This window comes from Flagellimonas hadalis (genome assembly GCF_007785775.2).
In the GTDB taxonomy this organism is placed as follows: domain Bacteria; phylum Bacteroidota; class Bacteroidia; order Flavobacteriales; family Flavobacteriaceae; genus Flagellimonas; species Flagellimonas hadalis.
Genome location: NZ_VNIK02000001.1, coordinates 1 through 57,671 on the forward strand (window position 1 = coordinate 1; position 57,671 = coordinate 57,671).

The window sequence follows — 57,671 nt, forward strand, 5'->3', positions numbered from 1 at the left end:
GGTCATCGGCTATTTTGTAGAGTTCTTCCATAGTGCAAAAAACGGGCATTGTATACCACCTTCGCTGGAAAAGAGTGAGCACAGCAAAACAACTAATAAAGTATTGACGTACAACCTGCTATAACAAAATGTTGGGTGGTTCATATTTGCCGTTTTTAGTGGTTCCCATAATCCGTCCCTTCCAATACCCCATGGATACCTGCGATTCCTTTGATATTAACCTTTAGTTAATCCACACTTGCCTTTTTGATGACATACTGATCTAGGGGTAATTCTACCTTTTCACCCTCCTATAGGTAAAAGACAAAGTATGGACATATCCAAGGAGGATATCAAGTGCGCTCGAAAGCTTTCGGGGGAATTGGGTACGGACCAAGAGCAATCCATGTTTGAGGTGAACCTACTGCTGGACGATAGTTTGCGCGAACGGTTTCAAGACTACAAACTGGTATGGGACTGTTACCCAAAACCTTCCCTTCCGCTGCGAAAAGAGCACTTTGCAAAACGGGTACGGGAAGAAATTTCACAAGAACCAAACTCCAAACGCATTTTCCCCAATTCCAAAATGAAAACACTGGTTGCGGTCGCAGCTGCCATTTTGGTCGGGTTTGTTGTGCATTGGTCCATTCAGGATAACGAACCGAAGTACACCAACCATATTATTGCCCTAAAAGGTGAAAGGAAACAAGTCACTCTTCCGGATGGCTCACAAATCACGGTGAACGCGAATTCCGAACTCAAGTATCCAGAAGTTTTTACCGAGGCCAAACGCGATGTTTGGATGCAGGGTGAAGTCTATTTCGATATCATGAAGGATGCCGGGCGACCATTTACGGTAAAAGCAAATGGATTCGAAGTACAGGTGTTGGGGACCAAGTTCAATGTGAACACGAAGGGAAAGGCAAAAACCGTCTCCCTGGAAAGTGGCAAGGTGCAAGTAAGCTTGGAAGATTCCGGTGATAAGATCCAATTAAGGCCAAAGGAGGAACTTTCATGGAATGCAGAGACCGGTGAAGTCGTAAAGCGCAATTTTGATGTTTCCAAAACCACAGCATGGAAAGACAATATCCTTTTGTTGCATGACCTCACCCTGGAAGAGGCATTACTTGCCATCAATGAGTTTTATGGTGCCGAGTTTATGGTTTCCGACAGTGTGGTCGCCAACAAAAGAGTCAGTGCCGCATTCGAGGATCAAGACTTGGATCAGTTCATCCAAACATTGGAATTTATAGCTGATGTGAAGATTATAAAAATAGGACCAAAAAAATTTTCCATAGCCCCAAGTGATGAAAAGTAAGTCTTACGCATTCAAGGATTTAAATCAAAAAACGGATTTGGAACTGTTCCAGCTGATCAAAGAAAGGAACAAAGGGGCACTGGATATCATTTTCAGCCGGTATTATGAAATTCTATGCCGGTTCGGTCTCGCTTATGAAAGCGATATAAATGTGGTTGAGGAAAAAGTGTCCGATGTATTTATCCAACTCTGGAATTCCCATGAACGCCTCCAAGAAATCAAAAAACCCAAACCCTATCTCTATGTGGTTGTGAAAAACAAACTCATGGAACCAGTATTGTACCAAAAGATGAAACAATCGTTGGATCAGGGGTTGGAGGACGAGCATGCCACCAGTCCATGCATTGAACAAGAAATTATTGATCAAGAGCAAAGGGAACTATATGTCAGGAAGATTGAAGGAATCTTAGACCATATTCCAAAAAAGTCCCGCCAGATCTTCGAGATGAGCCGTTTGGATGAACTCAAGTACAAGGAAATCTCAGAGATCCTAGGGGTTTCCGTAAAAACTGTAGAAAGCCATATGGCCATAGCCCTCAAAACCATTAGAAACATGGTTGTCAAGAACAAACAATATTAACCCCCACCTCACAAAATCATTATATGACAAAAACGAGACTGCAACCCTGAATTAAAAACTAAAAAATTATTGAGAACCAATATTTAAACTACTCTTTTTAAAATGAAAAAATCAAACCTCTTAGTACTGCTGTTGTGCCTGCCATTGTTGGGGAGGGCGACTGTTGTTCCGAAATCGGTGAACATAGCGGTAAACACCCAAAATTTTGAGACCATCAATCTTAACCTAAAAAGTGTTGCTCTGGAAAAGGTATTCGACCTTATCGAAAAGCAAACGGGCAAAAAATTTATTTATGCCGCAGATGCCCAATACCTGCAACAACGTATCAGTATCGATGCCAACAAAGTGAATTTGGAAGCTGTATTGGAAGACCTTAAAAATAAGGCCAATGTGGATTTTAAAGTGACCGAACAGGGGATCCTGGTAAAATTTGTCCAAGAACAACGTACCATTTCCGGAAAAGTCATCGATGAGTCCGGCGCCCCGATTCCCGGTGCAAACGTTTTTGTTGATGGGACCGATTACGGTACCGTATCCGATTTTGATGGAAACTTTAGTTTGGACATCCCTTCGAACTTTAAGTTGTTGTCCGTTACGTATATCGGTTATCAAAGACAAAATGTCAATATTGATGAATTGAGCCAAGTTACGGTCACTTTGCTTGAAAGTGCGTCCCAACTGGACGAGATTGTGGTAGTGGGATACGGTACCGAGGCCAGAAGGAACATTACCGGTGCCATTGCATCGGTTTCCCCGGAAGAGATCGTAACCCAGCCAAAGGCCAACGTAGTGGAAATGTTGGATGGACGCCTGCCCGGCGTGCAAATTATGAGTGATAACTCTCCTGGAGGTGGGACCTCGATCAGGGTCAGGGGCTTTAGTACCATCAACAGTAACGATCCATTGGTAATTGTAGATGGTATCCCGGCTTCCAATGGGCTCAATGGTATCAACCCTTCGGATATCGAGACCATCCAAGTACTGAAAGACGCGGCCTCTGCTTCCATTTATGGGTCCAGGGCGGCCAATGGTGTGGTGATCATCACCACAAAAAAAGGGTCCGATACCCGTGGGGAATATGTGGTCTCCTTTGACGGCTATGCGGGTCTTCAATCCTCCTACAACTTGCCAAGAATGCTCAATGCACAACAATATGGAGATTTGTTGTGGGAAGCTACCATCAATGATGGAGGAACACCTTCGCATGATATTTATGGGAATGACCCCAACCAAGCGGTGGTCCCACAATGGTTGGACGCTGATCAGACCATCCCAAGTGATGATGTGGATTGGGTAAAGGAAATCATGCAGACCGCCATGATCCAATCCTACAACGTATCCTTGGCCAAAGGCGATGCAAAGAGCCAGAGCATATTCTCGTTAGGGTATTTCAATCAAGAAGGCTTGATCAAATACACGGGTTTTGAACGATATTCGGCAAGATTCAACTCCTCTTACAATATTGGTGATTTCCTTACCATTGGAGAAAATTTCACGGCCAATTACAAAGAGCAAGTGTCCGTTGGGACCAATGCCGCTTTGGGAAGTGTTATTCTAACGGCCATGCAGTTTCCTTCCATCGTTCCGGTAAAGGACATCAATGGGGCATATGCGGGCAACCCCATCAATGATAGCAACAACCCCATGGGGCAGTTGTACAGGAACAAGGACAACAAACAAAAAAGGGTCCAGGCCTTGGGGAATGTCTATGCCAACCTATATGTAAATGATTTTACGTTTAAAACTTCTTTTGGTCTGGATTACCAAAACTATAGCATTCGAAGTTTTTCGCCCACCTATGATGAAATATTGTCCACCAACAATACCAATTCATTGTCCACCTCCAATAGCTTTAATTATCAGTTCTCCTTCACCAATACCCTGAACTATAAAAAGCAATTTGGAAAACATCATGTGGATGCCTTGATCGGTCAGGAAGCCATTGAGTACAATTACGAAGGTTTTAGCGCATCCGTGAGTGAATTCTTATATGAGGATCTAAACTTTAGATACTTGAGCTTTGGTACGGAAAATATGTTGAACTCGGGTAGCGCCAATGGTTGGTCCTTGAATTCCTATTTTGGAAGGGTCAACTACAACTTTGATGAAAAATACCTGTTCACCGCAACGGTGAGACGCGACGGTAGTTCCAGGTTCAGTGAGGACAATCGATGGGGGACCTTCCCAGCCTTCTCTGTGGGTTGGAGGTTGGATCGTGAAGATTTCTTCAACCCCAATGGTATTGTCTCTTCCCTGATGCTTCGAGGAAGCTGGGGACAGACCGGAAACCAGGAGATTTCCAACTATGCCACAGTGGATAGTTATCGTAACAACAATGCCAACTCCAACTATGCTATCGACGGAGCACAGGAATCAGTTTATATTGGACTTACCCAATCCCGTATCCCCAATCCCGATCTGAAATGGGAAACAACCACCCAAACTTCTGTGGGTCTCGATCTGGGGCTTTTGGAAGACCGTTTGAACATTACAGCTGATTACTATGTGAAAAACACGGACGATATCTTGGTGTACAATACCGTACCATTGACCTATGGAGGTACCAATGACGGGCAGTGGGTAAATGATGGGAAAATGAAGAACAGTGGTTTTGAACTGGACATCAACTATAATGGGACGGTCGGTGATTTGGGCTATAGTATCGGATTGAACTTGACCGGTGCCAAGAATGAACTTACGGAGTTGACCACCTCTGATTATTTGGGTATCCCAAGTTCTTCCTTGCACAGTGTCAACTTTGATCAAGAAATCTCCAGAAGTGCGGTCGGTGAGCCCATAGCCTCATTCTATGGTTATGTTGCGGAAGGATTGTTCCAAAGCCAAGCAGAGGTTGACAGCTATGGTCTCCAGCCCAATGCACAACCAGGGGACATTAGGTTCAAAGATGTGGACGGAGATGGCGATGTGGATGCGGATGACAGAACCTTTATCGGTTCGCCCCATCCCGATGTCATGTTGGGGCTGAACCTTCAGTTCAACTACAAGGATTTTGACCTTGGGATTTTGTTCAACGGAAGTTTTGGAAATGATACCTACAACTTTACCAAGTACAAGAACCATTTCTTTAACCAGGCAGCATACAACAAGGAAAATGTGTTGTTGAACGCTTGGTCGGAATCCAATATGGATAGCAGTATTCCAAGGTTGTCATTGGACGATCCCAATAACAATATCCGTCCCTCGACTTATTATGTGGAGAATGGATCTTATGTCCGATTGACCAATCTTCAGATGGGATATACCATCGATCCGGAGCTTTTGGGGGGAATGAGCCTGAGGATCTATGCCCAAGCGAGCAACTTGTTCACCATTACCGATTATAGTGGAATGAACCCACAAGTCGGACTTCAGAACTATGGGGGGAGCAACCGTAACCTGGATATCGGGATTGACAGGGGATTGTACCCTCCGAGCAGGACTTTTGTAATCGGATGTAACTTAAAACTTTAAAAAAAGCCATGAAAACTATATTGAAATTCAAATCAAAATATATAATGGTAGGTGCTATATTGGCACTGACCGTATTGGGTTCTTGTTCCAAGGACTTTCTTGAGGAAGTCACTTATGGAGAGGTTTCCCCGTCAGAAATGACCAAAGCGGAAAATGTGGAAAAAGCCATTATCTCCGCCTATAGTGTATTGAACGGCCAGATAGATGGGGCCAGCAATGCCTACAATTCCCCAGCCTCCAACTGGAGCTTCGGGGACGTTGTTTCCGATGATTGCTACAAAGGGGGCGGTGGAACAGGTGACCAGAACCAGATCCATCAAATGGAATTGTATAACACTACACCTGCCACCTACGATGTGGAACGCAAATGGATGGCGTTGTATGAAGGTGTAAAAAGAACCAATGAGGCCATGAAACTGCTGAACGCATCAGAGGATTTCGATGCAAATTTAAAAACGCAGAGAACGGCCGAACTACGATTTTTAAGGGGCCACTATTATTTTGAGCTTAAAAAGATCTATGGTCAAATTCCCTATGTTGATGAAACTGCAGAAACGGTGGACGACTATGCACGCTCCAACACGGAATTTACCTCCTCGGAAATTTGGGCCAAAATAGAGGCAGATTTCCAAGCCGCTTACGATGCCTTGCCAAGCACCCAAGAGGAAGTGGGCAGACCTACAAACCTAGCCGCTATGGCCTACTTGGCGAAAACCTACCTGTTCCAAGAAAAATGGCAGGCCGCTTTTGATGCGACCACGATTGTCATGGGCGGAAACTATGGATTGATGGATGATTTTCAATCGGTTTTCCTACCAGAAAACGATAACGGGACCGAGGTGATCTTTGCAGTGCAATATTCTGTGAACGATGGCCAAAGTAGTAATTACAACGGCAGTATTGGTGACCGTTTGACAGCTCCGGGAGGTCCTTTTTATTCCCAATATGGGTTTCACCGCCCGACCCAAAACTTGGTAAATGCCTTTAAAACAGACGCATCTGGGTTGCCGGTCAATGACAATGTTGACGTATCCGAGACCGATTTTGTAGATCCCCGTTTGGACATTACCATCGGTCGACCCGGTATCCCCTACAAAGACCTGGATATTTTGTACGATGCCAGTTGGGCCAGGGATTTGGCGACTTATGGGCCCTATGGTCCCAAAAAAAGGATCCTTTCGGCAAATTCACCGTACCATACCATTATTTGGCCCTATGTGGATGCCTTGAACTATTACATCATCCGTTATGCCGAAGTATTGTTGTGGAGGGCAGAGGCCGCTGTGGAACTGGGCAATTTGGAAGAAGCGAGAAGTCTGGTGAACCAAATCCGCGAGCGTGCCGCCAATACCCAATACGTCCAAACCTTGGATGGTTCCGGGGATGCCGCCAACTACAATATCGGAACCTATGATACCGTTTGGACCGACCCCGCCGATGCCATGGACAAGGTCCGTATGGAGTCCCGTTTGGAACTTGCCATGGAAGGGCACCGTTTCTTCAACTTGGTTCGCTGGGGCATCGCCAAAGAAGTGATCGATGATTATTTGGAGGTGGAAAGGACCAGAAGGTCCCACTTGACCAATGCCGTATTTACCGAAGGCAAAAATGAGTACTGGCCAATTCCACAAGAATATATTGACAGTGTTGACGAGGGTCTGGTCACACAGAACAACGGATACTAAATAAATTCAATCAAAGGGGTGGCCTCACTAAAAAGAAGCCACCCTTTTTAAATCGAAAATGCATGAAAAAATTACTCCTTTTTTCATTGGTGATGGCTTGCGCCTTAAATTCATGGGGCCAAACCAAAGATCAAGATCATCCCAATATGACCAAAGTAAGATTGCAGGAGAAAAATTTCTATCTGTTTTCAGTAGTGGAAAACGATACGGAAGTCAAGAGGCTCCTAATGGCGGATGAACTATTGAAAACATACTGGGATAAAATCACAACGCCATCGGAATCCATCCCAAAAAATGGACAAGAGACCATAGCACCCTTTTTATGGTCGGAAAATGATATCCAAACGGTTGGAAAACGGTTGGTGGAATTGTCCAAGGGCAATGCCAAATTCAAAGAACTTCTAAACAAACTAAGAGCTTCAAGGCAGTATGCCAATTTTGAAAAGGCCCCAGATGATGAATACCTCTACAAAATATGGGAACAGTGCGCCAAAGGCTTGGATACCGTTTTGGAAGTGTACGGAGCCGGTAAAATGCCATTTTATAAAAACATAGATTCGGTATCCTTTGATGTGAAATCAAAAAGATACCTATACGCCATTTCCATGCTAAGGGCCGAGGCCATTGAAGATGCCCAAGAAACGCAGCTGTTCTTTCAACCTAGTCTGAACTTTGCCTTAAACCTATTGTACGCAAACCATAAGGTTGAAGCCGTTCGCTATGACCCATTGGACCAAAAGGAGAATGCCAAAGCCATTCAGACCATTAAAAACACTGATTTTAAGGCCTATCCCTATGCCTCGATTGTCGTGTTGGGGGGAGGTCCTGAAAATTATCGCGACAGGCTTTCCATTGCCGGGAAGATCAACCTACAGTTGGCAATGAAGGAATACCGAAGCAAAAAAGCCCCTTTTATCATTGTCTCCGGAGGTCATGTCCACCCGTATATGACTCCTTATTGTGAGGCCGTGGAAATGAAACGGGAGCTTATTGAAGAATATGGCGCTCCCGAAGAAAGCATCATTATTGAGCCCTATGCGAGGCACACTACGACCAATATGCGCAATGCCACCCGATTGATGGTGGAATATGGGATTCCCTTGGATCAAAAAAGCTTGGTGGTGACCAACCCTTCGCACAGTGCGTATACAGGTGGTGAAACTTTTAAAAAGCGTTGTCAGGACGAACTGGGCTATCAACCCGTGGATTTCCATGCCAGGTTATCCCCAACCACCCTTGAATTTACAGGAAATAGGGTTTCATTCCATCAAAACCCAAACCAACCACTAGATCCTTAAGGACATGAGAAAACATGCTGCTCTTATCCCGTTGATGTTCCTGCTGTTCGGATGTAATCAAAAGGAAACCGAAAATGACGCAGGGATGATGAAATCCCCAAGTGAACAAGTGAATGTGTTTTTGGGCACCTCCGGAGACCATGGACAGATGTCCCCATCGGCAGCTACTCCCTTTAACCAGATTTCCATTGGACCGGTGACCCACCCTGGAACGCATACGGGATATGATCACTATGCAAAGGAATTTTTAGGGTTTGTGCATACCCATATTGAAGGCGTTGGATGCCGAGGTGGTGGAGGTAACATTCTGGTGACACCTTCTGGAAAAAAAGGAGTGGATGAAAAATTGTTGAAGAAACAGGAATCTGCCAAGCCAGGCTATTACAAAGTTGCCTTTGAAAATGGAATCATGGCAGAAATGGCGACAGACCAAAACTACGGTGTGCATCGATACCATTTTCCAGTATCGGAAAAAATGTTGAAAGTCGACTTGGCCCATGCCTTTTTGAATCGGTTCGTAGAAGCAGAACATACCCTGTTGGCCAATACCATCAAAGGCTGGGTGGATACCAAGACCGTTTGTGATAACGGCAAGTACCGACTCTATTTTTATATGGAGTTCGACCATGTTGCTTCCATTTCCAAATCCGGAAAGGACAATTATCTAATATATGGAACGGACGAGCCGACCATGGGATTGCGAATTGGCTTTTCTTCCGTGAATGTAGCGTTTGCGAAGGCAAGGGTCCTAAATGGTGGTAGCTTGTCCGAAACCATTGAAAAAAATACATCGACATGGAACTCCCATTTGGGACATGTAATGGTAAAAGGAGAAGTAGATAGGGTTGCACTTTTTTATTCTTTGTTGTACCGTGCTCTTCAAGCTCCCTATTTGGTCTCAGAACCTGATGGCAGTTACAAAGCGATTGATGGAACCATTCAAAAATCCAACGATTCCATCTACCATGGTTGGGCCATTTGGGACAATTACAGGGAACAAATGCCTTTGTTGTCGTTGCTGTTCCCACAAAAATACGGTGACATTGCCCGATCCATAGCCAACCTGTACCCTTATGGTAAAAACGATTGGTCCACACAACATGAACCTTCCAATTCAGTTCGGACCGAACATGCCCAAGTCGTGCTTTTGGATGCGCTGGAGAAAGGGCACAGCCTACCTCTTGAAAAAATAAAGGACTCCTTGATCAGTGAAATTGGGCGATTGGATTTTGGTTCGCCGGACAAAGCTTTGGAATCTTCCTACGATCTATGGGCCTCTTCAAGGCTGATGCTGGAATTGGGGGATACCCTTTTGGCCGATAGCTATTTGGACAAAGCAATGGACTATCAAACCTACTGGCAAAAGGACTTTGCCGATATGGGATGGCCCGATGTGGACCGTATGGGGGCCAGAGGATTGTACCAAGGAACCCTCTGGCAGTATCGGTGGTTTGTTCCTTTTGATATTGAAGGGCTGCAGCAATTAGCAGGTGGGGAGCCTACTTTCAGGGAACAATTGGACCGGTTTTTTGAAGAAAACAATTACAATCATGCCAACCAGCCCGACCTTCAAGTGCCTGGGCTGTATAATACCACCAAAGAGCCTTGGAAATCGCAAAAACTGTATCGCAATATTATGCTGGACACGGTGGCCCAGATGTACTTCAATAATAACAGCAAAGGAGTGGACCCCTATATAGGTCGAATTTATAACAATAGACCAAGAGCGTATTTAAAAACCATGGATGATGATATGGGTACCCTATCGTCTTGGTTTGTACTTCGGGCCATGGGATTATCCGCCGTGAATGTTGGTGAGCCCGTATATTATTTGACGGCACCCATTTTTGAGAAAGTGGAATTGCACGGGTCCGCTGATAAGTCGCTTAAAATCCAAGTATCCAATTACCATAAAGATCATTTTTACATCAAATCCGTTCATTTGAACGGGAAGCCATTGCATAGAAATTGGTTGACCCATCAAGAGATCATGGATGGTGGGGACCTGATCATGGAAACCGATAGCGTTCCCAATCGAAAGTGGGGTGCGGGGACCCCGTATCGAACCAAAATCGATCGGGCAAAAGATTGACCAATATTTAACCTTAAGAAAATGGTCAGTTCAATTGAGTTTGTTTATTTGTTTAGTTAGCAGAGGTGCAGCCGTTTGTATGGCTGCACCTTGTTTAAGCAGTTGCCCATTACCATAAAAAATGTAAATACTCCAGATGAAAATGAAATTTAAAATACCTGTCTTGTTCTTTGGTTCCATGGCAATCAATATTGCCCTTGGACAACAATTGCCCCGTACCTATAAAGCGCCAGAATTTGATCTGGAATGGCGAAAACCAACAGACCATCCCGATAGGATCGTCCTTTCCTATGGAGAGGATCCAGCCACATCTGCCAGTGTCACTTGGAGGACAACTTCCGAAATTGATACGGCCTATGCTGAGATTGCCATTGCCACCGCAGCTCCTAAATTTTGGCGCAACGCAAAAACCATAAAGGCAATAACGACAAGGTTCGATGCCTTGGGGATTGATGGGGCGGAAGTGCTGTCAAACCATCATTCGGTGTGGTTTACGGATTTAAAGAGTGATACTACGTATGCCTATCGAGTAGGGGATGGCAAACGATGGAGCGAATGGATCCAATTCAAGACCGCACCAAAGGAAAGCAAGGATAAATTTTCGTTTTTATATGTAGGTGATACGCAAAATTTCATATTGGAACTTTGGTCCCGACTGATCAGGGAAAGTTATAAAAAGGCCCCGGATGCTAAATTTATTGTGCATGCAGGGGATTTGGTGAACAACGCCCACAATGAACAACAATGGCAGGAATGGTTTGATGCCGGAGGGTGGATCCATGCTTCCATTGGGGCATTTCCGATCCCCGGCAACCATGAGTATCAAAATTTGGGTCCTGAAGCATCGGAAAGAAGCCTGTCCGTACAGTGGAAACATCAATTTACATTACCCGAAAATGGTCCGGAAGGTTTGGAGGAAACGGCCTATTACATGGATTATCAAAATATGCGGATCATTGGATTGAACAGCAACGTTGATCATGGGAAACAAGCCAAGTGGGTAGAAAAATTACTTTCGGAAACAGATAAGGACTGGATAATTGTTACTTTCCATCATCCTTTATTTTCGGCTTCCGACGGGCGGGACAATAAAGAGTGGAGAGAAGTGATGAAACCCATTTTTGATACATATGGGGTAGATCTCGTATTACAGGGCCATGACCATAGTTATGCCCGTGGAAGGGTCTCTCCCGATGAAAATGTGTTGGACGGCGTTAATCTGCGAGACAAAACTGGGACCGTCTATGTGGTTTCCGTCAGTGGCGGAAAAATGTACGGCTTGCGAAAGAATGCATGGGAAGGGTATGATGCAGAAAGGGATAGGGCAGCTGAGAACACCCAGTTATTCCAAGTAATTTCTATTGAGGACAATAGGTTGTCCTTTGAATCTTACACGGCTGTCGGGGAACTATACGACGCTTTTGAACTGATTAAAAGAACAGGTTTGCCCAATGAATTTATTGATAGAAGTGATAAAGCCATTGCAGAGCGAAGATTTTATAATACCATTCCCTACGAGGACCCATTACCCGAAGGAGTGGAACAGTCACTATTGTCGAAATACCCAGGCTTCGAGTTAAAAGGGGTAAGGTTCGTCAACGATAAAGAATTTACCGGATATAAGGTCCGATTGGATAAAGGGGAGGAAAGGAAGGAACTCTCTTTGGACGTGAATGGAAAAATTTTGGATTAATCCAATTTTTTGATCCCAATCAAAGGGACCGAAATAAGATTTAAATTTTTGGAAAGTAAAGTGAACAAAGGCTCAGGTGTTTTTTCATCCACCTGGACCTTTCCTGTTTTTAAGTTGACTATCAGTACAACGGAATCCAAATCATCAATCAAATTCTCATGCTCCCGAATGATGAAGAGTCTCGTTTGCAATTGGAGTGAATATTCCAAATTTACACGGGACAATTCCCTTTGTGAACTGTAATTTTAATTTGGCAACCAAATAATCCTCACATGCTGCTTTTGGGCTAAAATAGTTTAAAATGCACTTAAATTTACATTTTGGAATCACTGATTTAAAACATCCCTAAAAATAGAAATGGTTTATTTAGGATTGATATAGATGTAGGGTTGATTTCCCAAAACCTTTAAATCCGGCAAAAATATGCATCGTCACCCAATGATTTGGTCCCCGGGACTATTTTGTGCGGAATCAAAGTATTGACAGGTAGCTACTTCCAATTCCACTTGTGTACATCGATATCCAAGAATTGTGCCTCTTCGAATGGATTTGGACTTTCACCTGCTAAGATTTGGTCTGCAAATAACGATGGTGGTATACCACTTGAAACTGAAAAGGGCGCATGGTAAAATCACTAATACGTAACTGATAAATATTTAATTACGGTTAAAATCAAGGCGGTTCAATTTATCCGTTTTTATAGTGGGTTCCATTATCCGTCCCATCCAATTGAACCCAAAAAGCAAATCTGAAAAATTAAATATCCAGCCATGTTTTAATAACACTGAAAATCCGATATAGAGGTGGGAATAGTACTAGATTAGGTGGGCTAAACGGTCTTTTTGTGAAACTAATGAACTACCTACTTCTGTGGCTGCTGATACTTGGATTTTCCTGTAACAATGATGACGACACACTTGGGAATCCAATGGATGCCCTGCCTCCAGCCACCCAAACAGGCGAACAGACTTTTGGCTGTCTTATCGATGGCAGACCGTTCTTCCCTGATAAATTTGGTGGTGGGCGACCCACGGCATTTTATCAGATCTCGGAAGGGGGTATACATCTGTTATCAGGGCATCGCGCAGAAATGATGAGCCTTCAAAATCCATCTCAATAGGAGCCTTGGATATCGAGGGCTTTTCAGAAACCACTTATCAGTTGAAATCGGAGGTTTCCGGGAATCTTTATGGGTTGTATCTATTGGACGGCGGTATAGTCTTGGATTCGCAAACCACCGATCTTTCTCCAGGTAGGCTAACTATTACCCGATTTGATGACCAGGAACATATCATCTCAGGCACTTTTGAATTTACTGTCCAGGGAAACAATGGGGAACTGATCAAAATCACCGATGGACGTTTTGACCTTAATTATTCCAATTGAGGAAATTCCTCAAACAGACCAATGGAGTGGGAATCACTTTTTTGAACAGTCTGGGTCATAGATACTATCAAGGAATTTCAATTTACCAATACGGAAGTCGTCCAAACGGATTTTTGGTGCGTCCTTCCTTTGCAAACCCTTCTTAGGGTTTTGCCGTGCAAGGCTGCAAATCCGTCCGTCCGCCCATCAAATTTTAAGGGGTCCATAATAAAAGAAGCTCTGGTTGTTTTTCGGGTCGTCGAAAAACAGGGCAGGACCCAAGGACTTCCCATCAGGACACCATCGCCTACAGTCGCTTAACTTCCCGTACGCTCCCTGGTCAATGGGTCGGATGGAATTCCTAAGGCCCTCATTGAACCTGTCAAGGCCAAGACAGGTTTTGTCCATAAATAGGGTTTCCACTTCCTTGAAAACCTTGCCTGCCGAGGGCATGGCTTAAGGTTTTGCTACGTCACGGAGCCTCCCGATTTCTGCCCAAAAGCCTTGACAGAACCCCCTTCTTTTATGGTGCTACGCACGTAAGAAGCAAACAAACGCCCCTTAAAATTTGGGAAACAATGACCAAAAAAATAGAGGGGAAATTTTTAACCCTGTTTGCTGATTTATCCATACTGGAAGATAGCAGGCCTTTAAAACTTTTTATCATGAGTACATTGAGAAACAAAGTGCAACTTATCGGAAACGTGGGGCAAGACCCCACCATTACAGACCTTGACAAAGGGAAGCGTGTGGCACGGTTCACCATGGCCACCAATGAACATTACAAGAACTCCGAAGGGGAACGCATCACCAACACCGAATGGCATACGGTCATCGGTTGGGGAAAACTCGCCGACATCACCGAAGGCTTCGTGACCAAGGGAAAGGAAGTTGCCATCGAAGGGAAATTGACCTCCTGTTCCTATGAGGACAAAGAGGGCAACAAACGGTATGTGACCGAAGTGGTGGCCAGTGAGATCCTGCTTTTGGGTGGTGGTGAGAACAATACCACCGAGTAAAATGGATAGGGATGCCCAAAATTGCTTGGGGCATCCTTTTCTTTTTCATCCTTAAAACAAATGAAATGGAACACCGTGTCAACGAAATACAAATCAGTTATAGGGAAAAACTCAGTACCCTGAAATCGCTCTCCCTTACCGATTCCAAGAAAGTGGCCGAGCTGCTCTTCAATAATTGGGATGCCCACACCATTGGGGCACAGGAGTCCTTTAAGATCATCCTGCTCAACCGATCCAACAAGGTCAAGGGCATCTATCCGCTCTCCGTTGGGGGCATATGCACCACCTTGGTGGATATGCGACTGCTCTTTGCCGTGGTCGTGAAGACCCTTTCGGTAGGGATCATCCTCGCCCATAACCATCCCTCGGGACAACTCAAGGCCAGTTATCAGGACAAACAATTGACGCAAAAGATCAAAGAGGCCGCACAGCTTTTTGATGTCAAGGTCTTGGACCATATCATCCTCGCTCCTGATGGACGGTACTACAGTTTTGCGGACAATGGGATCTTATAACACTCCTATTTGAAGGGTGATTATATAATTGAAATCAAATGAAAACAGAAAAAAAACAAAAACCATGGAAACACGTATCAGAAAATCATTGGAAATTCCGGCACGAAAACATCAGGGAATCCAAAGGGATGACCACATCTCTGCGGAGAAATCCTTTTATCTGGTGATCAACCTTTGGGTGTTCCGTTTTGAATATACCAAGGAACACTCGAAATCCTAAGGTGTTTGGGATCCGAACAGAATGACCCTCAATTGAGGGTCTTTTTTTTGGTCATTTTCCAAGCATTCGACGTTTTGATTTTACCGATATGGGCAATTCTTAAAATACGGGCCCAATTGGTCCCAATCGGTACGGTTCTGCGTTTTCCAATGCCGTTGGTAGTAGTTATATTTAAGGAAGGGCACGGCCCTTGGTACGGCAACCCTATGATCTGACTTTCCCAAACCGTACCTATACAAAGATTTTTTCACGACGCGGCAACCGGTCCTTGGACCGGATTGTGCGATACGATTTTGTCCCTGCGGGACAAATCGATTTCCATGATAAGACCAAGTAAAAAATGAAAAAGTTTAAAAAAGAAAAAACAGGACCATTAAGCAACTCTTTTTTGATAAGGTTTTTGCCTTTTGACCACGGCACAGACCCTCAAAACAAGTTTGTTCCTAACGTTGTTGAGAATGAGCATCTTGTTTTTTCCTTCATCGGCCTTTCGTTCATAATAGATTTTGAGTTCCGGATCATGCCGGATTGCGGAGAGAGCACACATATGCAGATGTTTTTTCATGGTCTTGTTGGCCATATGGTGAACCCTGGACCTCTTCTGCACGGAAGAACCAGAAGTATGCTCGAAGGGAACCACACCACAATAACAAGCCAGTTGTTTGGGGTTTTGGTACCGTGTAAAGAAATTGGTGAAAATAATAAAATATAGAGCTGTCATGATCCCAATTCCAGTAACGGAGGTTACCAGTCCCACAGTAGTGTTGAGCTTTTCGTCAGAAAGGATAAGTGCCTGTAGTTCCCCTTCGATACGTTTAATCTCATCATCGAAACACTTGTTTGATTTTCTAACTTGCCTTTGGGCAAGTTTAGCCATTTCAGGAGCGAATAGTTTTGCTTCATTGGGGTATTTGTTCAAATCCGCCTTAAAGTGGACCAATTGCTCCCTTGCCTTGATGAGGATCTTCATTCTTTCAAGGATTTGGGGAACGGGTCTGTACAGTTCAATTTCATTACAGTTCTTTACCGCATATTGTGCTATACGGATGGCATCAATTTTATCGTTCTTTCCACGTTGGATTCCTAGACTACGGTTGATCCTCAAGGACATTTCAACGCATAGATTGGCTTCTGCTTCGAGCAATTTTGTGATGAGCAACCTCCCATATATCCCAGTATGTTCCATACAGATCAGAGTGTCATTTAAATCCATACGCTGGTTTTTTAGCAACCTTAAAAAAGCTTTGACACCTTTATTGGTATTGTCAAACACGAATGATTTGGTGGTGGAACCATTTACGATGGCAACATCAAAGGTCTGTTTGGATACATCGATACCGATAAAATACAGAAAGTCTAATTTTTTCATAATGAACAGTTTAAATGATGAGACAAAAGATCAAGCACAACCAAGTTATCTGAGGTATCATCTAATCCCTGATAATAGGTCCATAAACCTGAATTTCCATTTGATGCCAATTCAGAAACAACCGATAAAGGATTTAATCCAACCTTATAAGTCCGAAACTTTGAGAAGCAATTAATTCACCTTTATCGGTTTGGTTGCCACTGATAATCATTGAAGGAATAATATAGGGGTTATAATGCCCCACCTTCTATAAGAGCAGCAAAAAAGACCTTTAGGATTAAAGGTTAGATTTTATAAAATATGAACGTAAATACAATCTATGATCTGAACTGCCATCGAAACCCGGTAATAGGCCTAAAAGCCTGTATTTCCATTTGACACGGTTCAGAGATGACCGGTAAAGGATTTTAAAAGCTTAAGTCCTGGACTTTCTTAGCGTCTAATTCCCCTCTACCGGTCGGTTGCCATTTACAATTACGGAGGCTTTTCCCGAAAGAAAGACAATAGCTCATTTAACGGGCAATTATCTACAGGAAAACTCTATGTAAATGACTATTGCGAATCTAAGGGAGAAGCAAGAGGGTAGCACGCTGGCGCGTCCTACGGATCATCAGTGCTCCGCAAGGTCCCTGTTTATGGGGTGTTTGGGAAAATTGATAATTGGGGTCCCGGTGGTTTTTAATGGAAAATGCGCTGGGCCCAGTAAAACCAAGGAATTTTTAATGGAAAAATGGATATAGGTTACGAAAAAGAGCAGTTTACCTGCCTAAGTATTAAGATTTCGATTGCCAAGAAGTATCGAAAGTTTTGCAGGAGACAGGGACATTCCCAATCCTTGACCCTACTGGCCATGGTGGAGTTTTTTGAACACAACGGGATCTCACCGAACGAACGGATGCACGAGACCATCGCCAGCCTCAAATACCTGATCAAACACCGTTTCAATGCCATGGTCGCCATCATGCGCAGCATCGAAAAGGAACAGACCCTGCCCACGGTCAGTATGATCCAGGCACTCTTTGAACAGGAACTGGCATCCAATGGGGAGGAATGGGACAATGATTTCGATTTTATCGAACAGCAGTTGACCGAGACCAAAAAGCCGACGGACATGGAACCCTATGATGCCGAGCTCACCGTTCCCAAGATCCGTTATGACCGCTTGGAGGAACAGTTCGAAGAGCTCAAGGCGGATTTTGCCTATGTCCTGGACCATGTGAGCGTGTTCCATAACCGGTTTGGAAAGGACCATTTAAAGTTGGACCTCAATCCAGGGGCCATCGAGAAATACCGCACAAAACTTAAAAAACCATAAACATGTACATCGCCATTACAAGACAGCAATTGGGGGATAACTTTCGGGGGAGTGCCCGGGACTTTGTCCGATACCTCGGGAAGGAGAACAAAGGAAAGGAACCGGAGCAACAAGAAGGGTATTTTAACCAGGAAGAAAACCACATTGATGCGGAGCGGGTCATTGCCGAGATCGATGCCAATACCGCCAAGCTCAAGCAACGGGAACCCAAGTTCTATTCCCTAGTGGTCAGTCCCTCCCAACGAGAACTCAAACATATCGGAAATGACCCCGAGAAACTACGACAGTATACCCGGGAGGTCATGAAGGACTATGCGGCCTCCTTTTACCGGGACCAAGAAGTCACCGTCAAGGACATCCTGTATTTTGCGAAGCTGGAGCGGGAACGCACCTATTCCGAAAAGGACCGTGAGGTCAAGGAAAACCAAGCTTTTGCCAGTAAGATCCTGGAACTGCAGCACCAGGCCAGGGCCATCAAGGAGGGCAGGGAACACGGGGACCTCGCCAAGGTTCAGGAAAAGATCCAGGCTTTGGAGGCGGAGGCACCCCATAAACAGCAAGGAAAGCGGATCGTTCCGGGCATGGCCAAGGAAGGACACCAGAGCCATATCCATATCATCGTGAGCCGGATGGACGTGACCAATTCCCATAGCCTTTCCCCAGGGTCCAAGTTCCGCACCTCAGAGACCACCCTCCATGGCCAGACCGTAAAGCAGGGCTTTGACCGGGACCTATTCTATCGGGCGGCGGAGAAGACCTTTGATGCCCAATTCGGGTACCGACGGAACTATGTCGAGACCTATCATGCCCGAAACCTGCTCGACAAGGATCCCAAACGCTTCTTTTCGGCCCTGTTGGGATTGCCCACCAATGAACAGCAGGCGGCCAGACAGCTCTTGTTCAAGGCAGGAGTAAAAGTGCCCGTCATTCCGGTCAACAAGGCCCAATTGGCCTATAAGGCCATGATGCAGCTCAAGAAAGGTATTGGACAGGCCTTGGAATCTGGATCGATCGGAATTTAAACCAAACGGAAATGGAAGCTTTTGGATGGATTGAAGGGATAGTTTATTTGGTGATCGGGGGCGGAATCTCATTTGTGGCCAATCGGTATCTCAAGTATGGGTTTTTCTATGTTGTTATGGGTCTTGTTGTACTCCTTTTATCCATGGGTTGGGTAGGGGGATGGGATGTACTTTTGGAGCAATCCCTGAACTTATGGCTTCCCTTGTTTTTGGTACATGCCGTTCTCTATGGTTTGGTGGATTACCATAAGGATTCCACAAAGCCATCCAAGGTTTTTGAGGTAAGGTTGAAGATAAAGGGAAAGAACCTAGTCCTGGGGAACATCCGAAGAGGGGTGTCCGTGATGGCCTCCGCCGGGAGCGGGAAGACCGAAAGTGTCATCTATGGGTTTTTGGGGCACTTTAAGAAGGAGGGCTTCTCAGGGGTCATCCATGATTACAAGGATTTTGAGATCACCGAAATGGCCTTTCCGTTATGGAAGGACCAAAAGCTGCCCTTCCGGATTGTGTCCTTTGGGCCCATCTACCATCGGGTCAATCCCATTGCACCCCGATACTTGCCCGACGAGGAAAGTGTCCATGAGGTGTCAAGGGTCTTGTTGGAAAATCTGATGGAACATAAGGATTCCGATGAGAACAGTACATCCCGGTTCTTTAAGGACGCGGCAGAGGGCTTGATCAGTGGGCTGATATGGCGGTTGAAAACGGATTACCCCGACTTTTGTACCCTGCCCCATTTGATGGCGCTCTACCAACAGCTGGGAATCAAGAGCCTGATCAAGTTCCTGCGGGGAAACCTTACCTCAAGGGCCATGGCGGATGCCTTTATCAGTGGGGTGGGGTCGGAACGTCAGACGGCCGGGGTCATGAGCACACTGGCCAATGCCATCAAAAAGATCAGCACCCGGAAGATCTTTATGGTCTTGTCCGCGGATGAGATCCCGTTGGACATCAACAATGCTGAGAATCCCTCGGTCATTGCCCTGGTCAACAATCCCCAAAAGGATGCTTCCCTCTCCCCGGTGATCGCCACGATCATCCATACCATTTCTAAGCAGATGGCAGTCCGGCAACGGATGCCCTCATTTATGCTCTTGGAAGAGGCCTCGACCCTTCGTTTGTTGAACATGCACCGCATTCCGGCCACGTTGCGCAGCTATGATATAGTGAGCGTTTATGTGCTACAGGACAAGGTGCAAAACGATATGATGTACGGGGAGAAGGCCAGTAAGGCAATACTTTCCAACCTGTCCTACCAGTTCTTTGGGAAAGTCAATGATCCAGATACGGCCCGGTATTACGAGCGGTTCTTTGAACTGGTGAAGATGCCGACACGGAGTGTGAGCAAGAGTTCTGGGCTTAGCTTGGAACGACGTATCACGGAAGGGGAGCGGGAGGTGTCCAAACGCAGGGCGGAGGTGTTCTTTCGGTTGAAGCAGGGGGAGTTTGTGGTGTTTGCCGATGGAAAGGACCGGAAAGTGCAGTTTCCAAGGCCAGAGATACCAAAGGGACTACCGGAGCCATTGGTGGTTTCGGAACGGGATTTGGAAAAACACTACCTAAAGGTCCACCAAGAGGTGAGGTCGATTTTTAATCAAAAAGGGGATGCCAGTCTCGGTAGTTAATTGTTCTTGATAAAATCAAGGACAAAATCCGCTCTTTCCGGTACCGAAGTCTTGGGAACTTCCACGAGGTTATAATCGTAGCCTCTATAGGTTTGGATCATTTTGTTGTAGGTGAACACGGCTTCGTTCCAATCCTGTTTGCGTTGTGCATCAGTCTGGTAGATATCCTTCCATGGGGGTAGAATGAACACGTTGGTGTTGTACCTAAGGGTTTCAGCCAGTGTTTTCATTTCCAGTTCTATTGGTATCCCTTCAAGGGATGCGTAACAGAGGGCATCCAAAAATCCCCGATCGAAGAATACGGGGGAACGTTCATCTAGGCTTATCTTCGTTTTTTCAAAGCTTTCAACGGAACGTTGGAACATCATCTCCATGTACATTCTTTTGTTCCTCCATGGCAAAGCTTCGCCATCGACTTCCTGTTGTTCCTTGATCAATTCACGGGCGACTTCAGGAACGGTAATCATGCCCCTATTTCGAAGTTCGTCCAATAGGGTGGTCTTCCCCACTCCTGGGCCACCTGTGATGGCATAGAAGGGATAATGGTCTCTGCTGCGCTTTAAGGTCAAAATAAATGTTTTGGTCAAGTCGTACTCTTTGTTGGGCAACAATATTACGAACTTCTATGGAACTGGTAAGGGTTTCAATTAGAGTGTGAAGTTCTGGAGGTTTTTGGCCCGTCCCTTTCAATACAGGGATTTCAATTAAAATCCCTGACGCTACACATAATTTCCAAAAAGGTCAAAATGTTTTGATGACATTTTAAAAAGTGTTCGATATAGAGGTGAAACAATACACCTTAAACCAAACATCTATGAGAACACATATGCAAAAAGGGAGCACCTATTTATTGGCCCTATTTCTTTTCCTATCGGTAATGGCCTGCAGTTCAAGCGACACAGAAAACCCAATAGATCCAGACCCTATCCAGAATCCCGACCCCGATCCAAACCCAAACCCGAACCCTTCCACAACACAAGAAGACATCCCGCATGTCGATGATGCCGTGACCGAATTTATGGAGCTTTATCAAATCCCTGGAGCTGCCCTGGCTGTTAGTGTGGACGAGAAAATGGTCTACTCCAAGGGATATGGTCTGGCCAATGTGGAGAATTCCGTAGCGGTCGAAGCAGAGGATCAATTCAGGATAGCCAGTATTTCAAAAGTGTTTACGGCAACTGCCATTTTGAGATTGGTCGATGACGGGTTATTGTCCTTGGATGAGCCGGTTTTTGGCCCCGAAGGGGTATTGGGGGACGATTTTGGGACTGCTGTGCTTACCGAGGACGAACTCAATATTACCGTAGATCATCTTTTGGTCCACGAATTGGGCGGGTGGGGTGCATCCAGCGGAGGGGATCCCATTGACTATCAACCCAATCTGGGTACTTTCGATTTTATCGAATATGTACTGAACAATTGGACGCTCAACAATGCCCCGGGGGAAGCGTTTAGCTATAGCAATACAGGATATTGGCTTCTTGCACGGATCGTTGAGGAAAGGTCGGGAGAAACCTTTGAGGCCTACTTGGATGGGTTGCTTTCGCCTCTTGGCATAACCACCTTTAAAATGACCACCTTCAGGGAAGATGACCTTGGGGAAAATGAAGTGTACTATTACGGTACCGCTAATGATACCCCCTATATTTTTACCATAGCCTCAAGAAGGGACGGGGATGCAGGTGTCGTTATCAGCGCCCCAGATCTATTACGATTCCTTTGCGCCATCGACGGCGCTTCGGCAAGGCCGGATGTTTTGGCCGCGAATTCCATACAATTGTTGTCAGAGACCTCCCAATTGTCCAATCTGGGTAGGGGACTTGCCGTTTGGGCGGAACAAGGGGTCAGATATTTTACTGGGAGCTTACCCGGTAACCGATCATGGATGATGATTTCAGACAATGGACGCACGGCAACCATTCTGTTGAATCTGAGAAGAACGGATACCGCCCAATTTGATAGTGATTTTCAGTCCCTGCTCTTGAACATTGTGAATGATGGAACCATTACATGGCAAACAGATCTGGACCAATTCTGATCCTTTGTGGACTTCAATGTATGTAAGGCCATATTTCAATAAAAACCATAACCCATCAAAAACAAAACAATGAAAACCTCGACCCTAATTTTTATACCCTGTCTTTTTTTTATTTCCTGTTTGGGTGGACCTGCTTCAGACAATAGTGAACCATCCATTAAAGAGTACGGCCAGCAATCAGTGGCCTATGAAGATTTGGAGGATAGGAACGAATTGGAAATGGAAATTTCCATTTCCGGACGGACCCAAATCACTTCAAAAAAAGTACACCATTTGCGTGATGCCCGCACAGGTTTGGTCGTTAATAGCGCGGAATATCCTTCAGACTGGAAAGTGATTTCCAAACCAATCTATACCATAGACCAAAAACTGCCCACATTTTTGATACAGATCACAGGCCCTGATCATTTAAAAAGTTTCAATACCCCTATTACGTACCATGTGGATTACCAAGACCCACAAATGGCAGAAGCCATGTACAACACCCCATACGAAAAGTTGGTTAGGCCCTTGGTCACTCCCCAACAGATTTTCAATGAGGAAGTAAAGGCCCGAATGTCCAACAGCGGGTTTCAATATGTGGGGGAAAGGGAACGGCCCGAAGTGACCCAGTACCTGTGGAACAAACTTGCTTCCAAATCCAAAATGAACAGCTCCCTGTCGATGTATAACACAGAGTGGAAGAATCCATCTGGACAGAAAGCGTTGGCAAGTGTGTCCATCATAAGCATGCAACAGCCAACAATATCTGGGAACATGATGGTTTGGTTCTATACGGTGAACTACACGTTTGTGGATGAAACGGCCTATGAAATGACGCTTGAACGGATGAAAGAGGCCACCTTCAGCTATGCCGAAAACCCACAATGGGAACACTATGTGGCCCAACTCGCACAACAACGGGCACAGGAGAACCAAAGAAGGATGGAAATGGCCTCGGCCCAACATCAAAATAGGATGCAGGCCCGATGGTCCGCTTTCAATGCCCATCAAGAGAAAATGAAAGGCATCTGGGCCGCACAGGATGCCAACCATGCCTCTTTCATGAACCGAAACTTTGGAGCGGGAAGTGATACGGGCCAACGGCAGTTCATCAATATGATCAATGAAGAGGAAACCGTCCATAACCCGATCACAGGGAACAATTATCAGGTAAATGCAGGTTCCACCGAGTATTGGATGGACAGCGAAGGCAATTACATCCAAAACGATGACCTTTTTTATACGCCCAACGGAGATATCAACCTCAATAACCGCGAATGGGTCAAGGTGAAGAAGGCCTACTGATGACATTTTTTTCCCATTTCGATAACCTTAAAAGAAAGACCAATTAAAAATCAGAAACCAAATGAAAACCTCAGTAAAAATTGTTGTATTGCTCATTTTTGCCTTTGTATTGGCAATGAGCTGTAACTCGGACGACAATACCCTCAAAATGGACGACGACGACGTGTCGCAGACCGATGATGATCCCACCCCGGGCGATGGAGATGGCGACGGCCCCACAGGTTCCATTGAACTTGAACAAATTGAGATCCAGATTGATCTGCCGACCGACTCGGGTATCGACCTTTCCAAGACCAAGGTCCAATCCTTTCTCGAAACCTTCGAAGTTGGGGACGATGGGAGTTCAAAGGCCTACATCGCCTATGGAGGTCCCTCTTTTGTATATGTGACCAATGAACAGGACAAGGTGGTGCTGATGGGCTATGTGAGCAAGGAACATCCAGAGCTCAACGTAAGATCCATGTTGGAAGGGGCCCTTTTCTATGGACTCGGCACGGTGGTACAGCCAGTGGAGGCCCGAGTGAAATTTCTGGGCGAATTCCAGGACCTGCCCGAGATAGGGCCCTATGTACAGGAACTGGAAGCCATGTATGTGGCAGATCCGACACTGCTCCATTCCGACAGCTTCTACAGTTGGCTGAACGAAACGGCCACTGCACTTTTGCCTGAAAAGAAAGTCATTGACCTTGAAAAGGTCTTGATCGATGACACCAACATGAAAAGTGGGGTCACTGTCCAGCAAAGCGACAGTGATGTTTTCTCAGTGGATGTGCTGAATTTCTGGAGACGGAGGGCGCATGCCTTTTTGTACAAGACCGAAGTAAAGAAGGAAGGCAATACGGAGTTCGAGGAAATCTTGGATGCCCGATTTATCGGTTCCAACAATCCAACGGCCGATTTTGAGCAATCCATTGCCCCTGTGACCGGTCTTACTTCGATTCAAGGGAATACGATGGACATAGCCATTGGCAATGGTTCAAATTTGGGGTTCACTACAAATGGACCAAAATCACTACCCTTACTGAATGATGAAGTGGCCGCCAAATATGTAGTGCGCATTATCGGTCCGGGATCCGGTCCGGGCAATCATGTGCTGAGTTCCGATGAGCAATTCGAACTCAATAAATTAAGGATCGAGGCCCTGGTCCTGGATGCTGTCATTCCCATCATTTGCAATACGATCGGGATCACGGATATTTTCAAGGATTCAAGCAACAAATTCGATATCGGCCCCTACACAGAGGCCATCAATGTAGTGTTGGCCTCTTCCCCTGGCGTATTGGACGCATTGGATGAGGGCGACCTGAAAACGGCCTCCATAGAATTCATCAAGGGAGTGGTTGCCAACGGGTCGGGTACCGAGTCGTTCTTCAAAGTATTGCTCGGCCAATTATCCAAAATGGGTGTATCAAGTGCCACGGATCTCCTTACGGATGAGGCCGCCCTTGGAAGGGCACTTGCCCCGTTGACCATTGCCAACGCCATTATGACAGCAACGGATATAGGTCGGGTTTTCATTGCCTATCAATATGCCGAACGTATCGAAACGTTCAATGTGACCATATCCCAAAGCAAAGTGCGCATAGACCCTGCCCATACCGGTATCGTAAAGGGAGAGGATGTGGACCTTACGGCGAAGATATTGGATGATGCGGACGTACAGCCCGGGGAATATTCATACCATTGGCGTACAACAGGCCTTTATGGTTCTTTGAAAGAAGATCCGGGCACTGAAACCAACGTTTATGAGAGCGATCCCAATGCGGCACTTCCGCCCAATGCCAAGGATTCCATTTTTGTGGAGATACGCAAGGACGGCAACCTTGTAGGAAAGGATTCCACGACCATCAATATCAGCCCGACAAAATATCGCATCAGACCCGATGGGCTTACCATAAAAGGTGGAAATAATGTCAAGCTTTCCATTGTGGATGAACAGGCCAAGCGTCTTGTGAACGATGAAACCATCAAATATAAAGTGGTGTGGAGCACCAATGGACAATATGGAAAATTGAATAGCAGAAACATACAAGTGACCACGGAAGAAGACCATTCGGTCAACTACGAATGTTTTGACAAGGAAACCGAAAATGGGGTTGAAGGAATCTCCGCCAAGATCTATTATGCAATATATGATGGGCCTAACCAAGAACTTTCAGAATATGAACTATACGATGAAATACAAGGTGAGGTGAACATCAAAAATGACGATGATACCCTAATTTTCTACGTACCCGTATCCGTTAGATCAAAACCCCCAACATTGGATGGCAATTTCTGGCATTGGTCCACAGCAACGGTTTGGGCCTTTGAGCCTTTGACGGAGGGAATTCCTGAAGGTAAGGAAATTGATCGTTATTATATGGATATCATAGAGCGCGTACCTTCATTGATACCCGACTGTGCCAACAATTCACAGACCTGGTACCCCGGAAATGAGGAAAATGATCTCGATGCGGAAGGAATGTATTCCATCACTTGTGGGGTCGGTGCCGGTTCTGGGCATGTTGATACTTGGGGCCGGCCTGAAATCCAACAGTATTATAGTGAATCCCTGGCGCGGCAGAATGCTGTAACAGGCTATGCCCAAGTAACGGTGTATTTAAAACCAAAAAGTTAGGAACATAACGATAAAATCATAAGTGAACCTTTAATTTTCTTTAAATTCCCCATGCTTTCCAAAAAGTATGGGGAATACACAAAGAAAAGATATCGACACGATCCTAGAAGGTTTTAGAAAGAATGATGAAACCATTCTGGAAGAAGTTTACCAAAGTGTTTTCCCTCAGGTCAGGGTCCACATCTTCAAGAACAGTGGGGACGAGGCCCAGGCAAAGGATATATATCAGGAGGCGTTCATTGCTTGTTGGCAAAATGTAAAGGACCACAAGTTTGACGGGACAGGAAGCTTGGAAGCGTACCTCTTCACCATCGCCAAGAACAAATGGACAGACCATCTGAGATCCGCCCGGTTCAAGAAAACGGTCCATCAAGATGTAATATCATTGATTGGTCAGGAAGAGGACAAAGACGAAGACCAAGACAATGAGGTGCAAAATGAACAGGAGGCCATGAAACGAGCCCTCCATCAATTGGGAAATGGATGCAAAAACCTATTGACCCTCTTCTATTTTGAACGTAAGAACATGGAAGAGATAGCCGAAAAAATCGGTATTGGAGCGGCATCCGCCCGAAACAAAAAATACCGGTGCATGGAACAATTGCGTGCATTGGCCCAACACATCAAGAACAATGGATAAGGAACCTACATACTGGACCCTTGAAGAGCAGGACCTTTTTGAAAGGTACCTTCTTGATGGGATGGATGCCCAAGAGAGGACAGATTTTGAGTCCCAATTGCAATCCGATTCCAACTTGAATACCAAGTTTTTGGAATTCAAGGGACTGTTCCGAACCATTGAGGAAGAAGGTCTGCGTTCCAAGTTGAATCATTTTCACAAGCAACTGGAAGACGATGCCCAAGTCAGATCCCTTCATACGATGTCCTACCGATTCTTTTTCCGGATTGCGGCCGCCATTGCACTTTTGATCGCTCTTGGAGGTATTTGGTATTTCTATATTCCCAATGCCAATGAAAGGCTGTTCAATACCTATTTCACCCCAGACCCTGGTTTGCCTACGGTAATGGGCAATAGTGATAATTATGATTTTTATGAGGCCATGGTCGACTATAAACAGGGAAACTATAAAACTGCGTTACAAAAGTGGGAAAATCTGTTGCCGCAAAAAAGCGACAACGATACCATCAACTATTTTTTGGGCGCGGCCTATTTGGCCAATGATGAACCCAGCAAGGCAATTCCCTATTTTGATTGTGTGCTCGGTAGTGCCCAGCCTTCATTCCAAAGTGAAGCTGCATATTACAAAGGCTTGGCACATTTGAAGAACAATGAGGTGGAGGAAGCCCTCAAAAGTTTGGAGCAAACTTCGGATGAAAAGGGCCGGGAATTGGCCAAAAAACTCAAGGATTGATCGGATATGGACAAGGGTTTTGCATATTTCCTTCTGGGACTTGCCTTTTTGTTGCAGACAGCCATGCATTCCCAACAAAAACATCCCATACTAAAAACGCTGGATAGTCTTATCGCTGCGGATGCCTTTGGGCATGCTCAAGAAATCATTCAAGCTGAAGTAAGCGGGAAAACAAAATATTCTTCCCTGAACTTGGGCCGATTGGTCTATCCCCTTGCAAAATCAGAATTTTTACAGGACAATGGTACCCATTTTCCAATGGCACAAGAGCTGCTGAAGGATGTTCAGTCCAAAAACCAAGCAGATTCCGTTCAATATGAGGCGCTGTTGGGCCTGGGGCTTGCCCATGTGGACCAAGGCAGTGTTCTTCAGGCCAATGTGTATATGGCTCGTGCCAATACTTTGGCGAACACCTTGCAGGATGTCCAGCGTAAGGTGGCCTCGGAGTTTTATTTGGGGGAAATAGGGCTCAAACTGGGGGATATCGACCAATTGATGGCCCGCACGGATAAAGCACTTCGCTTGATGGAGGCCCATCCAAAAACAAGGTTTCCCTTGGCACCACGGATACTGAATTACAAGGCTTCACTGATGCACTTTATATCCAAGCCGGACAGTGCCGACTATTATTTTGACAAAGCCATCCGGTCAATTGATACCATGGACAAGGATGCCGAGCAGTTGTACTATCTTCCCGGTACCATTTATGGTAACTGGACGATGGTGAAACAGAGCGCTGGGGACTATGGCACGGCCATGGAACTTACTTCAAAGAGTATTTCAAGTTTCAACACCTTTTTGCAACATACGCACAACCATCCTTTGACGGAAAAGGTTCATGGCAATCTGTCCATCGCCTACAGAAACCTGGGCAGCCTCTACAATGATTTTGGCGACAAGGACAAGGCTGTACAGGTGGCCTCCTTGGGATATAAACATGCCAAAAGATATTTTCTTCCCAACACGGTGCAATATTTCAGTGCCGTACTGATGATGGCCGAGGCCCATCTTTATGCAGAGAACCAACAAAAGGCCAGAACCTACCTAAAAGAAGCCGAGGCATCCCTGATCTCAATCCCCGGAACCAATTGGTCCTATGCTGCCAATTTATATTTTGCTTGGGCAGACCTTGAAAAAAAAGAGGAAAACTTTTCGAAAGCCATCACCAATTATCAAAAAACCCTTGAAGCCTACACCAATAGCAGTGCCGATGAATTCAGCCAAAACATCATTTTTGCAAGGTCCAATTTGGCCCAGGTCTACGCAGAGAACCAACAGTTTAAAGAGGCTTTGGACCTTATCGACAACACCTACTCCAAAGTGGCTGAAGCCTACGGTGCACATAGCTACTTGGCCAAAATGATGCAGCTCAGCAAAATCAAGATCTACTTTCTAAAAAGTGATTTTGAAAGTGCCATCCAACTGTGCCGGCAACTATTGGAGGGATATGGTGGCACCGCCGATGTGGAAAACCGACCTTATCTCTGGAGCGAACAGGCTGAAATACTCATGTATCTGGCCAAATCCAAATTGAGGTCTTTGCCCCATTCCCCAAAAAATCTTATTGAAATTGCGCAGATCATCGATAAGGCCACGGCACTGGTTGAAAAGCGAAAATCGCTGGTCACCTCCCAAGAAGGGGTAAGCAACCTTATTGCCAACAATAGGGAAGTCTTCAATGTGGCCAAAAAGGTGTATGTGGAACTTTACCGACAAACCAATGATGAAGCCTATCTTGAAAAGGTCATGGCCTTACATGAATCCTCCATTTACAACCGTATTCGGGCTCGTTTGAACCTAACCGCCGATGCTTTGGCACCCATCGACATTAGGGAGCAGGAAAACTCGCTGCGCAATCAAATAAATGGTTTTTTTGATCTTGAAGGCAACGAAACACAGTTCAATGTAGCGGAATGGGATTCGCTCAATAGGTCATGGCAGGACCATTTGGGGTTCCTTCAAAAAGAGCACCCCCATTATTACAAGATGAGATACGCCTCCATTGTGGAACCGCTTAAAAACCTGGAACAACATATTCCGACCAATACCACCTTGGTCCGATATTTTTCCGATGGTGACAACAACTACGTCTATGTTTACCAAAACGGCAGGACCAACTTGATAAAGTTGGACCCCATAAAGGATCTCTGCATATCATCCATATCAGATTACAGCGTTCCAGAGGATGAACTTTTTGATTGCCTGCACCAACTCTACCAAATCGTTTGGGAGCCGATTGAAGGTCTCGTAAAAACAGAAAATGTCATCATTTTTCCGGATGGGGAGCTGTTTAACCTGAGCTTTGAATTGCTCACCCCAAAAAGGATAGGGTCTTATGGGGAATTGGCCACACAAAGCCTACTGGCCAAATACAATATATCCTATAACTACAGCCTGTTCATGCTTGGCAAGAAACAAGGTATTGTGGGGTTTAAAAAGGATTTTATTGCCTTTGCCCCCGAGTTTGATCAAGAAATGAAGACCAATTACCAAATGGCGATCTCCGATTCGTTGTTTTTGGACAAGGCCTATCTGACCCTATTGCCGCAACCGTTCAGTACAGAGCTGGTAAAGAAATTCAGTCGAAAATTCGATGGCCGTTCATTTCTGAACGAAAAGGCCTCCAAACCCTTGTTTACCCAAAATGCCAAGGAACATAAGATCATACATATTGGTACCCATGCCGAATCCAACAATGTAAGCCCCGAACTTTCGCGATTGGTGTTTGCCAAGAATGTTGCGGATTCTTTGGATATCAATGATAATTCCCTGTACACCTATGAGATCTATAACCAAAACCTCAGTTCACACTTGGCCATACTGACGGCCTGTGAAACGGGAAAACCGACCTATCAACCGGGGGAGGGGATGATCTCATTGGCACATGCCTTTAATTATGCGGGCAGTGAAAGTGTTTTGACCAGTCTTTGGCAGATCGATGAAAAATCCAGCAACAAAATATTGGAGCGTTTTTATGGTCACCTTTCTGAAGGAAAACCAAAACATGTGGCCCTTCGCTTGGCCAAATTGGATTACTTGGCCCATGGGGAAGGACGTATCCTACATCCACAATACTGGGCCGGATTGGTATTGATGGGCGATACCTCCCCGGTAGAATTCTCCCGACCCGGTTTTTGGTCTCTATGGGTCGTGGCTGCCTTAATCGTGCTGATTGTGGTCATGGTCTTCTTAAAAAAGAAAAGCTCCCATAAAGGGAGCTGATCCAAAACCCAACTAACTACTGAACATCAGTTTCTTCCTTTATCCTTGATTGTTGGGAACATTGGGATTGTTGTCATCTGGGTCCTCGTTGGCAGGAACCCCATCGTTGTCATTGTCCACAAAAGTGCCATCCCTTCCCACAAACAACTGGAAATTTATGGGTAGAAAAGTATCCATTTCCTGGGTATGATATTCGTTGCTCGGAGCGGAGGTGACCGATATGGCAGAGAACGTGCCCCCAGCAAGATAGGTGGACCTTACCCACACTTGGGCGGCCGCAGTAGGTGCGCCTCAAACTGTGAAGGGATGCCCTCAAATGAATTGTTTGCTGAGATCCTGCACAGCACATCAGGGGAACCATTAAAACCATAATGCGCAAATACGGCATTGATCTCATTGGCGATAATGGCTGTTGCCGAAACCTGTCCATTCAATTGTGTGTTGGGAATCCATCGGAAAACCACTGCGTCATCATTTCGGACCAAGCAATATCGTATGTGGTCGGTCGGCGGTATTCCTTCTTGAGCGTGTCCCTCTGGGCAACGGGCTTTCCGTTGCAAGGCCTACCTGGGGGAGGGCTTTTCACTGCAATCCCTCACGCGGGGGGAGTATTATGAAAGCCGACTCAGTATATGGAAGTGGTAATCCATCGCTATCGGCTATGCATCCCTCAGGGTTTGGGCAGGGTTCACCAGTAGGGCACGTACAGATTGCAAGCTTATGGACAATAATGCGACGGCCAAAACAAGCACGAATGGAATGAAGAACATCCATACCGTTATGTACAATATTGGTAGGTCTCAAGCCAATATTGGGCGGCGAAATAAACCATGGGAATCGCTATGATACCTGCGATCCCGACCAAGGAGAGCAGGTTTTTTGGGATAAGCAAAAGTGTTTGCAGATCGCTCGCTCCCAATACCTTTCTGATCCCGATCTCCTTTAATTTTTGCAATGCCATTTGCGAACCCATCCCGAACAAATCGATGGCGGCAATGAAGTTGGCTAGGATTGAGAACAGCATGCAGATAGTCCCAATTTTAATATCCGCCTGATACTGTTTGTTGAAATACTAATCGAGGAAAAAATAATTGAAGGGATCTTTTGGGAAAAAACGTTGGAACTTTGACTCTATAGTTGCCAATGTGCCCTTGACATCCCTTGTCCCGACATTTATCGTAATGTAATTGGCCAAGTATCGATCCTCGTACAATAGCATCATATTGGCAATGCCAGATCGAAGGGATTGTTGGTGATGATCCTTGATCACGCCAATTACTTCGACTGTTTGTTCTACAGGGCCATATTTGAACGAGCCTGATGGTTGAGACCACTAAAAACGGAAATTTGAGCCAACCAATATCTGGTTCTAGTGGTTTATAAGTCAGTTTATTGTGTTAGTTTCGAGGCTGCTCAAATTTATCCGGTGAAGTGATATACTATGTCGGGCGTTTCCATGCTTGGTACTAAAATTTAGGTTTTTGACAAACTATAGCTGAATGAGGAAAGGGACAGTTCAGCTTAATGTAAGAATTGCCGATTGGGTTTTGTTTTCACTTCCTGATGGCCTATGGATTTTCTCTTATGTTGGCTTGATACTCCCTATAAGGAAGAATTCAATTTTAAGAAACAACATAATTTGACTTGTAGTGATTCCAATTCTGGTTGTGTGTCCGGAAATTGGTCAGTGCTTCTATAGATACCCCAACATCCAACTATATTTATTTAATATTGGAATCTTTGTTCAGGCCTTAATATGTGTACGAGCACATTTTTTGTGGTTTTGCTTTTATCTTGGATAAAAAATATGTAAGTTCGTTGAAGTTGAAGCAAAAATCAGCATAAAAGATTCAATAAAAATCAGATTGTCAATAGTATAGAACGTAGATGCAAAAAACAGCAAAACCTACACTAGTGGTGTTGGCCGCAGGCATGGGAAGTCGTTATGGGGGTCTTAAACAAATAGATTCTTTTAGCCCTCAAGGCGACACCTTGATCGACTTTTCAATTTATGATGCATTGCAGGCCGGTTTCGGAAAATTCGTGTTCATTATCAGAAAAAGTTTTGAGCGTGAGTTCAAGGAGATTTTCGACCGAAAATTGGAAGGAAGGGCCGAGGTGGTTTATGTATATCAGGAAATTGAAAATGTGCCGGAAAAGTATTTCAATTTGGAAAGGGTAAAACCCTGGGGGACCGGCCATGCCCTTTTGATGGCCAAAGATGTGATTGATGGGAATTTTGCCATTATCAATGCGGATGATTTCTATGGCAAAGAGGCCTTCCATGTGATGGCCGAGGCCTTAAGGGGAACGGATAGGGAATCCTATAACTTTTATACGATGTCCTATCTCTTGAAAAATACCATATCCGACCATGGCTTTGTTTCCAGGGGCGAATGCCAAGTGGATGAAAACGGATATTTGACCGATATTGTGGAAAGGACCCACATTGAAAAAAGAAACGGTGAACTGATGCGGAAGGATGATGACGGAAACTTTCTTCCCATTGATGAAAACACGGTGGTCTCCATGAATTTTTTTGGATTTACCCCCAAATGTTTTGGATATGGGGAAGCCTTGTTCCTCAAATTCCTGGAGGAGAACCATGAAAATTTGAAGGCTGAATTCTACATCCCTTTGATCGTAAACGAGATGTTGAAAGAGAATATGGCCATCGTTAAGGTTCTACAATCCGATGCCAAGTGGTTTGGTGTGACCTATAGAGAGGACAAAGAAATAGTGCAAAAGGCCATCGATGCCTTAAAGAAAAAAAACAGGTATCCAACGGACCTGTGGCAAATACCAAAAAATCAATTGAACAACGAATGAAATCGACCGCAATTACCTTTGGACTGCTTATATGGAGTACGGTTGGCTTATTTTCCCAGAATGCCGACACGCTTGACATAGACATCGCCAAAGGGGAATATTGGTGGGGAGGTCTGAGCACTGAAGGCCACAACACACCTTATGATAGCCATTCAAAAGTGACCCATGATCTGTGGGCCAACAACGAAGGCAACCAGGCCCAGCCCCTTTTGCTCTCGAATAAGGGCAGATATGTTTGGAGCGAGGGTCCTATCCAATATGCCTTCGATAATGGCCACTTGCAGGTGACTTCCAAAAGTGATAAGATCATCTTTGGCGAAGCCGGTAAAAATTTACGTGATGCCTACCAATATGCGGTAAAACATTTCTTTCCGCCCAATGGTGAAATTCCGGAGGAAAAACTGTTTACCCATCCCCAATACAATACATGGATAGAATTGATTTACAACCAAAATGAGGAGGATATTCTCAAATATGCACAAGGCATCATAGACAATGGTTACCCTCCAGGGGTTTTGATGATCGATGATAACTGGCAGGAAAATTATGGGGTTTGGGAATTTTCCCCCCGAAGGTTCAAAGACCCCAAGGCCATGATCAAAAAACTCCACGATATGGGGTTCCAGGTCATGCTTTGGGTCTGTCCATTCATCAGTCCGGATTCGGAGGTTTTCCGGTATTTGGCCAAGGAGGGCATGTTATTGCTCGATCCCCAAAAAACGCAGGACGTGCTTTGGGCAAACACCCAGGAGAAAGCGGCCATTGTGCGCTGGTGGAACGGGGCCAGTGCCTGTTTGGACCTGAGCAATCCGAAAGCGAAGAAATGGTTCAAGGAACAACTGGACCATTTGGTGGACGAGTATGGTGTTGACGGGTTCAAATTTGATGCCGGCGATGCCCATTTTTATGATAATGGGGTCATATCCTATGAAGAAGTCCTGCCAAACGAGCATACTGCGCTGTTTGCCGAGATCGGTCTGGACTATCCCCTCAATGAATATCGCGCCTCTTGGAAAATGGCAGGGTTGCCCTTGGCCCAACGCTTGCGGGACAAAGGGCACAATTGGACGGACTTGCAAAAGCTGATACCAGATCAGATGGGCCAAAGTTTGATGGGATATGCCTATACCTGCCCGGATATGATCGGTGGGGGCGAGTACGGCACGTTTATCAACCTTACGTCCATTGATGAGGAATTGGTCGTGCGATCCGCCCAGGTCCATGCCTTGATGCCCATGATGCAATTTTCGGTAGCTCCTTGGCGCGTGCTCTCCAAGGAAAATGCAACATACTGCTTGGAGGCGGCAAAATTGCACGCTGAAATGGGACCTTATTTTCTTGAATTGGCCAAACAGGCCTCAAAAACCGGGGAACCCATTGTAAAGCCCATGGCCTTGGCCTACCCAGACCATGGATATGAAATGATAAAGGACCAATTTGTCCTTGGCGATGACATCATCGTTGCGCCTGTAGTGACAAAAGGTGCTTACAAACGAAAAGTAGTCTTGCCGAAAGGAAAGTGGAAAGACGATACCGGTAAAATTGTCAGTGGGAACAAAACCATAGAAGTTGATGCTCCGTTGGGTAGACTTCCATTTTACACCAAAGTGGATTGAATAAGGTGGAGTCCAGATGAAACTCAAAAAGGGTTTCTGTCATATGGAAAATAACAGTGCCATGCCATCACATTGACTGTAATCATCGAAGGCAACGGCACAATGCGAATATGCAAAGCAGGTTTTGAGTTGTTTAGTTGTTAGTGCAAAAAGGGCCATTGTGATAAAACTTCATCATGATGGCCCTTCTTCATTTAGGGATGGATTTTAAAATGACCTTTTGAAATCTATGGTTTGCCCCTCCAACAATCGGTCGCAGATGATCACCAAATCCTCATTGCCATCATAATCTATGGTGAATTCCTTTTCTTCATTTGGCAATATGGTTCTAAGGGATGTGGTGGATTTGTTTCCGTTGATGGAAAGATAGGCATCGTAATAAATGGGCGCCGTTCCAACATTTCTTATGGTTATTTTCGAGTTACCGTTGGTTTTCACAAAATCGGTGACCTCAAATTTGTACCCCGTATTGATGCTGGCCTCTTTTATGCGATCCGCGGACTGGTATTTGTATTGGTCATTTCCGATCATATAGGTGGTATGGAACCGTTTTATGAACGATTCGTACGATTCTCCATGTGGACCATTGGGGGATAGGACATTTTGCTGGTCATGATCCGTATAATAATTGAATTCACCCCCGATGGGATTATTGACATAACGGGTATCCAGTCCCAAGAATTTAAAACGCTGTTCATTGACAGAACCGTGTTCCTCGGCCATAAAGGAGTCATCGAACAAACCAAATGATAGATCCAATAGGGAAGGATCGTCGCGGAATGGAGTGACATTGCCATCTTCAACATCAATGGAAATAGACCAATGCAAATCGGTGAACATAGTGTCCATACGATTTAAAAACAGGGTTTGGTACGCTTTTGAAGGAAAGGTTTTCCCCAGCTCAAATGGACCATCATAAATGTGGTATTCCCCCCACAGTCCAAAACCGACCTGCAAAAAGGCCAAACGGTTATCGTGATCATAGCGTTCGGCGAATTTTTCATAGAATTCCAAGGTGAAGTCCTGCAATTCTGGATGCGACCAATCCGGAAACCAGGTTTCCCTGCCTTCACTGACCCCCTGCGTTTCTTTATAATCCGGTAGATCCTTGATGTATTTTGGCACGGATGTTTGTTGCCCAACATAGGCATATCTGAACCGAAGGATGGCTTGGTGGTTCCGTGAGGCGATATCGTTGAGTTTGTTTTCAACTACCGTCCAGTCATAGACCCCTTTTTCAGAAACCACATCCTCAAAGAGCATATAGGAATATTCAAGGCTATGTGCCCCTGAGCCGGCATTCGGATTTCCATCCCAGACCACGATCCCGGTCATGGGCTGCACCTTGGTGAAACTGCTGACACCCCCGCCATTCAATACAGGTTCTTGACTTTCCGGTTTTCCCTCGGTAGGATCATTGTTTCCCCCGCCGCAGGCGATCAGGAGACAGTTTAGGCCAAAGAGATATAAAAGATTTTTCATGATGATGGATTTTTTTGACTTGATCATATTCTGATGAATAGTTTCTTTTTATACATCCAAAAGCAAATGAACCATAGAAAAAAGAGCACTACAAAGCTCAACAGTATATCGGCGCCCAGTGCTCCGGTCCACCCAAAGAGGGCATTTGAAAACGGCAAGAATATCTTTCGGATCAATGCAGCCCCGCCAACGTGTGCGAACAGATAGATGAATAATGGGTTCATTCCCACAACGGCAAAGAACAACACTCCCTTTTGGTATTTTTTGATATCTATCACCCAATAGCAGAGTGCAAGGGCCAATATGGACCATCCGCCACCCACAAGAACAAAAGTGCTTGTGGAAATTCGTTTTATGATCGGTGTTACATAACTGAAGCCATAACCAATGATCAAGGCCGCGACCCCCCCGATTACCAGAAGCCGGATTTTTTCCTGGGTTGTTTTGTTGCCGATCAACAGTTGGCCTGCCACTACGCCCCAAATGGTATGGGCAGCGGTGGGAATGGCATTGAACATGGCCCAATGCCCGCCATCTTCTTCTCCTGAAATCAAAATATTGAACCATGCGCCAAAGTTTTCCCCGGGAACAAAGGCATGGTCAAAGCCTTCAATCGGGAAAAATCTATAAATGGCCTCGCTGATTAAAATGAGCAATACAGAAAACCCGATTTGGATCAACGGTTTTTTACGGATGACCAAAAATGCAAGCAGGTATGTGACCGATAGTTGTGCCAGCACGTTTTGGAACCTGAAGACAATTTCCCCTGGATCGATACAGTACAGGGCCCATCCCAATACGAGCATCAAAAAGGCTCTTTTGAAAGCATGCTTCCGCAATTCTTTATAGGTATCCCCTTTTGCCATTCTCTTTGAAAAGGAAAGGGGCATGGCCACACCCACAATGAACATGAAAAAGGGTTGTATCAAATCCCAAAAGTGCAATCCTTCCCATTCCACATGATGGAACTGTTCCCCAATGGTGTGGATAAGGGTGCCGTGAAGTTCTGGGGACACCAGGAACTCAAAAAGGCTTGAAAATTCCGCAATGAGCAAAAACATGGTCAGGCCTCTATAAAAATCCAAAGACAGTAATCGGTTGGTATTGGTTTCCATATGCTGATGGGTATTGATGATTGAAAAAGAAAACCCCAACAAATCTTCTTGGTTGATTTATCAGGGTTTCCGTTTATTGCAATTGGTTTAGAAGGTTATTTTCGAAGATCGATAGATCTCATCTCATTGATCGAGTATTGAAACTGCTCAAATTGAGTCGTACGGGTTCATTACCTTTGGATCTCAATATTGATGGGTGGGCCAGCGGTATCACTTGGGTAGTACTCAGCACCCCAATCCAGCCACATGCCAAAGTCTATGCTATCCCCAACCGTTCCAAAAAAGCTTTTGGGAAACCTCAGTTCTATCGCATTGGTCTCGCCATCTACGGCAATTGTTCCGGATGATTGGAAACCGTGTCCATCCAGCCCTATCCAATCCCATGCCCAGGCATTGCCGCCGGCATGTGAATAAAAACTCCCCCAGGAACCTAAAATTGGAGGGCCTTCAAATAAATATTCCGCGCCAATGTTCCAAGCTTCGTTATATCCAGTGGTATTGTCCTCATCCACATTGAAAACCATATCCACAATTTCCATTGTCATATCGGGACCTCCTTCAAAATAGATGTCTATGTTGGGTCCCTTGGTGTAATACTTCATTTTCTTGACCGATCCTGTAAATTCATAATAGACGGGCACTTCTTCCCAATCCTCAAATTCCCCATCTATGTCAATATTGGCAACAATGATGACCGGGGCACTGATCTGTTTTGACACATTTGCCTCTTCACCGGCTTCATTCATTGCAGTCAACGTAACGGTAAGTTCCCCACCTTTGATGGCATAGGTGTACACAGGATTTTCTTCATAGGAATAAAAATAAAGGTCGCCAAAATCCCATCGGTAGGAAGTGGCCCCTTCGGACAGGTTTGTAAAAGTGAATGTGCTGCCATCACTTGTAAATGAAAAGTCGGCCGTAATGCTGCTCTCCGAACTGGAAGAGTCATCCGAATCACAACCGGCAAGGAGTGAAACGGCCAAAAGACAATATAAAAGCTTGAATTTTTTCATGACTTATGTATTTAGCGGTTATAGTTTTTTAATTGATCGTCAGTGTATGCAATAATTCGTTCATGCCGGTGCTGGCCTCCCAGGTGCCGGAGTTTGCCAATTGGATGGCATATTCGGGCCTATCTTTCAATGAGGTGGAAGCATCCTCTATTTTTATATAGAGCTTGTAGTCACCCGAAGGGATGTCGGCAAGGCCGATGCTTTCCTTCAAGTCGTAATCCGAATCCGGCACCACCTTTCTCACATCAAGGCCCAACGCCTTTTTGTACACCGTTCCATCGCCAACGGATTTAAATATCAAAAAGGCATTCTTCTTGTTGTAAACAGGGGCAAAGCCTGCATTTTCCAGAACCAGGTCCAGTTCAAAATTGCCATTGGCGGTCGCTTCCTTTTTTAGACGGCCTGTTTTCAATAAAAGGCGATATCCCAATTCTTTTTGAAAATCCTCAAAGCAATCATTGTTTCTCCATTCCTGAAGGACAGGTCCATAGTAATCCAGGTTCAGGTAGGTCCATTTCAGCAAGGCCATTTCGGTATCGGCCGTATTGCAACTGGCAATCGGAACATTGGTAGGAGGGCAGGTCTCACCCCCGGTGGGCACAAAAAGTGCTTCATTGCTGATGTATTGTTTTTCAACAGCAACATTTTGATAGGTCCCATAGTCATCTGAACTGGCCAAAAAGCAGTCGTTATGGAAACCTACACGGGCAACATCGCTGTCCCCATAGCCCACTGATGCATCCATGGCCGTGGAGTACTCGAATATTTCTTGCTTGTACAAAGGGGTCCTGACCTGGACCTTGATTTCTTTGGGCAAGACCTCCAATAATTTATTGAGGATCGCTCTTTTGTTTTCAACAGTGGTCAAATTATTGGTGGTGTAGTACCATTCTCCCCAAGATCCTATGAACCCCGCTTGGACAAATGCAATTACATCTGCATTTTCGGTCAGTACAGGTTGCAATTGATCCAAGTGCGCAAGGACCCTGCTCAATGGGGCATCGGTCTCATTTTGGTCGCTGTTATAGGCAAAGCGGAGAATACATTTGACGCCGGTTGTTCTCAATCGTTCAAAATCGGTGGTGATCAAGTCCAGTTCTGCTGCACTGAGGTCAGCGTCTTTGAACGCATCCAAATAATAGATCCGATTGATGATGGTGACCTTTTCGTTCTTAAGGGCATTGAGCATTGCCAGACTGAGCGGTGCCCCTTCGGATTCCACGGCCCAGTGGTGCATGAACCCTCTTTCCGGATTTGATATGACATCATTTGATGCAGTATAGGTTATAGCGTTTATGGTGTCATCTACCGGTTCTGGGTCGATGGGCGTTTCGCCGGTACCAGTACCATCGCTGCCACAACTGATTATGCACAAAATGAATAGGGTTATAAATTTATATTTCATCTGTTCATTTTTATTTGTTTTTTAAAGGTCACATGCAATGCCCTAAGAACATATCGGTTGGTTTGATGATCCGTTAATGGGCATTTCATTGTGTGTCGTTGTTAAAAGTCGATTAATATTCTTCTTTGATCCAGTCATAGGGTTTTCTGTTGATCCAACCCCCTCTGGTAAAATCAGGAAAATCCTGGGGTTCCCCGTTGTTTTCAATGGAAACCTCGGATAATGGCGTGATAGCACTCCAAGCCGCTGCATCATACGCATCCAACGGTGGGGCCACACCCAGTTTGGCGGACTCGACAAAAGCATGGATCACAAAGAAATCCATTCCTCCATGTCCGGCACCTGTGGCATGTTCCCCATATTTTTTCCATAAGGGATGGTCATATTTTTCCAGCCATTTGTCTGCATCGTCCCATTGGTGGGCTTCGGTGATCCCTGCAATGTGGATCCTGTTCCCATCCACTTCCCACAAACCGTTTGCTCCTTGAACCCTAAAACCTAGGGAATAGGGTCTTGGCAAATTGGTGTCGTGGGTGACGATGATGGTTTCCCCGTTTGCTGTTTCTATGGTGGAGGTCACAATATCCCCCAATTTGAACTTCACCTTGGCATTGGGATGGTTTTCCCCGCCATGCTGGACAATGTAGTTGTGCAGGCCGACACTTTTCGTGGCATGCGATGTCAAGGACAGAAACCTGTTTCCCCGATTGATGTCGCACATGACAGCTATGGGTCCCACGCCATGGGTAGGGTATAGGTCCGCATTTCTCAGGACCGAGTGCTGTGTTCTCCATTTGGCCTCGGAGATTGCTTTTTCACCAAATTCCACGCCTCCTCCATACGGTTGTTTTCCATTGTTGAACTTGACTTCACGCAGATCGTGTTGGTAGCCACACCTGAAATGGACCAATTCACCGAATACGTTCTGCCTCACCATGTTCAAAACCGCCATGATATCCCTTCGGTAGTTTACATTTTCCAAGATCATGAGGTGGGTGCCGGTTTCTTCGTGAACATTCACCAAGTCCCAACATTCTTCAAGGGTATTGGCCGCGGACACTTCCAGCCCGGTATATTTTCCCGCCCGCATGGCATCTTTTGCCATACGCGTGTGCCATAACCATGGAGTGGAGATCACAACGGCATCGACATTGTCCAGGGCCAAAAGGTTTCTGTAGTCATGACTGTCCTTGCCGAAGACCAAAGGTTTTTTGCCACCTTTGCCCGTTATCTTTTCCGTGGCAAGTTTTGTTCTGCCCGGGTCAATGTCACAAATAGCGGTAATATTTACGTCGTCCCTCAACAAGAGATTCTCCAAGTGATTGGTTCCCCTGAGGCCAACGCCGATCATGCCAATATTCAGTTTGTTCAGATGACCATGGGCTGCAAAACCAAAGCTTGGCATCAATGATATTCCCGCACCTACTATTGCGGATTTTTTTATGAAATCCCTTCTCGTGTCCATTGCCATTGCCTAATTTTTTTATTTAGGATTTGTAAAAAGGGCTGACTTAACATTGATTGTTCCAAGGCGGAAACTTTCTAAATCAACCCTTTTTTCAACTAACTCAAATTAATTATATCCAGGGTTTTGTATAAACGCACCTTTGCCTTCGCTTATCCTTGCCAATGAAAATGGGTAAAGTTCCTTATATGGGGCTGCTTGGCTGGCACTTCCGTTTAGCTCTATCGAATGTTCCACAAATTTGCCATGTCGTATCAAATCCGATCTGTATTGCCCATTTTCACACCAATATTCATGAGATCTTTCCACAAGGATCATTTCGTTGAAGGAATCGATATCGGCATAGTCCGCCAATGCTATATCATCCAATCCCGCCCTGTTTCTAATTTCATTGACCAAGTCTATGGCTTCCTGGTTGGGGGCACCATTTTTATTGGCGATGGCTTCGGCCTTTGATAAAATAACATCAGCATATCTGTAGAGTATGATATCGATAGTGGTAAGTGTGGTTCTGTTGGGGTCGTTTTCTATTTTTAACGGGATAGGCCCCATTTGCATCACATTACCAGGGTTGTTCCGATTGTAGGTGACCCCATCAGTTCCTGTATACTCAGCGATCAAATACGTTTTTCTGACATCATTCGGCTCGAACGAATCGTAAAACATCCAAGAGCTTTGTATGGTGGCCCATCCGCTTATGTCTGGGTAGTTGGAAGGCAAAGCCATCTGTTGCCATTGGTTTTCACTGGTTGCGGCATAATCAGCGGGAACGGCAAAGATTATTTCTTTATTATCAACTTGAGATTCTGTGCTGAACATATCCACATAGTCATCAACCAATTGATAATGGTTCATTGCCATGATGGCATTTGCTTGTGTTTCCACATCTGCCCACCTTTTCTCGTGTAGGTACAACCTGATCAAGAGCATTCTCGCAAAACCCTTACTAAATCTTCCATAGGCAGCATCTTCGGGGGAAGGCAAATCTTCGACGGCATCCAAGAGGTCTTGCTCAATAAAGCTTACCATTTCACTGTGGCTTAGTCTTGCCAACGGTGTCTCGATCAATGGGTTTTGCAAGACCTCCAATGGCGCCACGACAATGGGGCCGTACATATCGAAAAGCTCGTAGCTTAAAAATGCCCTGGCACACTTCAGTTCGGCAATCCCCCTTTTTTTGATATTCTCGTTGACGGTGGAATTTTCCAATCGGTCTATGCTCAATGTGTTGGAACTGATCCTATTGTAGAAATCATCATAGAACCTGGTAACGCCTTCACTTGTGGGTACATAGCTGTGCAATGTCGCCAATTGCTGTACGCCAAAATTTCCTTGGAGTATTTCGGTGGAGGCATCGTTGACAAACATGATCCCACGTTCTGAGGTGGTATGTATGCCATTCCACCAAGAACCTCTCAGGGGATAATAGGCCGCTACGACCAGGGCTTCCACGTCTGCTTCCGAAGCCGGGAAAATGGCCGGGTTGATCTCATCATAATTGATTGATTCAAGTTCTGGGTCACACCCAAATGTAAAGGCTACCAGAAGCCCCAACAGTATTAGTTTAAACTTTTTCATGATCATTTTTTAAAATTTTAAATCCAATCCTAGTGTATAGGTCTTCACATTTGGGTAGGCAGCCACCAGGTTTGTGGGATCCTGATCGGAACCTGACAATCGACTGTCATACCCATTGGTTTCAGGGTCAACACCATCAAAAGGTGTAATTAGGAATAAATTTTGGGCATCAAACCTGATGGACGCACTGTTGAATAGTTTACCGGTCCATTTGGTCGGTAACGTATAGGACAGCGACAAGTTCTGCAATCGTATAAACCATGCGTCTTGCAGGAAGAAATCCCCGGCACTGTACTGTGTATAGCCGTAGTGTGATGCGGGCCTGTCATTGGTTGGATTGTCCGGGGTCCATCTGTTGTAGATGTTTCGTAATGCATTACGCCCGTTTTGCCAGACACCATCGGCGGAAACACCCAGTGCAAGATCGGTGGCATCAACTATCTGCCTTCCAAACATTCCGTTGAAATGGAAGTTGAGCGCAAAGTTTTTGTACTGTATGCTATTACTGAAACCTGCTATAAAGTCTGGATCGGTAGAGCCCGTCATTACAATGTCCGCTTCGTCTATGATACCGTCTGGAGCTCCAGTTGGCACAAATCGTCCGTTTTCATCAACTATGGGGTTGCCTGCACCGTCTCGGGAAAAACCGTTTAGATCTTTGATCTTTATTTGTCCTGGGAACAGTTCGGGTTGTGCAGGGACTTCATCCCCAATTTGCATGACACCATCGGACAAGTACGTGTAACGGGCACGGATGGGATCATCAACGCTTTGGTAGATACTTGGTTTCCAATCTTCCGCTCTTTCCTTCCACTTATCCTTGAATTTTGAGAAGACCACTGTGCTCCTCCATTTGAAATCCTTGGCATCGACATTTACGGTGTTCAGGGTTACTTCGATTCCCCTGCTTTGTGTTGATCCCACGTTTGCCCAAACCTGATTTATTTCATTATAGGAATTGATGGGTTTTATTTGCAATAGATCTGAAATCTCTTTGTCATACACCTCCACAGATCCGGATATCCTTCCCTTCAATACTTCAAAGTCAAGCCCAAGGTTTATTTCCTTTGTGGTCTCCCATTTCAAATCAGGATTTTCCAACCTTGAGGGGAACACCCCAATTAGAATGGATTCGTCCGGGTTGAGGTAAGCGGGTTGTGCGTAATATGCCGCAAAAGCATTGGAGCCTATATCCGCATTTCCTGTTTCTCCATAACCTATTCTCAATTTTAATTGTGAAATGGCATCATTTAGGTTTTCCATGAAGGGTTCGCCGGCAATATCCCAGCCAAGTGCAATGGATGGAAAAAGAGCGAACCTATTGTTTTTGGAAAAAACACTGGAACCATCCCTACGTATGGTGGATGATAGGATATACCGATCTTTATAGGTATAATTTACCCTACCAAAATAGGACACCAAGTTGTTTTCATACTTAGTTGAGGACAATACTCTGGGCCCGGCCCCAGCATTGATATTATTCCATAGGAAAGAATCTGTTATAAAGTCCTCATTGCCCGACGAAGCACTTTCTGACCGATATTTTTGCCTTGAATAGCCTACCAAGAAATTAAAGTTATGCTCATCGTTAATGAGTGTGGTATAGTTCAACGTGAAATCGAAAAGCGCATCGTTCTTTTTCTCATTGGCAGTGGTTGCTTTACCGCTTACCAGTTCCCCATACAAGGTTGTTCTTGGCAAATAGGTATTTCTACTGGTATGGCCTTGGTCAAAACCGGCTTGGAACCTTGCTACCATTCCTTTTATTGGTTTTATTTCAGCGAAAAAGTTGGTAAGGGTCCTGTCTATCACCCCTTGATCGGTAATGGTAAGGAGTGAATAGGGGTTAGGTTCTTGGGAATTGTCCGGGTTTATGGGGTAATAGCCATTTTCATCAATGGGCTGTATGTGTGGACCATACTGTAATGCCGATCTCAAAAGACCGGAATTTTCATAACGGTCACCTCCCAATTGACTGTTGTCATTGTTGATCCTACTCATGGTAAGGTTCATCCCGACCGATATGTAGTCATTCAATTTTTGATCGAGGTTGAACCTGAGCGCAGCTCTTTCAAATGCAGAGTTCTTCAGTATTCCTTTTTGGTCATATAGGTTTCCTGATAGATAGTACCTTGTGCTCTCGGTCCCACCTCTTATCGAAAGGTTGTGTTGTTGTGTGCTGCCATCCCTCGTTACCAGACCCAACCAATCTGTGCTTTGCCCTGCATTGTTGATCTGGTCGTCCGAATAAAATCGGGTGAAGGCGACACCATTGACGGGGTTCGCGATGGCTTCCTCCAATGTTCTGCTACTGGTGTTCCCACTGCTGTATGGCTCCACTCTATTCTGGAACAGCCAGTTTTCATAAGCGGCATCATTTCTGAGCTTCATCCATTCCTGCAGGCTCAACACGTCAAAATCATCATTATAGGCTTGGTAAGAAAAGGACGAAGAGTAGCTCACCTCAACTTTTCCGGAAACCCCTTTTTTTGTTGTGATCAAAATGACCCCGTTTGCCGCCCTTGCCCCATAAATTGATGTGGCGCTCGCATCTTTTAGCACGGAGATGGACTCAATGTCATTGGGGTTGAACGAGTTCAGGATACTTTGTGTTCCTCCGCTGTACCTATTTCCGGTCCCTGGTTGTTGAAAATCGGTTATGGGAAAACCATCTACAACGATGAGAGGTTGGTTGCTTGCATTGATAGATCCCGCACCCCTGATCTGAAAATCCAGACCACCCCCTGGTTGGGCACTGTTCTGTGTAATTTGAAGACCGGAAACTTTTCCCCTGAGCACATCGCCTATGGAGGGAGATGAAGACAATACCAATTCTTCCGTCTCCACCGTGGAGATGGCCCCTGCTATGTCTTTTTTCCGTTGTGTACCGTATCCTACCACAACAACCTCATCCAAAATGGTGTTATCGGGTGCCAAGGAAATGTTGACCTGTGACTGTTGGTTGATCCGCACTTCTTGGGTTAGGTAACCCACATAGGAAAAAACGATAGTGGAGCTTCCACTTGGTATGGTTATGCTGTAATTTCCATCAAAATCCGTTGTGGTTCCTGTGGATGTCCCTTTTACAAATACTGTTGCGCCGGGGAGCGGTACCCCTGATTCATCTGTTACGGTACCTGTAATTACCCTGTCCTGAAGCATGTGCGCCTCAATATCCGGGTTCATTTTTGGTGAATGGGTTCCTGCATTCGTTTTGAATAAAAAGACTAACACTATCAATACGGTCAGTTTCAGTTTCAAATCGAAATAAAACCCAACACTCTTCCCACCGAGTAGTTTCATATTTTTTTTCATTTTTTTCGTTGGTGATTTATTAATGTTTAGAGATTGAATTGGGTCACGTATTTCGACCAGAAAGTGCTGGAACATTTTCCGGTTTTTTTACTGGGTTCGTCAAAGCTTGTTCATTCATAATACATAGTTTAGTTTGTAGTTATTTGTTATTGGTTTTCAAGTACAATCCCCTTTTAACTTCAGCGACGTTAAAATTTAAGCTCCCTATAGTGAATCACCTGAATTGGTCCATGTGTTGACTTTTCATGTTGACTCAAGTATCCTTGCCCCGGTGTCCACACTGACCTCGTAGGCGTTTATTCCTCCTGCCTCTTTGATGCCCTCGACCACTTGGAGTTCCTTTCCTTTGGGAGCCAGGGCCACAATACTGCCGCCTCCCCCCGAACCAACGATCTTGGCCCCATAGGCCCCGGCATTTAAGGCACCCTCGATCATATCATCGATCCTTGGGACGGTGATCTTCAGTATGTTTTTTAGGATGTCATGATGTTCGTTCATCAACCTTCCGATCCGTTGAAAATCCGGTTCGGTTTTTTTGAATTCGCTCAAGGCCCTTTGGGTAATGTCATGGTTGACCACCGCGGCGTACAAATAGCCCTTTAGGTGATCGGGCACATGGCCCAGGTATTCCTCAAGGTTTTTCCGCTTGGCGGTTTTGATGTCGAAATCCTCGATCTTGCTTTTCACGGCATGGATCGCCAACTTCGCTTTTTCCCTCAATTCACCCAAGAGCCCCACGGTTTCCTTTGGAATGCCGGACTCTCCGATTATGATTCCTTGCAGGGGCTGATTTATGACTTCAAATGAAAAGTCGTCCCCCGTTTCGATGAATACGATGTTGCCCAATCCTATACTGTATTGGTCCATCTTCCCCCCTGGGGCCTTTTGTTCCAATACCTCGGATTCGTATGAAAGCTGTGAGATCAGTTCTGGGGTGACCTCGGTATCTATCCCAAAGGCCTCGATCAAAAAGTTGACCCAGGAAACAACAACAGCGGAGGAACTGGATGTTCCCGCATTGATGGGCAGGTCACCTTTTATCTCAATGTCATAGCCCTTGTTGGGCACACAGTTGTACCGTTTCAATACTTTAAGGGCATGCATTAGATGGTCTCCCTGTTCGATATGCCCAAAGTCCTCATGAATGGATATGGTCCTTTTTTGGTTGATGTCAGGCTTATCAATATTGAACACCTGCAATCCATTTTCCACGGCCGTAAGCTGTATTTTTCTGTTTATGGCACAAGCAATGACAGGGAGGCCCAAATAGTCTTGGTGGTCGCCGAATAGACATGTTCTTCCAGGGGCCAATGATATTATTTTTTTCATATTGATTGTTAAACCGGTGCGTGTTTTGGACCAAAAACCCTTTAATTTTTTATTAAAAAATCATCAACATTTGATGACGCTTTCGAACGAATGTATTTGTTTTTTTCTTAAAAAAAAAGGAAATGGCCAAAAAATGTGCTCGAACACACAAAAAAAGTGTTTTCGAGCACATTTTTTATGGGCAAACTTTAGTTTTTATATATTTGCTTAATTATGAAGAAGTACACCATAAAGGATATTGCTGAACTGGCAGGAGTATCAAAAGGAACTGTGGACAGGGTGATCCACAAAAGGGGAAAGGTTTCCCAAAAGGCCCTGGACAAAGTCACAAAAATACTTGGTGAGATAGACTACCAACCCAACCCCATAGCAAGAAATTTAAAGAACAATAAGGTTTACCAAATTTTTGTTGTTTTGCCCGACCCAAAAGAGGACAACTTTTGGGCACCCTGTGTCGAGGGGGTTAATCAGGCTGTGGAGGAATTCAGGTCCTTCTTGGTGGACATCAGACTGTTTTTTTACAAACCGACCAGCACTGCTTCTTTCAAGGAGGTCAATAAGAAGGTCTTGGAATTGGAACCTGATGCAGTACTTCTTTCGCCTCTATTCCACAAAGAAAGTATAAGTGCCGTGAACAATTACAGATCGGCAGGCATTGTGGTAAGTACGTTCAATAGCCAAATAGTTTTGGAGGAAGCCATAAACTATGTGGGCCTAGATCTCTACCAAAGTGGGAGAGTGGCGGCCAAATTAATGCACACAATCGTTCCCGACACCCACGATATTGTCATCTGCCATTTTGATGAAACCCTGAACAATGCGATTCACATGCAGCAAAAGGAAAAAGGGTTCAGGGATTATTTCAGTGAATTGGACGGTGCGGATTACACCATATTGACCTTGAGTGTGGACCAAACAAACCCAGATCTATCCCTGGTCAATTTTTTGAAGTCCCAGGACAAGGCCTTTGGTTTTTTTGTGACCACTTCCAAATCCTATAATCTGGTGGAGATGCTTCAAGGGCAGCGCCAAAAGAACATCAAGGTCATCGGTTATGACCTATTGGATGAGAACATCGATCTGTTGAAAAAGGACATGATCTCGTTTTTGATACACCAAAGTCCAAGGACCCAAACCTATCTTGGATTGACCTATCTGATTGAACATTTTCTCTTCAACAAGGAAATGCCCAATAAAAAACTGTTGCCCATAGGTATCGTGAATTCCGAAAACTTGATCACGTATCTGTAAAATTGGATTTCGTTTGCGCAAGTGCCAATATACCAAATGAGGAGGCTATGTGAAAATTGGGTGTTTCCGTTTCTGGGTCTGCCCAAGTATGTAAATTTCGAGATGGTAAAATGCCCGAACCAATGGCCTTTGCGAACAGCAGATAAAAACCCAATGGGAACATGACCATAAGCAAGGACAATGCCCCGTTCCATACATGGGGGGACAACTGTGGAGCCTGGACCTTGGTGCAATCCGAAAGCACCCTTGTCAAAGAGGAAAGGATGCCGCCAGCTACCTCGGAACGACTGCACTACCATGTCAAAACCGAACAATTCTTCTATATTCTGGAAGGCCGTGCCTCCTTTTTTTTGGAGGATAGGGAAATCCTTCTTTTACAAGGTGATGGTATCAAGGTGCCTCTTGGACAGCCCCATAAGATTGTCAACCGATCATTGGAGGAGCTGAGGTTCTTGGTGGTGTCATTCCATTGGGAGGAGGGCGATAGGGTGGATATGTAAGGTGGTCGAAGGGTCAATCCCTATGGTGCCTTGGAACAGGGGCGCCCGGTTTTTGTGCTTCCAAGGCAAAGCTTCGCCACCTTTTTTCCTGTTGTTCTTTGCCGACCTTTGGTGGGTTTTTGTATGGGCGTGTCCCAAAGGACCGGGCTTTCCGTTGTAAGGCCTTTCCATGGAATAGGGCTTTTCACTGCACTCCCTCACGCGGGTTCTGGTATTCCCCAACGAATTCTTATTCTTGGTTTCTTGGTAAAAAGGAGTCTGTGTTATTGATATGTAATGGCACGTAAGTCTCAATGATATAGGGTGTGATTTTGCGCAATGTTTCGCCTGTAATAGGGTGCAAACCAGGAGCCGTGAAAAATTCCATTTCCCCACCCTTGGTTTTGAAATACCATATCAGGGGCTTTTCATCTTCTGAAAAGAAGTCAGTAGCCATGGTAACTTCCACTTTTTTAAAACTGTTCAGTTTTACCCTGTCCATGGGTTCTACTTTGGTTCCGAAATCTGAGTAGGGATGGGAAGCGCAGGATACTTCAACATATAAAGAGTCGGCCCAGGCCATACACTTGTCCGTGTCTGATGGATTTGGTAGTCCGTTATTATCGGATGGCCAGAAGATTAATACTAGAAAAGGCAGAAGTATACAGACATTTGTAATACTATAAGTATCCGTCTTTTTTTTAGCTTCCTGCAATTGGGACATTGAGAAACTTCCCGGTAATATCGTATGATTTATCGCCTTCGGCCACCTTGGCCGAAAATTCACCTGAGACTGTACCACTTGACTCATTGTAGTCTGTAATTTTTAAGACGGCATTGTCATCGGAATAGGCCAAAATCCCATCATTGTCATCAAACAAGGAGTAGGATTCATACTCCACTTCCAAATCATCGCCCGGCGAAATAAACGTTAAACCATCGGACAACTCTATTGGGGCATTCTTGGAAACACTTACAGAAATACTCGTATTGTTTCCAGTACCGCTTATACCGATTGAAACCCCTACGATTGAAAATAGGGAATATCCTGAGCCCGATACATGGACTACACGAGTTGTGCTGGCATCAAAAGAATGGGATTTTCCATTGATGGTTATCGCCATTGTTCCATCTTCCAACGAGTTTAGTGCATCGTTTTCATCTTTTGAACACGAGAAGATAATAGCGTTGAGAAGTACTAGGATAAGGAAGGTTTTCTTGATAGGGTGTTTCATCGTTCTTTATATTTTAATCAATGATTACAGTTTAGATTATATTTTTCCACTGTTATTTGCGGCCAATTGGGCAAAGATTTGGATCATCTGTCTGGCTTCTTCAATTCCTGTGGATTCTATGGAGATATTGTGTTGATAGGGTTTGATATCGCCGTCAACATAGGTTTTTATTATTTTTTCCAAATGTTTGGTGTTCAACACAACCTGTACATGTTTGCCCTTTACCTCAATGGAACAATTTTTTGGGTTGATGTCATTGAGACTGAATTCCTGGATGGTCCCAACGCTTTTCTTGTGGTTTGAAAATATGGAGGTTACTTTGACCGTATTGCCATTTACATCAATCAATTCAATGAAGAGATCAAAACTGTCATCGTCTACCCTTACTTGTTGCATCAATTTTTTAAGATCAGCGATGGCATTTGGAACGGAAGAATAAACATAGGAATCGGATTCCATTTTGGTTTCATGGTGAGTGATTAAGGATTTTAGGGCTTTTGTCCCTACAATGGCATCTTCTATAGTGCTGAAATGGATTTGTAATTCTTTTGTATAGTTCTGTAGTTCTCCATTTTCAGTTTTTCGAATAAAATTGACCGCTTTCTTTGTTGGAAGTGTAACAAAAAGACGATTTTTTTGGCCATCATAATCAATGTTGTTGGCATTGATGTCGCCAAAATTGAACCGATAGACAGATGTTGTACTCTTATTGGGCTCTGCTTCGGTCAATTCCAGTTGTGCCACATTATCTTCATTGCTGAGGCTTTGGGTCAGAGATACTTCACCAGTGGTCACCTCTGCGATGGCACCATTTAAAAAATCAAGGGCCTTTTCATTGCTGGAGACATCCACTTGGTTTTTTTCAAAGGTTTCTTCGGCAAGCGGAATAAGTGCCTTCAGGACAGTATAAATGTCCTTTCCGTTTATGATGGAATTTGCATAAAAGGCTACCTCATTGGTATAGTTCTTCTGTATGCCATCTTCCACATAACGTATGCCCTTTAAGCCTCTTCTAGTCTCAGCGGTCACAATGAACTCATCGCCCGAAATTCTATAGCCTACCGAGTTTGGGTTTAAGGTGGCGAGATTCAACTCCCGGAGTTCGTTATTGGATTTATTTTTGGAGTTGAAGGTTTGATCCAAAACTAATTGTCCAACTACTGCACCAATGTTGGTTTTCTGAATGATTTGCTTATTGGGAAATTGCACATCACTGATATTTTCCGATAGCCACTTCATATGGTCACTGTATCCGGTGAGGGCCAATCTTTTTTTATCTTGGGCAATGGCGGAAGGAATCCATCCTTTGATCAAGTTTTCCAGTTGTCGACCATTTTCGGAGTCAGTGGCCAAAAATTGAAGTTCATTGACATAGGAAATTTTGTCACCGCCATCAGTCAAGACCTGAATCAATTTTTGTTTGCTATTTGATAAAAGTTGTATAACGATAGCATCGTTTTTGGTCAATGCACGAACTGTGTTTTCATCTATATCCGCAAAGCTGAAATTATAGACCGTCTCATTTTCCTTGCCTTTTGAATCTATTTGCACTTCGGTATATCGTACTAAGTTGTCATCCACCTCTTTCAGTTCCTGTCTGAAGGTTATTCTGCCCGTTTCCACGGTTAATAGGTTATCTTGTATACGCTGTATTTCTTGGGCTTTTGAAAAAGCAATGACCAAGAAAAGGCAAGAAAATAATGAAAGCTTTTTGATGGGATACATGGACAAAGGATGGGTTAAAAAGGCCGATACGTGAAAGAAGCCATATCGGCCCAACTGCTTAAACAAACTTAACTCAACACCAATTTTATTGTGTCAATTCTTGATCTTACAGGTTGAAATAATAATGGACTCCTCCACCAAAAAAGACACCTGAATAGCTTAGACCATCGCCAAAGGACCCTCCACCGTAGCCAGCTTCAATATTAAAGCCCAACTGTTCCAGCCCATCAAAGGCATATTCGATTCCGGCGCCTATCCCATATGCAATGGAAGAGTCGCTTTCATTGGCATAGGTACCCCAGAAGTTATCCTTGTATTTTACGGTCCAGATGCCAAGCTGTCCTAAAGCATAGGGTCTTAAATTGCTGCTACCGACGTCTGTAAAACTGTATAGGTACCTTCCGGTAAAGCTAAAGGCACTGACGCTACCCCCAAACCCGTAGTTGACACTTCCAATTACAGCTTGCAATCCATGGACTTCGGTCAAATTGTATCGGGCACTTATTCCATAGTTAAGGCTAGTGGCTTGTATGCCAGCTCCCAAAACCCCTGGGGCACTGATTTCTTGGGCATTTGTACTCATTGTGAAGAGTATGACCGTACAAATTGTGATAACTGATTTTCTCATGATTTAAATGGTTTTAAACGTTTTTTGGTTTGCCCAAACCTACATACGATATACCTCTAATGCATACGGTTTTCCTCATTTCCCTTTTAAATAAAAATGTTTTTTCGAGGTTTTGGATTAATAGGGTAGGGCAAGAATTAGGAATTGGTATTATTGAATGATCAGAGTTCTGGTTGACACATCGGTGAACTCCCCGTTCCCAGCAGTGTAATGGGTTGTTATCTGTAAGGTGAGCTCAGTGCCTGTTGGATAATCGATATCCCATTCCAGGATATATAATTTCCGGAGCTGTCCGCCGATTACTTGATATAGGTCCGCGATATCTGCTCCTGAGGGCGCATAGTAGAAACGGCCTCCGGTTTCAGTGGCCAAAGTTTCCAAACTAAACTGTTGGGCACTTCCAAATCCAACCGTATAGACTGGTATGCCCAAGTTTTTTGATTTACTGATCAATCCATTCAAGGAAATGGAAGAATTGTTATCGGCACCGTCGGTGAAACCGATGACCAATGGTAGCACATTGTCCAATTGGGACACTTGGTCCAGACCGAGTTCACAAGCACTGTAAAATGCTGTGGACGAACCTATTGATGGGTCAATGTCGATGGCCTCATTCAATAAGGTTGGGTCGGTTGTAAAACGTTGTACCTCCTCGACAAATGAGGCAAATTTTATGATGGAAAGTAAATCGGATGAGTTTTTAACTCCAATGAAACTCCGCAATGCCTCTTCCATGTCCAAAATATCCTGATTGGACATGCTACCCGAATAATCCAATGTAGTGGCAGCAGCTAAGGGATCATTGTTTGTTTGGTCAAAAACGGAAAGTGCAATCCTGTTCTTGTTCACCAATTCGACATTGGCATTGGCCATCATTTCAATTTCATAATTTCCCAAGGTGAATTCTTCCAAGGGTTTGCCATTTTGATCGGTAACAGACAACAGGATTGTCAACGATTTTCCTGTTTGGGAGATTTCCAATCGGGGAATGGAAGTTTCAACATCGGTAGTGGTGAAATCACTTAGGTTTTCAAAAGCTTCATCGATTCTGGGTGTGTCGTCATCCTTGGCACAACCAAGTGGGATGGCCACATACAATAGAAGTATGGCCATTTTTAGGGTGTTTTTTTTCATTTTCTTTCGGTTTGATATTATCAGTTCAAACCTAATCTTGAATGGAATGGTTTCCTTACGGAAATCCCTACTTGGCGAATCCAGGCCACTGGTTTTTGGATAAAATGCAGATAAAAACGATTAATGGTGTTTCGTTGGAATGCTCCAACAATCATGGATGGTATCGGTTCCCCCAAAAGGAACGAAGTGCCTTAATTTGAAAGTGTGACACATTCCAATTTGGCCTCGGGATTTTTGAATTTTTCAAGCAATAGGTCAAACTTTTTGCCTTTTATCCGGCCAACGGAAAAATCCCCTTCGACCCGATCAATATCAAACTCCAAGATTTCGGCCTTTCTAGTGCGATTTCCACTTTCAATGATTTCATAAACCTTGAACTTGTCCTTTTCGTTAACGCCCTCTTTTTCCCCTGCAATGATAATTATCTCTCCGCCTCCTTTAGACTCGTACACATCTTCTATATCCACAGTGAAGGGGAATGTTTCAATAATGAAGGAGCGAATCTTTTTTTGCAATACTTTTAGGACCAATGACAGCGTTTCTGTCTTCGTCCCTCCAGCACATACCAAACAAAAAGAGGGTGTGTTGAAGGTTCTTGAAGCAATTACATTGCCATTCTCAACATCATTGATCGTAATGCTGAAAGTCATGGAACATTCATATAGGTTGGATGACTTCCCATAGGTCAGGGATGTGAGGTTGCCGCCCACTATGGCTTGTGCCCCGTTCTGTTTCCCTTGTTCAATTACAAAACCTTCAATAAATTCGATGTTCTTTTGAACTTCTATTTCCTTATAGATAGCCGTTTGTGAATATTTGGACCTATCCAAAACTGTAAACCTTTCCCGTTCCGTAAATAATTCTTTTACCTTTTCTGTAATGGCCTCTGCTTCTGCATAATTTTTTATATCGGTTGTTTTAAAGGGAGCTAATCCAATATATTTGAGTTGACTGAAAGCGGATAAGGGGCCGATAAGGAGAACAAGGAATAGGTAAAATCTGTTTTTTCCGATCATATCTTTGATAATTGGTTTTGATTAAAAGCGAATGGTCCGAGGCAATAAATGATCAACCTTCCTGCATTGCCCGATCCATTTCACCTTGGTGTCTGGTTCGTTTAAACTCCGATTGGGCGATTGCTCCCATTTTTTCCCTTCTTTTGACACGGGAGATATTTTTGGTTTCAGTAGGGGTCGTTTCTGTATCACCTGGGTTTCTATTTTTAACTATGGTCTCCGTAGAATCTGAATTTACATCGTCGGTTGTTTCAGAACCAGTGCCCGGCTTTTCTTCATCATTTGAGGTTTCTTTGTTCTTTTTTCCCCTTGACTTGATACTTGCCGTTAGTTTTAGGGCCGATGTATGGCAGTTGGATTCAGCTTCTATAGATCCCAGTATTTCAAGCGCAGCATCATCGTTGTCTTTTGAAATTTCTGTCTTGGCACTGGCCAGTTTCTTTTCACACGTTTTGTTCAAGTATCCATCATAGGCCTGGTCCAGTTTTCTCTGGATTTTCGCATAGCATTCCCCGCCGACTTCCTTAGGTACGGGATACAAAAGGGCTATGGCCTCACTATATCGTTTTTGGTCGATCATAGTGGAGGCTTCGTTATAAAGCCTGTCGCAGTTGGAACGGTAGTATTCCAAGATTTTGGTTTTCGCATCCTGTAAAAAATCTTTGATGTCGTCCCCCTTTGTTTTTATTTGCGAGATACTTTGGTCTATGGCTTCTTTCATGGAATAGCCATCACCTTTGATTTCCTGGCTGAAGACACTATAGACCTTTCCGGTCTTTACCTCTTTTACAATAAGGTTGAGTTCCACCTCGATTACATGTACATTTTGTAGACCCTCCACCACTTTATGATCATATATTTCAAATTTTGGATATAGAATGAACTTGTTGGTGTAACCTTCCCCAGCGATACCATAATTACTCACCATTCTAAGTAATTTGGACTCCAACTTTGAAACTTGTGAGAAGGTCAATTCTTCCATTTGAAGAGGCACAACCACAGAAATGCTCAGTTCATCTTCTGATCTGTCATAGCCCATGGCCCGAGTGCAAAAAATGCCTCCTAAAAAAAGAAGAAGTGCGGATAGATATAGTTTAGTTTTCATAATAGCTGATTTATAAAATTGTGATGTAAAGGGTTCCCCGACTGTTCTCAAATTTCACGGGAAGGTCTATCTTATCAAAAAAGCGGTCCAGTTGGCGCTCAATTTTCCGCGGGGTCATATTGGTACAGTTCTTTGGATCACGGACGGGATATCTATAATCTGATACCATGATTTTAGTGGATGTTGTAGAAGTGACCGAATAATAGTTATGATAGGAGTTCTCTTCCAACCAATCCTCAATGACATACGTCAATTTTTGCTTTTGGGATGGGACATCGTCATCCATGGTGATTTCAGCATCTTCTGAAAGACTGAACTCCATTTTGACCGTCTTGCCCTTTTCCCGCATTTCGGCCCATTTGTCGTTCATGGTTTCCAGAAAAACGTCCAATAATGGTTTGCCGGGTTTATCATCTTCATCACGGCTCTTTTTTCGCATGGCTACCGAGATTAAAGATATTTTATCATCGAATGACTTAAGACCACTATCCATAGTTATACTGGCCATGGAATTCCCATTGTCAGTAACATTGGCTTCCAAAATAAGGGTAGCCCCGTAATCGCTTTTAGGACCGGTGACAATTTCTCTAATGATTACATCTATTTCAACCACAATATCCGAAGGAATATTTCTAAAAATCCTATTCTTGAACTCGGTCTGTGTTTCGCTGGTCACGGTTTCATCCCGTGTTACGGCCCTTAAGGTGGTCTCAAAGTCCATTGTGGTGTAACCCCTTTCATCAAAGGCTTGTTTCACCTTTGAAATGGCCACACGTACTTCGGGCTGTTCATCCATTATGGTTCGTAGATTTTCACCTTCATTGGTCCTTGGCAATACCATTATG

47 protein-coding genes (1 of these 47 running past the window's edge) are annotated in these 57,671 nt (G+C 44.6%); 25 read left to right on the forward strand and 22 right to left on the reverse strand.

Going from position 1 to position 57,671, the window contains the following annotated elements; genetic code table 11:
* The first annotated feature begins 310 nt into the window (after positions 1–310).
* The 9 genes from FOT42_RS00005 to FOT42_RS00045 all read left to right on the forward strand — a co-directional run bounded on the left by FOT42_RS00005 (position 311) and on the right by FOT42_RS00045 (position 13,502).
* Positions 311–1,297, forward strand: coding sequence for a FecR family protein (locus FOT42_RS00005; protein WP_151888526.1), 987 nt, complete (start codon positions 311–313; stop codon positions 1,295–1,297).
* Positions 1,287–1,877 (forward strand): RNA polymerase sigma factor, encoded by a 591-nt coding sequence (locus tag FOT42_RS00010; RefSeq protein WP_151888527.1) that lies wholly within the window; start codon positions 1,287–1,289, stop codon positions 1,875–1,877. Before FOT42_RS00005 ends, FOT42_RS00010 begins: the two co-directional genes overlap by 11 nt.
* A gap of 102 nt (positions 1,878–1,979) precedes the next feature.
* Positions 1,980–5,348 (forward strand): SusC/RagA family TonB-linked outer membrane protein, encoded by a 3,369-nt coding sequence (locus FOT42_RS00015; protein ID WP_151888528.1) that lies wholly within the window; start codon positions 1,980–1,982, stop codon positions 5,346–5,348.
* An 8-nt stretch (positions 5,349–5,356) separates the two neighbouring features.
* Entirely contained in the window at positions 5,357–7,033 is a 1,677-nt protein-coding gene (locus FOT42_RS00020) for a RagB/SusD family nutrient uptake outer membrane protein (protein ID WP_151888529.1), read from the forward strand.
* Positions 7,034–7,095: 62 nt separating this feature from the next.
* Positions 7,096–8,331, forward strand: a complete 1,236-nt coding sequence (locus FOT42_RS00025; RefSeq protein ID WP_151888530.1) for a YdcF family protein — start codon at positions 7,096–7,098, stop codon at positions 8,329–8,331.
* A gap of 4 nt (positions 8,332–8,335) precedes the next feature.
* Entirely contained in the window at positions 8,336–10,423 is a 2,088-nt protein-coding gene (locus tag FOT42_RS00030) for a glycoside hydrolase domain-containing protein (protein WP_151888531.1), read from the forward strand.
* A 136-nt stretch (positions 10,424–10,559) separates the two neighbouring features.
* Positions 10,560–12,116: a purple acid phosphatase family protein gene (locus FOT42_RS00035; RefSeq protein ID WP_226789751.1), complete on the forward strand. Its 1,557-nt coding sequence runs from the start codon at positions 10,560–10,562 to the stop codon at positions 12,114–12,116.
* Between the two features lie 853 nt (positions 12,117–12,969).
* Positions 12,970–13,236 (forward strand): Riean_0653 family protein, encoded by a 267-nt coding sequence (locus tag FOT42_RS00040; RefSeq protein WP_151888532.1) that lies wholly within the window; start codon positions 12,970–12,972, stop codon positions 13,234–13,236.
* Positions 13,233–13,502 (forward strand): Riean_0653 family protein, encoded by a 270-nt coding sequence (locus FOT42_RS00045; protein WP_470295077.1) that lies wholly within the window; start codon positions 13,233–13,235, stop codon positions 13,500–13,502. Before FOT42_RS00040 ends, FOT42_RS00045 begins: the two co-directional genes overlap by 4 nt.
* Positions 13,503–13,688: 186 nt before the next feature.
* Here FOT42_RS00045 and FOT42_RS00050 read toward each other — a convergent pair whose 3' ends face one another.
* Entirely contained in the window at positions 13,689–13,934 is a 246-nt protein-coding gene (locus FOT42_RS00050; protein WP_151888534.1) for a hypothetical protein, read from the reverse strand.
* Positions 13,935–14,146: 212 nt separating this feature from the next.
* Here FOT42_RS00050 and FOT42_RS00055 point away from each other — a divergent pair, with 212 nt between their 5' ends.
* From FOT42_RS00055 to FOT42_RS17975, 3 genes are all read left to right on the forward strand, one after another.
* Positions 14,147–14,500, forward strand: coding sequence for a single-stranded DNA-binding protein (locus FOT42_RS00055; RefSeq protein ID WP_151888535.1), 354 nt, complete (start codon positions 14,147–14,149; stop codon positions 14,498–14,500).
* 65 nt (positions 14,501–14,565) lie between these two features.
* A complete protein-coding gene (locus tag FOT42_RS00060; protein WP_151888536.1) occupies positions 14,566–15,015 on the forward strand; it encodes a JAB domain-containing protein in 450 nt (149 codons plus the stop codon).
* A gap of 64 nt (positions 15,016–15,079) precedes the next feature.
* Positions 15,080–15,235, forward strand: a complete 156-nt coding sequence (locus tag FOT42_RS17975) for a hypothetical protein (RefSeq protein ID WP_192938277.1) — start codon at positions 15,080–15,082, stop codon at positions 15,233–15,235.
* A gap of 373 nt (positions 15,236–15,608) precedes the next feature.
* On the opposite strand, the gene FOT42_RS00065 is transcribed toward FOT42_RS17975, so the two are convergent.
* Positions 15,609–16,604, reverse strand: coding sequence for an IS110 family RNA-guided transposase (locus FOT42_RS00065; protein WP_151888537.1), 996 nt, complete (start codon positions 16,602–16,604; stop codon positions 15,609–15,611).
* Positions 16,605–17,334: 730 nt separating this feature from the next.
* Here FOT42_RS00065 and FOT42_RS00070 point away from each other — a divergent pair.
* Genes FOT42_RS00070 through FOT42_RS00080 form a run of 3 tightly spaced genes read left to right on the forward strand, consistent with a single transcriptional unit; the run spans position 17,335 to position 20,566 of the window.
* Positions 17,335–17,919, forward strand: coding sequence for a BfmA/BtgA family mobilization protein (locus FOT42_RS00070; protein ID WP_151888538.1), 585 nt, complete (start codon positions 17,335–17,337; stop codon positions 17,917–17,919).
* A gap of 2 nt (positions 17,920–17,921) precedes the next feature.
* Entirely contained in the window at positions 17,922–18,941 is a 1,020-nt protein-coding gene (mobB, locus tag FOT42_RS00075; protein ID WP_151888539.1) for a MobB family relaxase, read from the forward strand.
* Positions 18,942–18,952: 11 nt separating this feature from the next.
* Positions 18,953–20,566 carry a type IV secretory system conjugative DNA transfer family protein gene (locus FOT42_RS00080; RefSeq protein WP_192938278.1) on the forward strand — a complete coding sequence of 538 codons (1,614 nt, stop codon included), beginning with the start codon at positions 18,953–18,955 and terminating at the stop codon, positions 20,564–20,566.
* Here FOT42_RS00080 and FOT42_RS00085 read toward each other — a convergent pair.
* Positions 20,563–21,153 carry an AAA family ATPase gene (locus FOT42_RS00085; protein WP_226789753.1) on the reverse strand — a complete coding sequence of 197 codons (591 nt, stop codon included), beginning with the start codon at positions 21,151–21,153 and terminating at the stop codon, positions 20,563–20,565. The genes FOT42_RS00080 and FOT42_RS00085 overlap by 4 nt on opposite strands.
* A 227-nt stretch (positions 21,154–21,380) precedes the next feature.
* Between FOT42_RS00085 and FOT42_RS00090 the strand changes: the two genes are divergently transcribed.
* The 6 genes from FOT42_RS00090 to FOT42_RS00115 all read left to right on the forward strand — a co-directional run bounded on the left by FOT42_RS00090 (position 21,381) and on the right by FOT42_RS00115 (position 31,106).
* On the forward strand, positions 21,381–22,604 hold the full coding sequence (locus FOT42_RS00090) for a serine hydrolase domain-containing protein (protein ID WP_151888541.1): 1,224 nt from the start codon (positions 21,381–21,383) through the stop codon (positions 22,602–22,604).
* Positions 22,605–22,673: 69 nt separating this feature from the next.
* Positions 22,674–23,891: a hypothetical protein gene (locus FOT42_RS00095; RefSeq protein ID WP_151888542.1), complete on the forward strand. Its 1,218-nt coding sequence runs from the start codon at positions 22,674–22,676 to the stop codon at positions 23,889–23,891.
* Between the two features lie 61 nt (positions 23,892–23,952).
* Positions 23,953–26,511, forward strand: a complete 2,559-nt coding sequence (locus tag FOT42_RS00100) for a hypothetical protein (RefSeq protein WP_151888543.1) — start codon at positions 23,953–23,955, stop codon at positions 26,509–26,511.
* Positions 26,512–26,578: 67 nt separating this feature from the next.
* Positions 26,579–27,151, forward strand: coding sequence for an RNA polymerase sigma factor (locus FOT42_RS00105; RefSeq protein WP_151888544.1), 573 nt, complete (start codon positions 26,579–26,581; stop codon positions 27,149–27,151).
* A complete protein-coding gene (locus tag FOT42_RS00110; protein ID WP_151888545.1) occupies positions 27,144–27,884 on the forward strand; it encodes a tetratricopeptide repeat protein in 741 nt (246 codons plus the stop codon). Before FOT42_RS00105 ends, FOT42_RS00110 begins: the two co-directional genes overlap by 8 nt.
* Positions 27,885–27,890: 6 nt before the next feature.
* Positions 27,891–31,106, forward strand: coding sequence for a CHAT domain-containing protein (locus FOT42_RS00115; RefSeq protein WP_151888546.1), 3,216 nt, complete (start codon positions 27,891–27,893; stop codon positions 31,104–31,106).
* 39 nt (positions 31,107–31,145) lie between these two features.
* Here the strand turns inward: FOT42_RS00115 and FOT42_RS17980 are convergent, their stop codons facing one another.
* The 3 genes from FOT42_RS17980 to FOT42_RS00130 form a co-directional block, all read right to left on the reverse strand.
* Positions 31,146–31,283, reverse strand: a complete 138-nt coding sequence (locus tag FOT42_RS17980) for a hypothetical protein (protein ID WP_192938279.1) — start codon at positions 31,281–31,283, stop codon at positions 31,146–31,148.
* An 80-nt stretch (positions 31,284–31,363) separates the two neighbouring features.
* The gene (locus FOT42_RS00125; protein ID WP_151888548.1) at positions 31,364–31,591 is read right to left on the reverse strand and encodes a hypothetical protein; all 228 of its coding nucleotides are present in this window, start codon (positions 31,589–31,591) and stop codon (positions 31,364–31,366) included.
* 293 nt (positions 31,592–31,884) lie between these two features.
* Positions 31,885–32,130 carry an ABC transporter permease gene (locus FOT42_RS00130; protein WP_151888549.1) on the reverse strand — a complete coding sequence of 82 codons (246 nt, stop codon included), beginning with the start codon at positions 32,128–32,130 and terminating at the stop codon, positions 31,885–31,887.
* A gap of 863 nt (positions 32,131–32,993) precedes the next feature.
* On the opposite strand from FOT42_RS00130, the gene FOT42_RS00135 reads away from it, so the two are divergent.
* On the forward strand, positions 32,994–33,935 hold the full coding sequence (locus FOT42_RS00135) for a sugar phosphate nucleotidyltransferase (RefSeq protein WP_151888550.1): 942 nt from the start codon (positions 32,994–32,996) through the stop codon (positions 33,933–33,935).
* Positions 33,932–35,551, forward strand: a complete 1,620-nt coding sequence (locus tag FOT42_RS00140) for a glycoside hydrolase family 31 protein (protein WP_151888551.1) — start codon at positions 33,932–33,934, stop codon at positions 35,549–35,551. Before FOT42_RS00135 ends, FOT42_RS00140 begins: the two co-directional genes overlap by 4 nt.
* A 207-nt stretch (positions 35,552–35,758) precedes the next feature.
* Here FOT42_RS00140 and FOT42_RS00145 read toward each other — a convergent pair whose 3' ends face one another.
* The 8 genes from FOT42_RS00145 to FOT42_RS00180 all read right to left on the reverse strand — a co-directional run bounded on the left by FOT42_RS00145 (position 35,759) and on the right by FOT42_RS00180 (position 48,253).
* Positions 35,759–37,033, reverse strand: a complete 1,275-nt coding sequence (locus FOT42_RS00145) for a DUF4832 domain-containing protein (RefSeq protein ID WP_192938280.1) — start codon at positions 37,031–37,033, stop codon at positions 35,759–35,761.
* A 23-nt stretch (positions 37,034–37,056) separates the two neighbouring features.
* The gene (locus tag FOT42_RS00150) at positions 37,057–38,148 is read right to left on the reverse strand and encodes an acyltransferase family protein (protein ID WP_151888553.1); all 1,092 of its coding nucleotides are present in this window, start codon (positions 38,146–38,148) and stop codon (positions 37,057–37,059) included.
* 170 nt (positions 38,149–38,318) lie between these two features.
* Complete coding sequence (locus tag FOT42_RS00155) at positions 38,319–39,161, reverse strand: PKD domain-containing protein (protein WP_151888554.1); 843 nt, start codon at positions 39,159–39,161, stop codon at positions 38,319–38,321.
* A 28-nt stretch (positions 39,162–39,189) separates the two neighbouring features.
* Positions 39,190–40,566 carry a DUF4832 domain-containing protein gene (locus FOT42_RS00160; protein WP_151888555.1) on the reverse strand — a complete coding sequence of 459 codons (1,377 nt, stop codon included), beginning with the start codon at positions 40,564–40,566 and terminating at the stop codon, positions 39,190–39,192.
* A 112-nt stretch (positions 40,567–40,678) separates the two neighbouring features.
* A complete protein-coding gene (locus tag FOT42_RS00165) occupies positions 40,679–42,031 on the reverse strand; it encodes a Gfo/Idh/MocA family protein (RefSeq protein WP_151889300.1) in 1,353 nt (450 codons plus the stop codon).
* A 108-nt stretch (positions 42,032–42,139) separates the two neighbouring features.
* Positions 42,140–43,609 (reverse strand): RagB/SusD family nutrient uptake outer membrane protein, encoded by a 1,470-nt coding sequence (locus FOT42_RS00170; protein ID WP_151888556.1) that lies wholly within the window; start codon positions 43,607–43,609, stop codon positions 42,140–42,142.
* A gap of 9 nt (positions 43,610–43,618) precedes the next feature.
* Positions 43,619–46,912, reverse strand: a complete 3,294-nt coding sequence (locus FOT42_RS00175) for a SusC/RagA family TonB-linked outer membrane protein (protein ID WP_192938281.1) — start codon at positions 46,910–46,912, stop codon at positions 43,619–43,621.
* A gap of 255 nt (positions 46,913–47,167) precedes the next feature.
* Positions 47,168–48,253: a mevalonate kinase family protein gene (locus FOT42_RS00180; RefSeq protein WP_151888558.1), complete on the reverse strand. Its 1,086-nt coding sequence runs from the start codon at positions 48,251–48,253 to the stop codon at positions 47,168–47,170.
* 213 nt (positions 48,254–48,466) lie between these two features.
* Between FOT42_RS00180 and FOT42_RS00185 the strand changes: the two genes are divergently transcribed.
* Positions 48,467–49,504 carry a LacI family DNA-binding transcriptional regulator gene (locus tag FOT42_RS00185; RefSeq protein WP_151888559.1) on the forward strand — a complete coding sequence of 346 codons (1,038 nt, stop codon included), beginning with the start codon at positions 48,467–48,469 and terminating at the stop codon, positions 49,502–49,504.
* A gap of 161 nt (positions 49,505–49,665) precedes the next feature.
* Positions 49,666–50,004, forward strand: a complete 339-nt coding sequence (locus FOT42_RS00190; RefSeq protein WP_151888560.1) for a cupin domain-containing protein — start codon at positions 49,666–49,668, stop codon at positions 50,002–50,004.
* Between the two features lie 229 nt (positions 50,005–50,233).
* Here FOT42_RS00190 and FOT42_RS00195 read toward each other — a convergent pair whose 3' ends face one another.
* From FOT42_RS00195 to FOT42_RS00230, 8 genes are all read right to left on the reverse strand, one after another.
* Positions 50,234–50,485, reverse strand: a complete 252-nt coding sequence (locus FOT42_RS00195; protein ID WP_151888561.1) for a hypothetical protein — start codon at positions 50,483–50,485, stop codon at positions 50,234–50,236.
* Positions 50,486–50,684: 199 nt separating this feature from the next.
* A complete protein-coding gene (locus tag FOT42_RS00200; protein WP_151888562.1) occupies positions 50,685–51,218 on the reverse strand; it encodes a hypothetical protein in 534 nt (177 codons plus the stop codon).
* A gap of 36 nt (positions 51,219–51,254) precedes the next feature.
* Positions 51,255–52,841 carry a hypothetical protein gene (locus tag FOT42_RS00205; RefSeq protein ID WP_151888563.1) on the reverse strand — a complete coding sequence of 529 codons (1,587 nt, stop codon included), beginning with the start codon at positions 52,839–52,841 and terminating at the stop codon, positions 51,255–51,257.
* Between the two features lie 208 nt (positions 52,842–53,049).
* The gene (locus tag FOT42_RS00210; protein ID WP_151888564.1) at positions 53,050–53,571 is read right to left on the reverse strand and encodes an outer membrane protein; all 522 of its coding nucleotides are present in this window, start codon (positions 53,569–53,571) and stop codon (positions 53,050–53,052) included.
* A 150-nt stretch (positions 53,572–53,721) separates the two neighbouring features.
* Complete coding sequence (locus FOT42_RS00215; RefSeq protein ID WP_151888565.1) at positions 53,722–54,705, reverse strand: vWA domain-containing protein; 984 nt, start codon at positions 54,703–54,705, stop codon at positions 53,722–53,724.
* A gap of 191 nt (positions 54,706–54,896) precedes the next feature.
* The gene (locus FOT42_RS00220) at positions 54,897–55,721 is read right to left on the reverse strand and encodes a hypothetical protein (protein ID WP_151888566.1); all 825 of its coding nucleotides are present in this window, start codon (positions 55,719–55,721) and stop codon (positions 54,897–54,899) included.
* A 52-nt stretch (positions 55,722–55,773) separates the two neighbouring features.
* Positions 55,774–56,826 carry a hypothetical protein gene (locus tag FOT42_RS00225; RefSeq protein WP_151888567.1) on the reverse strand — a complete coding sequence of 351 codons (1,053 nt, stop codon included), beginning with the start codon at positions 56,824–56,826 and terminating at the stop codon, positions 55,774–55,776.
* Between the two features lie 10 nt (positions 56,827–56,836).
* On the reverse strand, positions 56,837–57,671 hold the 3' portion of the coding sequence (locus FOT42_RS00230; RefSeq protein WP_151888568.1) for a DUF6175 family protein. It continues 101 nt past the right edge of the window; 835 of the gene's 936 nt are visible here — the last part of the coding sequence; the start codon falls outside the window, past its right edge; its stop codon occupies positions 56,837–56,839.

Excerpts from the sequence above, each read along its gene's own strand:
- FOT42_RS00005 (WP_151888526.1), top strand. The coding sequence starts at position 311 with ATGGACATATCCAAGGAGGATATCAAGTGCGCTCGAAAGCTTTCGGGG.
- FOT42_RS00010 (WP_151888527.1), top strand. The coding sequence starts at position 1,287 with ATGAAAAGTAAGTCTTACGCATTCAAGGATTTAAATCAAAAAACGGAT.
- FOT42_RS00015 (WP_151888528.1), top strand. The coding sequence starts at position 1,980 with ATGAAAAAATCAAACCTCTTAGTACTGCTGTTGTGCCTGCCATTGTTG.
- FOT42_RS00020 (WP_151888529.1), top strand. The coding sequence starts at position 5,357 with ATGAAAACTATATTGAAATTCAAATCAAAATATATAATGGTAGGTGCT.
- FOT42_RS00025 (WP_151888530.1), top strand. The coding sequence starts at position 7,096 with ATGAAAAAATTACTCCTTTTTTCATTGGTGATGGCTTGCGCCTTAAAT.
- FOT42_RS00030 (WP_151888531.1), top strand. The coding sequence starts at position 8,336 with ATGAGAAAACATGCTGCTCTTATCCCGTTGATGTTCCTGCTGTTCGGA.
- FOT42_RS00035 (WP_226789751.1), top strand. The coding sequence starts at position 10,560 with ATGAAAATGAAATTTAAAATACCTGTCTTGTTCTTTGGTTCCATGGCA.
- FOT42_RS00040 (WP_151888532.1), top strand. The coding sequence starts at position 12,970 with ATGAACTACCTACTTCTGTGGCTGCTGATACTTGGATTTTCCTGTAAC.
- FOT42_RS00050 (WP_151888534.1), bottom strand. The coding sequence starts at position 13,934 with ATGCCCTCGGCAGGCAAGGTTTTCAAGGAAGTGGAAACCCTATTTATG.
- FOT42_RS00055 (WP_151888535.1), top strand. The coding sequence starts at position 14,147 with ATGAGTACATTGAGAAACAAAGTGCAACTTATCGGAAACGTGGGGCAA.
- FOT42_RS00060 (WP_151888536.1), top strand. The coding sequence starts at position 14,566 with ATGGAACACCGTGTCAACGAAATACAAATCAGTTATAGGGAAAAACTC.
- FOT42_RS17975 (WP_192938277.1), top strand. The coding sequence starts at position 15,080 with ATGGAAACACGTATCAGAAAATCATTGGAAATTCCGGCACGAAAACAT.
- FOT42_RS00065 (WP_151888537.1), bottom strand. The coding sequence starts at position 16,604 with ATGAAAAAATTAGACTTTCTGTATTTTATCGGTATCGATGTATCCAAA.
- FOT42_RS00070 (WP_151888538.1), top strand. The coding sequence starts at position 17,335 with ATGGATATAGGTTACGAAAAAGAGCAGTTTACCTGCCTAAGTATTAAG.
- mobB (WP_151888539.1), top strand. The coding sequence starts at position 17,922 with ATGTACATCGCCATTACAAGACAGCAATTGGGGGATAACTTTCGGGGG.
- FOT42_RS00080 (WP_192938278.1), top strand. The coding sequence starts at position 18,953 with ATGGAAGCTTTTGGATGGATTGAAGGGATAGTTTATTTGGTGATCGGG.
- FOT42_RS00090 (WP_151888541.1), top strand. The coding sequence starts at position 21,381 with ATGAGAACACATATGCAAAAAGGGAGCACCTATTTATTGGCCCTATTT.
- FOT42_RS00095 (WP_151888542.1), top strand. The coding sequence starts at position 22,674 with ATGAAAACCTCGACCCTAATTTTTATACCCTGTCTTTTTTTTATTTCC.
- FOT42_RS00100 (WP_151888543.1), top strand. The coding sequence starts at position 23,953 with ATGAAAACCTCAGTAAAAATTGTTGTATTGCTCATTTTTGCCTTTGTA.
- FOT42_RS00105 (WP_151888544.1), top strand. The coding sequence starts at position 26,579 with ATGGGGAATACACAAAGAAAAGATATCGACACGATCCTAGAAGGTTTT.
- FOT42_RS00110 (WP_151888545.1), top strand. The coding sequence starts at position 27,144 with ATGGATAAGGAACCTACATACTGGACCCTTGAAGAGCAGGACCTTTTT.
- FOT42_RS00115 (WP_151888546.1), top strand. The coding sequence starts at position 27,891 with ATGGACAAGGGTTTTGCATATTTCCTTCTGGGACTTGCCTTTTTGTTG.
- FOT42_RS17980 (WP_192938279.1), bottom strand. The coding sequence starts at position 31,283 with ATGGATACTTTTCTACCCATAAATTTCCAGTTGTTTGTGGGAAGGGAT.
- FOT42_RS00130 (WP_151888549.1), bottom strand. The coding sequence starts at position 32,130 with ATGCTGTTCTCAATCCTAGCCAACTTCATTGCCGCCATCGATTTGTTC.
- FOT42_RS00135 (WP_151888550.1), top strand. The coding sequence starts at position 32,994 with ATGCAAAAAACAGCAAAACCTACACTAGTGGTGTTGGCCGCAGGCATG.
- FOT42_RS00140 (WP_151888551.1), top strand. The coding sequence starts at position 33,932 with ATGAAATCGACCGCAATTACCTTTGGACTGCTTATATGGAGTACGGTT.
- FOT42_RS00145 (WP_192938280.1), bottom strand. The coding sequence starts at position 37,033 with ATGAAAAATCTTTTATATCTCTTTGGCCTAAACTGTCTCCTGATCGCC.
- FOT42_RS00150 (WP_151888553.1), bottom strand. The coding sequence starts at position 38,148 with ATGGAAACCAATACCAACCGATTACTGTCTTTGGATTTTTATAGAGGC.
- FOT42_RS00155 (WP_151888554.1), bottom strand. The coding sequence starts at position 39,161 with ATGAAAAAATTCAAGCTTTTATATTGTCTTTTGGCCGTTTCACTCCTT.
- FOT42_RS00160 (WP_151888555.1), bottom strand. The coding sequence starts at position 40,566 with ATGAAATATAAATTTATAACCCTATTCATTTTGTGCATAATCAGTTGT.
- FOT42_RS00165 (WP_151889300.1), bottom strand. The coding sequence starts at position 42,031 with ATGGACACGAGAAGGGATTTCATAAAAAAATCCGCAATAGTAGGTGCG.
- FOT42_RS00170 (WP_151888556.1), bottom strand. The coding sequence starts at position 43,609 with ATGAAAAAGTTTAAACTAATACTGTTGGGGCTTCTGGTAGCCTTTACA.
- FOT42_RS00175 (WP_192938281.1), bottom strand. The coding sequence starts at position 46,912 with ATGAAACTACTCGGTGGGAAGAGTGTTGGGTTTTATTTCGATTTGAAA.
- FOT42_RS00180 (WP_151888558.1), bottom strand. The coding sequence starts at position 48,253 with ATGAAAAAAATAATATCATTGGCCCCTGGAAGAACATGTCTATTCGGC.
- FOT42_RS00185 (WP_151888559.1), top strand. The coding sequence starts at position 48,467 with ATGAAGAAGTACACCATAAAGGATATTGCTGAACTGGCAGGAGTATCA.
- FOT42_RS00190 (WP_151888560.1), top strand. The coding sequence starts at position 49,666 with ATGACCATAAGCAAGGACAATGCCCCGTTCCATACATGGGGGGACAAC.
- FOT42_RS00195 (WP_151888561.1), bottom strand. The coding sequence starts at position 50,485 with ATGGACAGGGTAAAACTGAACAGTTTTAAAAAAGTGGAAGTTACCATG.
- FOT42_RS00200 (WP_151888562.1), bottom strand. The coding sequence starts at position 51,218 with ATGAAACACCCTATCAAGAAAACCTTCCTTATCCTAGTACTTCTCAAC.
- FOT42_RS00210 (WP_151888564.1), bottom strand. The coding sequence starts at position 53,571 with ATGAGAAAATCAGTTATCACAATTTGTACGGTCATACTCTTCACAATG.
- FOT42_RS00215 (WP_151888565.1), bottom strand. The coding sequence starts at position 54,705 with ATGAAAAAAAACACCCTAAAAATGGCCATACTTCTATTGTATGTGGCC.
- FOT42_RS00220 (WP_151888566.1), bottom strand. The coding sequence starts at position 55,721 with ATGATCGGAAAAAACAGATTTTACCTATTCCTTGTTCTCCTTATCGGC.
- FOT42_RS00225 (WP_151888567.1), bottom strand. The coding sequence starts at position 56,826 with ATGAAAACTAAACTATATCTATCCGCACTTCTTCTTTTTTTAGGAGGC.